Genomic DNA, 44,140 nt, shown 5'->3' with positions numbered 1-44,140 from the left:
TACATAAAACCTAAGTTATGTCGAACGTATAAGGTTGCTTGTTCTTCGTTTTGTTTTTGGAATATATCCAATGCAGAGATAAGACATTCTTCTGCTAATTCATATTCTTTCAAATGTATACATGCTAATCCATAAAGATTATTACAGTAACCAATGTTTAATTCATAACCATTGTATTTAGAAAAAATTTCTTTTGCCTTAGAAACCTGTTTAAGTGCTAAAACATATTGTTGGTTATGGCAACTGAAGGTAGAAAGTTTAAAATAAAATTCTGCTTGTTCAAGTTGATCTGGGATTTGTTTTAATTTAATTTCGGCTTTTTCATAATGTTCTTTTGCCAAATTATAATCACCAGTTATGTTTGAGTGCATTGCCTTGAAAAAATGGTAATAATATAATAAAGGTTCATCTGTTGGTATATCAAAAGATTCTATTTCTTTAAAACTATCTTTGCCAATACTTAAACTGTCCATCAAGTATTGATAACGGAAGTTCAATAAAGAGTGGTATAAAAGTACATTTTTATCGTCTTTTACACTGGTAATGTTTTTATCGAGTTCCTTTTTTAGTTGCTTTGCATTATTTAAATTTCTTTTTCGAATTTCTATATACCAGTTATCTAATAACTTTGTAATCTGTTCATTCCCCTTTGTTTGAACGTTCATGATATCCTCCTTTGGATTTTATAGATTCTTATAAATAATGATAGCAAGAATAGAATATAATAGATATTATACTTAATTGTTTTTCAACAAAAAACTGAATTTTCTGTTTTTTTGTTAAGGGTAATATAAAATCGTTTTAAATAGTACATAATAGGAAGTTTATGTGTATGGAAAAATATGGTATTTTTATTAGTAAAGTGCAAATTTTATTAAAGGAAAGAGGGCGTAGGGATGGGGAATTTAGAACCATTTACAGGGGTGACGGTAACAGGGCAGATACTAAAAGAAGGATATACATTAAATTGGCGTAATCAAGAATTAATCATTGGGCAAAAAGTAAAAAGTGAATTGATAAATATTGATACAAAAAAATGGAAACAGAATATTTCAATGCTTGAAATTGTTAGTGAAGATAGTGTGAAAAATGTGCAAAGTGCTGTAGTTCGTGGCGTTATTGGGAATATTGCATTAGGTGGTGCAGGAGCGTTAGCAGGGGCTTTGTCTGCAAAGAATGATTCTACATTTCATGTAATAATTAGATATCATAATGGATATGTAGATTTGATAGAATGTGATATTAAATTGTACACCAAACTTTTGCAACAAGTAGCAGAAAATAAACGTTCTGGAAACAGTGAATTCATTAACATGGAATATGATGCAGAAGAGTATAAAAGAAGGAAAGAGCAATTTAATAAAGGGCAAACCATGGATATAGTTGGATGTGGTGTGGTTTTAATTATAATTATTGTTATAGTTTTTGTTTTTATTGGTATTTTGGCAGGTTAATAAAATAGTGAGATTAGTGTGCTAGTGTAAAAAAGAATTCTTTTTTGAAAAGGAGAAGTTATAATTGATGAATTTTATATCTAAATTAGCAGATGTCGAATAACCGGAAGTTATTGTTGAATTTAGTAAGAAATATAGGGGTATAAATACTGTGATTTTTGTAAAATACAAGTTTAAGAATTGAGGTAAATAGATGGCACTTGAAACACAAGCAATTCGTAGTATAAAGGAATTTAAAGAAATTTCATTACAGAAAATACAAGTAATTCTTTTTTTATTGTTGACCTTTTTGTTCTTTATTAAAAGTTTTGATTATAATTTTTTTGTAGATTTAAATAATCAATTTATGGGATTGATGGCTCATCAATATTTAAAGAAGGTCCTGTTAGTATTTGTAATGATAATGAACTTTTTAGCCTACTTAGTGATATTAGGAGGGATAATATCAGTTTTTTTACTTCTTATATATCATTTTTATTGGGAGAAACTTACTTGTTATAAGTTAAATGGAGAAAGATGGTATGTGATAAGGTATATAACAGAATTGAGCGTGAATTTATCTACTTTCTATTTACTTATTTTGGGTTATTTGAATGTATTAGATGTTAATGTGAAATATACAAATTTGCTAGTGACAGCAGGGTATTTTGCTGGTTTTTTTGTCTTCTTATTTTTCTTTAGTATCATGCGATTTCTTTTTGCTAATACAGATGATTAATGAGAAGTGATGAGATTGTCCAGTTTTGAATCAAATAGTCATCTCATAATTAGGATATAATAAATTATTGAAGATGTTATCTAATTATGTTAAGATAAAACGATGTGTCTAATACATAAATCCATTGTATTTTTTTTCTAGACATATTATTATGGAAGTAGTAACAAATGATTCGGAAAAAAGAAATTAGAGGAAACCTTTAAATTACTAGGTTTATGAGTTTGTTTTGGTGGCAGATTACTACCAATATTTCGGAAAACGTCCACCGCGTAATTCATAGTATAAAACTCCTCCAGCGCGCATATACTGGCTATTATGTAATGCGTAAAGGAGGAAGTCATATGGATAATTTTCAATTATCAATGATTCAAAAAGCTATTCACCGTACGTATGATGAGCTCGGAAAAGAAGTGGATAGTCAAGGTGCGATTGTAGATGAAATACAAAAAGCACAAGAAGAATATTTGTCAGCTCTTTCACATGAAACAGCGATTGATAAACGGTATTTAAAGTCATTAATATAGAAGAAAATTTTCCTTTTTCGAAAGGAAAATTTTTTTTCGTGAATTTCTATGTATTGCAACAGGGGAAAGCAAATGCATACATATGCGTAGCAGTTGCTATTATCTTTTTATAGAAAAACTTTTTGGTTGGAGGCTAAGGATGTTTACTGAGAAGAGATTACCATTTGAAGTAGGAAAACAAGATAATTTTTATGATAAGTTGAATGAGTGGATTGGAGATGTGTTTTACGACATCCTTCCGGAAAAAGGCTTTGAAGAGCGTGATGAACAAATTTTTATGGCGTTTCAGTTAGAACGCGCTTTCCAAGAAAAGAAAGTTATGTTCGCAGAAGCTGGTGTAGGAACAGGGAAAACAATTGTATATCTTCTATATGCAATTTGTTACGCGCGTTATACTGGGAAACCAGCTATTATTGCTTGTGCAGATGAAACGTTAATTGAGCAGCTTGTGAAAGAAGAAGGGGACATCGCTAAGTTATCTGAAGCATTAGGGCTATCTGTTGATGTAAGGCTTGCAAAATCAATGGATAATTATTTATGCTTACGTAAACTTGAAGATGTTATGAGTGGACGAGCTCCAGAAGTAATTGAAGACGTATATTATGAGTTACCACAGTTTGTATTCGATCATGGTACGATGCAAAACTTTACTCACTATGGTGACAGAAAAGAATTTCCACTTTTAAATGACGAAGAATGGTCAAAAGTAAATTGGGATTACTTCCAAGATTGTTTTACTTGTGATTCTCGTCATCGTTGTGGACAAACTCTTTCTCGTGAACATTATCGTAAAGCAGCAGATTTAATTATTTGTTCTCAAGATTTCTATATGGATCATATTTGGACGTACGATGCTCGTAAGCGTGAAGGGCAAATTCCGTTATTACCAGAAAGTAGCTGCGTTGTATTCGATGAAGGACATCTTGTAGAATATGCAGCTCAAAAAGCTTTAACATACCGTTTAAAGCAAACAATGATGGAGCAACTTTTAACGAGATTGCTACAAAACGATATTCGTGAGGAGTTTGCACATTTAGTAGAAGAAACAATTTGGCAAACAGAGCGATTCTTTGATGTGTTACAAGAAAACAAAAAAGAAATTGCCGGTTCTGATCGTTTAGAAATTACTGTGACAGAAAAAGTAACAGCTGAAGCGAAACGACTTTATGCAAAAATCGGTGAAGTTGGAGATGCATTAGTATTCGAAAGTGAAATGCATACAGTAAACACGTATGATTTAAATATTGTTGATGAGCATTTAGATGTATTAGAACATTCACTTCGTCTGTTCATGCACGAGAAAAATGTAATCACTTGGGGTGAAGAAGGTGATGGTGCCTTCACATTAGTGATTATGCCGCGTGCAGTTGAAGAAGTATTACAAGAGAAAGTGTTCTCGAAGAAAATACCGTATATTTTCTCTTCTGCGACATTATCGAACAATGATTCATTCGCGTTTACAGCTAATAGCCTAGGGGTAAAAGATTACTTATCATTCTCAGTTGCTTCACCGTTTGATTACGAAGAGCAAATGGCAGTAAACTTACTATCGCATACGAAAGAAAATGAATGGGAAAGAAAGTGTCAATATACACTTGAAAATATACAAAAAACAAATGGACGTACGCTTGTATTATTCCGTACAACGCAAGAGCTTGCAGCGTTCAAAGAGTATGTAAGTAAGGAGCAAATGTCGGTTCCGTTCTTATATGAAGGAGATCAGGAAATTAGCCAGCTCGTTTCTCGTTTCCAAAATGAAGAAGAGACTGTACTTTGTGCGGTTCATTTATGGGAAGGTTTAGATATTCCTGGTTCATCATTATCACACGTTATTATTTGGTCATTACCATTCCCTCCAAACGATCCTGTGTTTGAAGCGAAACGTAAGCACGTAAATGATCCATTCTGGGATGTAGATGTACCATATATGATTTTACGACTTCGTCAAGGAATTGGGCGTTTAATTCGTACAAGTGAAGATAAAGGTGCTATATCAATCTTCTTATCTGATTCAGAAGATGAGAAAGTAGTTGCAGCTGTGAAAAATGTACTGCCGGTAGAAGGTAAAGAATTATAAGGAGAAAGCTTGGCGCTTGCCAAGCTTTTTTTCTATTATAAAAGGAATTTATGTTTCCGTGTCGAATTAAGTTTGAGGTAGAAAAAGGAGGCTTTTATACGATGACAGTTGCTACATATGAGGTAGAAAAACAATTTTTAACATACGTGAAGAAGATACAGAATTACGGAGAAGCATTAAGTTTAATGTTTTGGGATTTAAGAACAGGTGCACCAAAAAAAGGTGTAGATCAGCGTTCAGAAGTAATTGGTATGCTTTCGTCAGAAGTGTTTGCTATGTCGACTTCAGATGAGATGGGAAACTATTTAACAGAGCTTGAAGCTTTAATACGTGAAGATAAACTTTCTGAAACAACGAAGAAAATGGTTGAAGAGTGTCGGAAAGAATATGATAGAAATAAAAAAATTCCACAAGCTGAATATGAGGCTTATGTGAAATTAGAAGCGAAAGCAGAGAGTGTGTGGGAAGAAGCTCGCGAAAAATCTGATTTCGAAATGTTCCGCCCATACTTAGAAAAAATTGTTGAATTTAAAAAGAAATTTATTACATATTGGGGTTATGAAACATATAAATATAATACATTATTAGACATGTATGAGCCAGGTATTACAGTAGAAGTTTTAGATCACGTATTTGGTCAACTTCGTGAGCGCATCGTGCCGCTTGTAAAAGAAATCTCTGAGTCTAAAAAAGGATTAAAAACAAGTGCTTTATCGGAACAATTTTCAAAAGAAAAACAAAAGAACTTTACATTAGAACTATTAAAGCAATTGAATTATGACTTTGAAGCAGGTCGTCTTGATGAAACAGTGCATCCTTTCGAAATTACATTAAATAGAGGGGATGTTCGTATTACGACACGCTATGATGAAAAAGATTTTCGTATGGCTGTTTTTGGAACGATCCATGAATGTGGTCATGCAGTATATGAACAAAATATTGCAGAACAATTTGAAGGTACACCACTTTGCAGTGGTACATCTATGGGTATTCACGAATCACAATCATTATTCTTTGAGAACTTTATCGGCCGTAATAAATCATTCTGGAAGAAAAATTATGATTTATTAAAAGAGTATAGCGATGGTCAATTTGATGATATGTCAGTCGATGAATTTTATGATGCAATTAACGAATCGAAGCCGTCATTCATTCGTATAGAAGCAGATGAGCTTACATACCCGCTTCATGTTATGGTGCGTTATGAATTAGAGAAAGAATTATTTGATGGTACATTACAAGTGAAGGACTTACCAGCAGCTTGGAATGATAAGATGGAAGCATATTTAGGAATTCGTCCGGAAAATGATGCGCAAGGTGTATTGCAAGATGTTCACTGGGCTGGTGGCTCATTTGGATACTTCCCATCTTATGCACTTGGTTATATGTATGCAGCGCAATTTAAGCAAAGAATGTTAAAAGACATTCCGAACTTTGATGCATTATTAGAAGAAGGAAACGTAACACCAATTCGTGAATGGTTAACAGAAAACATTCACCAATACGGTAAAACGAAAAAGCCACTTGAAATTTTAGAAGATGTAACAGGTGAAGGCTTAAATGCAAACTACTTAGCCGATTATTTAGAAGCGAAATATAAAGAGATTTATGAGTTGTAAAAAAAGAGCTGCTTAATTGCAGCTCTTTTTTAAAGGGGGATGGGAGAATGGACTATACATATAAAGTAATGACGCAAGAAGAAGCAGAAGAAATTGCATACAACTGGCATTATGAAGGGAAATATTCCTTTTACGATATAGAGGCAGATGAAGAAGATTTAGCTGAATTTTTACATGATGAAAGTAGAGGGAATCATACATTTTCTGTGAAGGAAAATGGCACTCTCATTGGTTATTTTACTGTTTGTAAAATAAATGACGGAACGGTTGATATTGGTCTTGGAATGAGACCTAATATAACTGGGAACGGATTTGGTTTACAGTTCTTAAACGCTATACTAGCTTTTAGTAAAGAAAAATATGGATGCAAGTATATAACACTATCAGTAGCTATATTTAATGAGAGAGCGATTAAAGTGTATAAAAGGGCAGGGTTTGAAGTAGTTGGAACGTTTATACAGAAAACAAATGGTAGTTGTTTTGAGTTTTTGAAAATGAATTATATATGTAAAAATGATTAAAAAACAGAAGAATCTCCTTCTGTTTTTTTATGCAGAAATAAATCATACTTTTTGTAATTGGAAGTTTTGAAATTTTGGAAGAGGATGTGTATGATTGAAGTTTAATAGTAAATAGCAAGTTTAGTAAGGAGAGACAGCATGAGTATAATTAAAACGAAAAATGAAATAGAGTTAATGCATGAATCTGGAAAATTACTTGCTTCATGTCATAGAGAAATTGCGAAGATGATGAAACCAGGTATTACTACAAAAGAAATTAATACGTTTGTTGAAGCATATTTAGAACAGCATGGTGCAACGTCTGAGCAGAAAGGGTACAACGGATATCCATATGCGATATGTGCATCTGTAAACGATGAAATGTGTCATGCGTTTCCGGCCGATGTTCCTTTAACTGAGGGTGATATTGTAACAATTGACACGGTAGTAAACTTAAATGGGGGTCTTTCAGATTCTGCTTGGACGTATAGAGTTGGAAAAGTTTCTGATGAAGCAGAAAAGTTGTTGTTAGTAGCTGAGAATGCTTTGTATAAAGGAATTGACCAGGCGATAATCGATAACCATGTAGGAGATATTGGCTATGCAATTGAAAGTTATGTAACAAATGAAGGTTTTTCTGTTGCAAGAGACTTTACGGGACATGGAATCGGTAAAGAGATTCATGAAGAACCAGCAATTTTTCATTTTGGGAAACAAGGACAAGGACCTCAGTTACAAGAAGGAATGGTAATTACAATTGAACCGATTGTAAATATAGGTATGCGATATTCTAAAGTAGATTTAAATGGGTGGACTGCACGAACGATGGACAGGAAATTATCAGCTCAATATGAGCATACAATTGCGATTACAAAAGATGGGCCAATCATTTTAACGAAGTTGTAATTGGAAATGAAAGAGTTTGCAAAACTCGAACAAAAATAGTAGTTTTTAAAAATTTGTACGTGTTTTTTCGATAAATGCTTTTCAAAGCATAAAAAGTACGTTATAATCCTTCTATAAAATAAATAGTTAGCTACACTCATATAATCGCGGGGATATGGCCTGCAAGTTTCTACCGAAGTACCGTAAATACTTTGACTATGAGTGAGGACGAATATAATTGCTTGTTTAGCATTCTTTTTTTGCGAAACTCCAAAAGCGCGTCTCTCACTTGTAACGAGTGGTGGCGGCTTTTGGAGTTTTTTTATTGCATAAGAGGGGGAACAAACATGAAAGTATTACAAGAAAAGATTTTGAACGAAGGAAAGGTTTTATCTGGTGACGTATTAAAGGTAGATGCTTTTTTAAATCATCAAATTGATCCAGTACTTATGCAAGAAATCGGAAAAGAATTTGCTAAACGTTTTAAAGAAGAGAACATTACAAAAATCGTGACGATTGAATCTTCAGGCATTGCACCAGCAGTTATGGCTGCATTAGAGCTTGGTGTAAAAGTAATTTTTGCACGAAAACGTAAATCGTTAACGTTACAAGATAATATGTACGTTGCAAACGTATATTCATTTACAAAACAAGAAACAAATGAAATTTCATTATCTCGAAATCATATCGATGAAAATGATCGTGTATTAATCATCGATGACTTTTTAGCAAACGGTCAGGCTGCTTTAGGTTTAATGAGTTTAGTAGAGCAAGCTGGAGCGAGTATTGCAGGAATTGGAATTGTTATTGAAAAAGCATTTCAAGATGGAGGAAAGAAGCTTCGTGAACAAGGCGTTCGTGTTGAATCACTAGCAGAAATTGCATCACTTGATAATAACGCAGTTACATTTGTACAGCAAGAAACTGCGGAGGTGAAATAAACGATGAAGCAGCATCCATTTAAAATTGCATCGCTTGGTATGCAGCATATGCTTGCAATGTATGCTGGAGCAATTATCGTTCCGCTTATTGTGGGCGGTGGACTTGGTTTAAATCAAAAAGAGTTAACATATTTAGTCTCAATTGATTTATTAATGTGCGGCGTTGCGACAATTTTACAAGCATTATCAAATCGCTTTTTCGGTATAGGACTTCCCGTTGTACTTGGTTGTACATTTACAGCCGTTGGACCGATGATTGCGATTGGAAAACAATACGGTGTGTCTTCAATTTATGGAGCAATTATTGCTGCTGGGTTATTCGTTGTTATTTTTGCGAAATTATTTGGAAAACTTGTAAAACTGTTTCCACCTGTTGTAACAGGATCTGTTGTTACTGTAATTGGAGTTACACTTGTTCCAGCAGCAATTAATGATATGGCTGGAGGAGTAGGAAGTAAGGATTTCGGTAGTCTTGAAAATTTAGCATTAGCATTTGGTGTGTTATTATTTATCATCATTATGTATCGTTTCTTTGATGGATTTATTCGTTCAATCTCTATTTTACTAGGTCTATTGTTCGGTACTATCGTTGCAGCGTTTATGGGGAAAGTAAGTTTGCAAGCGGTTGGAGAGGCGGATTGGTTCCACGGTATTCAACCATTTTACTTTGGTACACCAACATTTGAATTAACACCAATTATTACGATGATTCTCGTTGCTTGTGTAGGGATTGTAGAAGCAACGGGTGTATACTTTGCATTATCTGATATTTGCAATAAAAAAATCGGTGAAAAAGAATTAACAAAAGGCTATCGCGCAGAAGGATTAGCGATGGTGTTAGGTGGCATTTTCAACGCGTTCCCATATACAACATACTCTCAAAACGTAGGACTTGTTCAATTAACTGGAGTAAGAAATCGCGTTATTATTTATACTTGCGGTGGTATGTTAATCGCACTTGGTTTCATTCCAAAAATCGCAGCTATTACAACAATTATTCCAAAATCAGTACTGGGCGGTGCGATGTTAGCGATGTTCGGTATGGTTATGGCATATGGTATTAAAATGTTAAGTAGCGTTGACTTCGGAAGACAAGAAAACTTATTAATCGTTGCATGTTCTGTCGGAATTGGGCTTGGCGTAACAGTCGTTCCTACATTATTTTCACAACTCCCAGAAAGCATTCGTATTTTAACAGATAACGGAATTGTACTTGGAAGTGCGTCAGCAGTACTTTTAAATATCGTATTTAATATGGTGCCGCAGCGCAAAGTGAAAGTAGAAGAAGAGCCAGTATCTATGCAAAGTGCAGTAAGAGAAGCGTAAAAAAGCAAGGTCTCGTTATGAGACCTTGCTTTTCTTTTTAAGTGGCATCATTTTCCCATAAGTACCAAGACGCCAAATGTACTCAAGTGGTCCGTATTGGTAATGTGAAAGCCACCAGCGGCTAATAAAGATTTGTAACGTGTAGAAACTAATGCAGAATAGTGGTCCAACCCATAGTGGAGCCAGATAATCATTTTTAAACAATAGCCCGAATAAAAGTAATGTAACAATTGTATGCGAGATGTAATTTGTTAATGCCATTCGTCCAACGTATTGGAATGGACGTAATAACGTTTGCCATTTTTCTTTTTGTAATAAACGCATTAGTGTGAAAATGTAGAATATGAATAACGTTTTTCCGCTAAACATTGTAAAGACCTGCATATAAATTGGTTCATAAAATGGTTTTGATAAGAAGTAACGAACCATGAAGAACCACATTGGTAATGTAAAAAGGAACATAATAATTTGCCATTTTTTAAGCTTTGGATCTAACTCTTTCGCGCGGCGGAAAATATCCTTTTTGCCGGCGTATAAACCAAGTAAAAACAGCCCAACTGTTTCTGGTAGCATAAGTAAATTTAATCCAATTCCATCAGCGTAAAATGCATGGAAACGATTTTGTATTTGTGACAGCCAGTCTTCTAATGGCATGATAGGTAAGGAAAAACCTAGCTCTTCCTTTGGTACCAATGCAACCGTAATACCAGCCATTAGCATAATGAATTGAAAAATACTCAATAAAACGATAGCCCATATTAAAATAGTACGAGGTTCTCTCTTATAAAATAAAAATAAGAAAAATCCAGCAATCGCATAAGTATGTAAAATGTCTCCGTCCCATAAAAGAACGTAATGTAAGAAACCGAATAATAATAAAATAAGTAAGCGGCGAACAAATAAAATTTTTGGATGATCTGTTTTCGCTTCAGCACGACTCATAAAAATATAAAAACCTAATCCGAATAAAAACGAAAAAATTGTATAAAATTTCGTTTGAATAAACATGTCGTAAAATAGGCGAATGTAGCTGTCTATCCCTTCGTAAATTCCTGAAAGATCACGTGAGTCAACCCCGGCGATAACAGGCCAATTCACAAGAAAAATACCTAGTACAGCTATTCCTCTAATAATATCAATGGAGTGTATCCTCTCGTCTTGTGTGAGATTTTGTGTCATTTTTTTCCTCCTTGTTAAGTAATTCCCTTTTATTATACGAAATGTAAGGTGGAGGAGATAGGGGATATTTCCATTTTTTTAAACTGTTAAGTTATGTAGGATGAGATATAATAAGAGTGCACAACAAGTTTTAACCTTTTTCAAAACAGGCAGTAAAGCTCCTTCTTATAAGGAGCTTTCTTTATGAAAAGTGTTGATAATGATTCTCTTTAATGATAAACTGTATTCAAAAGTGATAATCATTATCAAAAAAAGGTTGGTGCGTAAGTATGGTATATGCATTAGTAGCAGGTACAGTCGCTGTATATGCAGTTATTGCGAAGTATGTTTTAAATGGAGTAGGAACAGCAAAATGAGTGATATGACATAAAATCCCTTTCATTTGTAAAAAGAATGAAAGGGATTTTTTATTTTTAATGAGAATATGCTGAAAATTTAGTATGATAGTAAAGTGAAACTGTAATCAATGGGTAGGTGTAACTCTCACTGGTTATGAGCTCGCAAATAGCGGGGAAAAGTATATACATCTTGGATAAAGGGGAACAAGGGGATGACAAACATAGTACAGACAAACGGTATGAAAAAACTTGTTTGTTTTTATGAAGAGTGGCAAAAACACGGCGATGCAGAGAATAGTTTAAAGTTGTTTGAGGTAATTCAAAAATATAAACAAGAACAGCTTATGATAGCGTTCTGCGGTCACTTCTCTGCAGGGAAATCAACGATGATGAATCATCTATATAAAGCGCAGTTGTTACCGACAAGTCCAATTCCGACAAGCGCTAACGTTGTCAAAATTGAAAAAGGAATGGATCGTGTTGTTGTAACGGTTAAATCTGGAGAGCAGTACGAATATGACGGTGCATATTCAGCAGAAGAATTAAAACAAATTTGTAAAGACGGCGATGAAGTAATTGGTGTTCATATTTATCGAAACGACGCGCCGATTCCTGAAGGGGTTATGTTAGTTGATACACCAGGGATTGATTCAACAGATGATGCCCATCAATTAGCGACAGAGTCGACACTTCATCTGGCAGATGTCATTTTTTATATGATGGATTATAATCACGTCCAATCGGAAGTGAATTTACAATTTGTTAAAGAATTGAAACAACGTAATAAAACGGTTTATCTCGTTGTAAATCAAATAGATAAACATAAAGAAAATGAATTATCGTTTGAGAATTATAAAGATAGTGTAAAACAATCATTCTCTAACTGGGATATTGAAGTAGATGGTGTTTATTATACGTCATTACGAATGATGGACCATCCACATAATGAAATTAGAAGCTTAGAAGCGTTAATTACTTCTATTATGAAAGAAAAAGAGCAGTATGTAAGGACTGGAATGGAGCGAGAAACAGAATATTTAATGGGAGAACATTTCTCGTTTATTGTTTCTGAAAATGAAAAAGCTCTCTTGAAATATGAGGAAGAGTTAGCATCACCACTTTCTATTTCAGAGGTAGTTGAAAAGAAGGAAGAGTTAACGGAAGCGAAAAATCGTGAGGCAAGTAAAGAATCTTATGTGAGAAATGAATTTATAAAAGGTTTACAAGCTATATTAGATAACGCATATTTAATGCCGTTTGAAATGAGAGAATTGGCAAATGCATATTTAGAAACGAAATTAACAAAATTTAAGGTCGGTTTGCTATTTGCGAAAGGAAAGACGGGGCAAGAAAAACAAAGACGTGTAGAGGCGTTTTATTCTGCCCTTCAAAAGACAGTTGAAACGCAGCTTGATTTTCATGTGAAGGAATTTATTGTAGCCTTCTTAAAAGAAGAAGGATTGTTCACGGAGGAAATTGGGAAAGACATATATGGGTTAGAAATTGCTTTCGGACCAGAAATGTTGGCTGAAGTAATTAAACAAGGCGCAGGTTTCACAGGTGATTACTTACTTCTTTATACAGCGGATGTAGCGAATGAACTGAAGAAACGTTATTTTATAAAAGCGCAGCAAATTTTTGATAAAAGTGCGGTCGTTTTAAAGCAAAAGGTGAGAGAAGCAGTTGCTCGTATTGAAGAAGAGATTGAAACATATACGATGCTGCAAACGGCGAAAGAAACACAATTACAATACAGTAACAATTTGGAGGCATATGAAGACTATTTACGAAATGTTTGGCACGATCATGTTGCTACGCCTGAAGGGCTGCAAATAGATGAGATATTGCAAAGGGAAAAGCAAATTGTTAGTGAGAAATTTACACTACAAGAGCAGGAAATCGTAAGCGATAACGTAGCGGTTCATGAAGAAGAGCTGAAAGGAACGGCGGCTTTAAATATTCAGCGGATATTAGAGAAAGTGAAAAAAGCTGAAACGATATTAGAGCCATTGCCAGCGCTGAAACATGTACAGCAAGAGGTAATAGAGAAAAGAAGACGTGTGGAAACAAAACAATTTACAGTAGCGTTATTCGGGGCATTTAGTGCTGGAAAATCATCATTTGCCAATGCCTTACTCGGTGAGAAAGTACTTCCTGTATCACCAAACCCGACGACGGCAACGATTAATCAAATTTTGCCGGTTACAGAGGAAAAACCACACGGAACAGTAATTGTTCAGTTTAAATCAAAGCAAGCGTTATTAGAAGATATGAAAGCTGTTTATAAGCTGTTTCATTATGAGATTGCTACGTTAGATGAAGCGTTAGCACAAATTGATAAAGTTATGAAATATCCTTCACCAACTGGGAAGCAAAAAACAACATTTAGCTTTTTACGAGCGGTACAAAAAGGATATGATGCAGTTTCTACTTATTTAGGAGAACAAGTACAAGTTACATTAGAAGAGTTCTCTGATTATGTAGCGAATGAAGAGAAATCATGCTTCGTTGAGTATATGGAACTTTATTATGATTGTGTTTTAACAAGGCAGGGAGTAGCGCTTGTAGACACACCTGGAGCGGATTCTATTAATGCTCGCCATACGGATGTTGCATTCCAGTATATTAAAAACGCAGATGCTATTTTATTTGTAACATATTATAATCATGTATTCTCTCGTGCTGACCGTGAATTTTTAATTCAGCTTGGTCGTGTAAAGGATACTTTTGCCCTTGATAAAATGTTCTTCTTAATTAATGCGGCGGATTTAGCAGAGTCTGAAGAAGAACTTGAAATGGTAAAAGGTTATATCGCAGATCAGCTGCTGCAATACGGTATTAGAAATCCGCGTTTATTTGCAATTTCAAGTTTATGTGCGCTTGAAGAGAAACAAGGAAAGAATGTTGAAAAAGAGAAGTATGGTATTTTACAAAACTCTGGGATTACGAAGTTTGAGGAATCATTTACGTCCTTTATGATGAGAGATTTAATGCTTGTTTCTGTGCATGCTCTATATGGTGCTTTGCAAGGGGCAGATCAGCTTTTAGTAAACATGATAAAGGGTGCAAAACAGGGGAATGAAGAGAAAGAGAAGCAAACGAAAAAATATGAAGCAGAGCGTGATCAACTACTTCATATCATTTCATCATATAGTGTACTTGCTGAAGAACAGGCGATGCAAAATGAAGTGAAAGAGTTGCTTTATTACGTGCAACAGCGTCTATTCCTACGCTATAACGATGTGTTTACTGAATTTATTAATCCGGCGTCACTTCGAACGGATGGAAATGTGAAAACACAATTGCAACAGTGTGTTATGGAATTAGTAGCATTTATTCAGCATGATTTATTGCAAGAAATGCGTGCGACATCATTACGCCTTGAAAAATGGATAGACGAAGCGATGAAGCGTGCAAAGGACGAAATTGTAGTGAACTGTAAAGTAGAAAATGAATCAATTTCTATGAATGGAACAGTGGAGTATGAATATAAAGATATTACACATAAAGAACCGTTCCCTTCAGTTGAAATAAAAGATTTCAAAAAAGCACTGGCACATTTTAAAAATGAGAAAAGCTTTTTTGAAAAGAATGACAAAGCTTTTATGCAAGAAGACGCTAAATCTGTATTAGAACCGTTCGTATCAAACTATGTAGCTGATGAAAAAGATTTATTTGTTCATCATTATAAGCAAGAGTGGGATATGAAGTGGAACTTATTCCAAAAAGTGATGCAGCAAGATGTGATGAACTATTATGAAAGTATATTGTTTGCATTGGCTGAAACGATCGATGTATCTCTATATGAACAAAGTAAAGAACAATTGCAAAAGCAGTTAGTAGAGATTGAAAAAGAAATTTATGTTATATAGTCGTTATGAGAAAAAGATTCGTTCAATTTTCTTTTGCAGTACAGTATCTAAAGATTTTACAAATCCAGCAAATTCATCGGTAGAAATCATATGAGTAAGAACGAGTCGTCTGCCATCTGGTGTTTCACCGCATAAGACGAATGAAGAAAATTCATATGTTTTGTTTTCAACTACTAATTTGGGATAGGAATACGTGTCGCTTTTCTTCTTCTTTCCATCAATAGAGATGACGTTGCATTTTTTCTCATTGTTGTCCATGGTGAATCCCTCCTTTCTATTACTTATGGTAGACAAGGAGGGTTTAGAACAATAGAGAAGGGGGAATTTTTTATGTCTGTTGTAATAGAACGTATTCCAAAAGAGGCTATACCGAAGTCTTTATTGCTACTTGCTGATCCAAGTGAACGGCAAATAGCTACATATGTACAAAGAGGATTAACATACGTAGCTAAGCAGGGGGGGAGCGTTATCGGTGTATATGTTCTTTTGGAAACAAGGCCAAAGACGATGGAAATCATGAATATTGCGGTTGCAGAGCATTTACAAGGAAAAGGGATTGGGAAGAAGCTATTAAGGCATGCTGTAGAAACTGCTAAAGGATATGGTATGTCAAAACTTGAAGTTGGTACAGGCAATTCTAGTGTTTCACAACTTGCTTTATATCAAAAATGTGGATTTCGTATTTTTTCTATTGATTTTGATTACTTTTCGAAGCATTATGAAGAAGAGATTATTGAAAATGGGATTGTATGTCGTGATATGATCCGGCTTGCAATGGAATTGAATAAAAACGTATAACTATTTAGGGGGAAGAGAAGATGGAAGTACATAAAGCAATTACAGCACATTCTCGTAAACAAAATGAAAGTGTAAAAGCATGTTTACAATTAGATGCACAGCGTGAAGCGGCTATTGAAGCTGCCGTATCTCTTGCGTCAAATGGGAAAGAATTTTCGGTTGATGTCATTAATGTTGTAACGAAGCAAATTAATGATCTTGCAAAAAATGGTGTTACCTTGCAGCGTAAATATGTTACAGAAGAAATGGTTATGGAGTATGTAAGTCGTTTGAAAGAGAAAGAAGGTCGTTAAAGATGATAGTTACAGTCGAATGGTTACGTGAGCATATAGAAGATGAGAATGTCCGTATAATCGATTGTCGTTTTGATTTAGCGAATCCTAATTGGGGTAGAGAAAAGTATGAAGAAGGACATATTCCTCATGCGTTATATTTTGATTTGAATTTAGATTTATCAAGTCCTATAGCAGAACATGGTGGCCGCCATCCTTTACCAAATATTGAGGAGTTTGCAGACAAGCTTTCGGAGGCTGGTATTGATGAGCATACGACAGTAATTGCGTATGACAGTCAAGCCGGTGCAAATGCTGCTCGTTTATGGTGGTTATGTAACTATGTAGGACATGAGAAAGTATATATATTAGATGGTGGTTTCCCGGCTTGGAAAGAGAATGGACTACCGACAACAGCGGAAATTCCTGTTGCTATACGAAAAACATTCAAAGCTAATATACAAGATTATATGCTTGTAACGATGGAAACGGTCAGAGAGAATATCCGTGCAGGTGCGGATGTTACATTAATTGATTCAAGAGAGCCGAAACGTTATGCTGGTGTAGAGGAACTTGTCGATCATAAAGCAGGACATATTCCAACAGCGGTAAACCATTTCTGGAAGGATGGAATGTTGCAATCAGGACAATTTAAGAATGAAGCTGGGCAACAAGAACGATTCCAAAATCTGTCGAAAGATAAGGAAACAATTGTATATTGTGGTTCTGGTGTTACGGCATGTCCAAATATCGTTGCATTAAAATTGGCTGGATTCCAAAATGTAAAATTGTATGCAGGTAGCTGGAGTGATTGGATTTCTTATCCAGAAAATCAAATTGCAAAAGAAGAAGATTAATCACTTGCATGCAAAAATAATTTGTATTAAAATAAGGTCACAAGCAAGAGATTGCTCGAAAAACTTTGTATTTTACACATTAGAAACAATGTGATAATATAACGACAAGTAAATAATACATCCTGCGGTGTGCGTAACTTATTTATGTCTAAAACCGATGTTAGTTATACGGAAGCTCAATATTTAGCGACCATCATCAAGCCTTCCTTGTGGAGGAAGATGTACGGTAACTGTGAGGGCATCCACCTGCGAGTAGCGGGTTTTTGGACATTTACGAGGAGCGGCACGTGCGGGGGTCTTATTTCAACTAACCTTATATAAAATTCCTACGGTGTACGTAGCTTATGCATGTCTTAAACCAATAAGTTTAATATGGAAGTTCAATATTTAAATGTAGCTAACATGCCATCTTTTTAAGAAGGAAGTTACAAACATTTGTGAGAGCATCCACCTGTGAGAGCAGGTTTATGGACATCTAGAGAGAACGGCATATGTGGGGCTATATAAAAACCTTACGTTTTATACGTAAGGTTTTTTTGTTGCATAGATATATCAATATTATCTTGATTCACCTGTGAAGTTTCCGTAATAAATGTAGCACTTTCTGTCTTCATCAATCTCTCTTGAATCTAAGGAGAACTCCATAGACATGCCGTCTCGCTGAATATATATAATATCTGAATGAAGAGATGGTAAAATTTCTTCATAGTTCCATACATCTTGACTATCTACTATGTTTGAACTCGTTTCACTTAGTTCTCTAATTTCAAAACCGATGTAGGAGTATGTAGGGTCTGAAGGGTCATTTGCGAAAACTTCTTTTTGAATATAAATAACTGCTGTTCCGTCTGGATCAACCGAAGTTGCAGTAACAACATAAGTATTTTTCTCTTTAATAAAATATTCACAAGTCATGCGTGCGATAATTTCAGAATTAGAAATATTGGCGTAGTTCCATAAAGCAGGATACCCTTTCGTTTCATCATTAAGTCGATATTCTAAGCGCATTTAATCCCTCTTCTTCCTTTTTCTTCTACTTTATCATGCCATCCTATATAATAGGAATAGAATTTAAAAAGGGGAGTGCGAAGGTGACAAAAACGAAATGGCTAGTAGGTGGTGTCGTAACGTCTTTAATGACTGGCACTTTATTTGGTTGCGCACAAGATCTTCCCCCAAAACCAAATGATAATAGTTGTTCTGATTGGGATTGGGATGATGAACTTGGGGTATGGCAGTGTGATGATAGTAGTTCAGGTTATCGTGGGCATTATTTCTATGGTGGGCGATACTATCAAAATAAATCCACTTTTAAAAATTCATCGGCGTTTAAATCGTATCAATCGTCTGCTGAATTTAAAGGTGGAATTGGAAGTGGTTCAAAGGGAGGATTTGGGGGCTAAAATATGTCGCAATACATAAGGGATCGAAAAGAATTTTATTTAAAATATCCGGATTTTTGGTCGGATTTATATGAATGTGAGTATAGTTTGTTTCATGTTTTTTCTATAACAAATCAGACTTTGGACCAATTACACTTAGCGACTGAACGAATGGGGAAAATATTTTTTAAGACTGCTAGACTGCTGCGTAATTTAAGTGACGAACAGCTTCTAGATCTTGGCTTTCCATCCGCGAGTTTATCTTTCATTAGAATGAAAGGGCTCTATCCTGAATCTGTAATTTCGCGATTTGATTTTGCTGTAACAGAGGATAACAAAATCAAAATGCTTGAGTTTAATAGTGATACACCAACTTTTATTGTGGAATGTTTTCAAATGAATGGGAAAGTATGTGGAAATCTAGGCTATGATGATCCAAACTCGGATCAAGAACGATTGCTATCTTCTGGTGTAACGAAAGCAGTAATGGAAGCGACAAAGGGATTAGATAATCCAAATGTTGTTTTTACAGCACATCATGAACATATCGAGGATTGGAATACCACTATGTATTTAAGTCAGCTATGCCATGTTGAAAATAAAGTAGTGCCAATGTCAGAACTTAGAATTACAAAGGATGCTCTAGTCGATAAAGATGGGGCGAAGATTGATGTTTTATATCGCCAAACATATCCGATAGAAGATTTAATTGAGGATCAAGATCCTGAAACAGGAGATTTGGTAGGTGTGGAACTGTTACAACTTGTAAAAGCCGGAAAGCTTTTTATAATAAATCCTTTGTCAGCATTTTTACTTCAGCCAAAATCAATTCAGTGTCTTATTTGGGGGTTAGCAGAAGAAGAGGCCTTTTATACAAATGAGGAACAACAGTGGATTAAAGAATATATGTTACCTACATATTTAGAACCAGATTTATTTTTAGGAAAAGGTTCTTTCGTTCAAAAACCTTCATTTGGGAGAGAAGGAGATACAATTACGATTCGCGATAAAGACGAAAATATTATGCTTCAAAATGCACACCAAACATATAAAGCGTCACTGCCGATATTTCAAAAGTATATCGAACTGCCAGTCGTATCCTTGGAAACAGAAAAAGGGATCGAGAAACTGTCATATGTGTTTGGTTCGTTTTTAATTGCTGGAAAAGCGAGTAGTATCGGTATTCGTGCGGGAGAAAAGATTACAGGAAATGAATCGTACTATTTACCGGTAGGTATAAAAAGGAGGGGAAAAAATGATTAATTTTTTATTATATTTAGTAGTAACACTCGGCCTTTTATGTATAGGTCTGTTCTTGATGGAAGTGACAACGAAAGTAAAGGAATTTAAGTTAATGGCTCAAGGAAATAAGGCGGTAAGCTATGTGCTTGGAGGACGATTACTTGGGTTAGCTGTTGTTTTATATTCGACAGCAGCTAATTCAATTTCACTTCTTGATATGATTTCGTGGGGAGCAGTTGGGATTTTGGCTCAAATTATCGTCTTTTATTTAGCTGAGTGGCTTACACCACGCTTTAATATAAACAAAAGTCTCGAAGAAGATAATCAAGCAGTCGGTCTTTTTCTTATGTTTTTATCAATTTCAATTGGGATTGTAATTGCTGGTTGTATAACTTATTAAAAACTTTACGTTTAAACGTAAAGTTTTTTATTTTATCCCGTAAAAGCCCGATTGGTGAGGGCTAATAATCAGTGGGGGATGAACAAAACCTCCACTGATTAAAGTTACACTTTATATATGTTAGTTTGCCATACCTTTTGAAAAAATTGTAGGCTACGGTTGACATCTATTTTAAATAAGAGTAACATTTTCAATGTAATGAAAATAAGTCTCTGTTAGGTGAGGCTCCTGTATAGAGAAATGCTACTGCCCAAAAATGTCGAGAGACGCCAATGGGTCAACAGGAATGATCGAATTAAGGTTTTTCTTAACGTAGCTGGTAATGTACCTATGCTATACAGTGCTAAAACTCGGTGAGGGAGAGGTCCGTAGATTTCTAATTATATTAGAAATCGTTTATTTGTGTATGTAATGGCCGCTACTCTCTTAAGGGTAGGGGCCTTTTTTGTTACCAAGCTATGAGTAATTTCATAGTATAAACTATAAAATTAAACGAGGAGGTGAGGAGCATGTCAAATTCTGACTCGGTTCCGTTACCCATATACTTCAAATCAAAAATATATGATGTAGGCAGGAAACGATTTGTTCCTCCCTCTATATTTATCATAATGTAGCGTTTATAAAACGCGAGACACTTTCACAGTAAAGTGGATAAATTGAGAAACAAAGCGTTTCTTCCTATGTTGTAAAGGAGGAGACGATAATATGTTATATGCAAACAAAACTGTGGGTAACACGTCATATAAACTAAGTAAAAAATCAATAAAAGAACAAACAATGCTCCAAAAAAATAAAGATTTATTAATTGAAATTGCAACAAGAGATGTAAAATCTGTATTTGCATATTTTAAAACAACAAGAGACGGACTATCAATGAAAGAGGCGCAAAAACGTATTCAAGTATATGGCCGAAATGAACTAACTTCAAAAAGAGCACTTCTCGCAGAAGTAATGATGAAGCTTGGTGGCATGATTCCAGGTTTTTCAAAACAACGTGTGTGTGATGAATTACAACGTGAAACGATTACTGTATCTAGAGTAGAATGTTCTAGTAGTACAGGGTTAAATAGTGAACTGAAAATGATGGAGATACCAGTGCAAGAACTTGTACCTGGAGATATGATTTTTCTTTCGGCTGGAGATGCTGTGCCAGCTGATGTACGTATTATTTATGCAGATGATTTATTAGTGAATGAGTCTGTGTTAACGGGAAACGAAGCGAATATAGAGAAGTTTGAGAGCTGCTATCACCTTGAACGTAAACGATTTATTCCATTAAAACGGATGAAAGATTATAATCCACTTGAGCTTGAAAATGTATGTTTTAAAGGTTCGCATATCGTTAGTGGAAATGCAAAAGCTATCGTTGTTTCTACTGGAAAAAATACGTATTCAGGCATATTGCATACTTGTTGTAGTAGAACGTCTTAATGTGTTAATGGTGCTAAATATACAAAAACAATGTATAATAGACAAAGTTGAGCAAAAACGTAGAATGGTAATCTATTTATATAACCTTACGTGATAACGTGAGGTTATTATTTTTTTAATAGGAGAGGAATTATGAAAAAAGTATTATTAGTTGATGGTATGGCACTATTATTTCGTGCTTTTTACGCAACAAGTGTCTACGGACAATTTATGAAACGACAAGATGGAACCCCTACGAACGGGATTCATGGTTATATGAAACACTTGTTAACAGCTACGCAAGCGATCGAACCAACACATATCGTTACATGCTGGGATATGGGAAGTACGACATTTAGAACAGAATCGTTCTCGAATTATAAAGCAAATCGTGCAGCGCCACCAGAAGAATTAATTCCTCAATTTGATTTAGTGCAAGAAATGACTGCGAAATTATCCATTCCAGTTATCGGTATGAAAGGCTACGAAGCGGACGATTGTATCGGTACGCTTGCAAAACAATATTGCAATGAAGCTGAAGTTTATATTTTAACTGGTGATACAGATTTACTTCAACTTGTTGATAAGAACGTTACAGTTATGCTTCTGCGTAAAGGAATTGGAAATTACGAATATTACACACCGGAGAAAATCATGGAAGAAAAAGGTGTAGAGCCGTGGCAAATCGTCCATGCAAAAGCTTTCATGGGAGATACAAGTGATAATTATCCAGGGGTAAAAGGTATCGGTGAAAAAACAGCGTATAAGCTTATTCAAGAGCACGGAACAGTATCCGCTGTACTAGAAAATGTAGAGTCATTAACAAAAGCGCAGCGTACGAAGATTGAAAGTGATTTAGAGAACTTAAATATTTCGTTACAATTAGCCCAAATTCACTGTGAAGTTCCAATTTCATGTTCACTAGAAGAAGGATTACACACAATGGATGAAGAAAAACTTAGATTTGTTTGTGAAGAAATGAATTGGGGAAGACCTGAAATATTAATAAATATGCTATAAATAGTTTGGGAAGAGGGATGTTGCATAAGTCGAACTTTGACTTGGTGACACCTTCTTTTTGTTTTTGTAAACAGTATTATAATAAATAAAATTATGTCGAACTCAATTTTAAATATATAAATATTTCGACAAGATATAATGATAAAAGTTGATGAAAATAATAACTTTTATCATGAAGTGAATTAATTTCAACATAGTTTTAGATAATCATTTTTTCGTGTTCACAAAGTTGTCAGAAAATAAACGGAATTTTCATATGAAGTTCAAATAGAATTCACAACAATCAATTATTATAAGAACACACAGATAATTCTTTATCTTTTATATAAACCATCCCCCAAGGAGGACAATGAAAATGAGAAAAAAAGTGAGAAAATCTTTTAAACAATTATTAATTGAAAATAAACAATCACTATTAAATAATAAAGAAAATATGAAAGAAATTGAAGAGAGAATTGAGAAACGACATGTAGCATATAGTGGTGCCAGTAATTAAATAAAATAAAAAAGATAGCCTATGTAGGCTATCTTTTTTATTTTATATTGAAAAAACGCTATTCAGTTCTTTAATTTTGTAAATATGCAAGATATTTTTATAGCGTTTTTCTATCAATATTACTCATTTTTCGAGGTTGAAATTGGTATATACCAATTTTTGAGATTTTCTATTCAAAATATTACAAAAAATGTTACAATACACTCAAATTTATACTATAAAATCATTTTAATATGAAAAATTGGAATGAAAAGAAAGGAGAGGAATATGAATAAAGATGTCGCTTTGAAATGATTATTATCATTTCATTAGGAGTTGATGTAAAAAGATGAAAAGATACGAAGAATTGGACTCTATAAGAGGGATTTCTTCATTAGTAGTAATGATTGGTCATCATTTAATGATTTTTTCAGCATTTCAAAATTACAGTTATGAAGATAATAAACCATTTGTTGTGTATCTATTAAAAGAAACGCCTGCTCGTCTAATTTTTAGTAGTGGTAACGAATCAGTTATTATCTTTTTTGTTTTGAGCGGATTTGTTTTGTATGAATCTATTCAAAAAAACTATAGTAGCTATGGGTCATACCTTTTAAAACGTATATGCAGAATATATATTCCTTATATTGTGGCAATAATTATAGCTATTGTATGCCAGATTACAATTAGTGAATATGGTATTTCTTATTTAAGTGAATGGTTTAATCGCTCATGGACGATTGAAAGTTCTTCAAGCTTAATCGCACAACATATTTTATTGGTTGGGAAATATAATACAGATGCATATAACGGTGTGATTTGGTCACTTGTCCATGAAATGCGAATATCAATAATTTTTCCGTTAATTTTGATGATTTGCTTACGAAAAACGTTAAGGTGTTCATTACTATTATTGTTTAGTTTTAGTATATGTTCTGTCGTAATATTATTTTTGTTTCGCTCGGGCTTAACATTAACAAGCTATGCATTAACATTGCATTACACAGTACTGTTTTTACTAGGAGCACTAGTTGCGAAGTATAAAAATAATTTAATAGTTTTTTATAGTAATTGTACTAAAAACACAAAAATTGCATGGTTTTTATTTGCGATTTTACTTTTTATGTATGAAGGGCTTATAGGAGAAATTAAAGTGCTCAATAATTTTATATTTCGAGACTACGTAGTGGCGATAAGTGCAAGTCTATTTGTCATATTAAGTTTGTCAATATCAACTTTGTCGTCCTTGCTACATAATAAATATTTGTTATATTTGGGGAAGATTTCTTACAGTCTTTATTTATACCATATTATATCGTTGTTTTCCCTTATATACATGCTCCATGAAATATTACCGTTGCCTATTATTTTAATTTTTTCACTTGTTTTTTCGTTTATACTTGCAATGCTTTCGTATGTATATGTAGAAAAATTTGCATTCGGAGTCGGAAAGTATGTAACAAAACAAGTGGATAGAAGAGAGAAAGGGTTATCTGTAAAGAGTGAATTGCAGGATGTTATTCAGAAAAGGGCGGTGAAATAATTGAAGCAAGAAATGAGTATAAAAGATTTTCAACAATTACTGAAAAGAAGATTCGTAACGATTATTTTAACGATGTGTTGTTTAACCGCTTCTTTAGTTCTTATCTCTATGTATGTTTTAAAGCCGTCATATCAATATTCAACGCAAATTCTTGTTGGGAATTTAGATGAGTTTAATAAGGAAAATTCAACAAATAAAACACAAGAAAATAAGCAACTAGTAACATCGTATGTTGATATTTTAAAAAGCCCATTAATTATTTCAACAGTCAAAAAAACTTTGAAATTAGAGCAATCAAGTTATGAATTAGCACAAAAAATCTCGGTTGTGAATACGGACAACTCACAAATTGTAACTGTTACAGTAAAAGATTCCAATCCGAAAATCGTGAAAGACATTGTAAAGACATTGGCAGAGCAATCACAACAAAGTTTTCAACAGTACACAAATGTACAAGGTGTGAAAGTGTTGACGGATCCTGAGTTACAGGAACAGGCTGAAAAATTGTTTCCGAAATTTCAACTGATCATTCCTATTTCTTTAATTGTTAGTTTTTTTGTTGGGATAGGTTTAGCTGTATTTCGAGATTATTTTGATGAACGTATATACACGGAACAAGATTTAGAGAAAATAACAACAGTCTCTGTTATTGGTCACATAAATGTGAAACCGAATAGAAAAAAGAAACCTACAGAGGTTGATAAACAATCATCTATATATCGAGGTGAACATGTCGATGTTTAGGACAAAGAAACAGCTGCCATCCGATTTGCATGATGATCTGATGAAAGAGCAGTTTTATACGGTGTATCACGAGCTGAAAAAATCTGGGAAACAACTGTTCACAGTTAGTTCAACGAAGGACAGAGGGGTTGTTGCCTCGCTTATAGTAAATATGGGTCTAGTGTTTGCGGAAATGAAGAAAAAGGTGTTACTTATTGATGTGAATTTTTCTGACCCTCAATTACATGTATTATTGCAAAGTGATCACATGATAACCGTAAACGATATAATAAGCTCTTCCCCCTGCAATTATGAATCTTTTTCTAGTAATTTGTCTAAATACTTATATTGTATTCCTGCAAAAAAAACAGTACACACAGGGACGCCCTTAGTTGCTATGGATGAATTTGATAATGCGATTGCTAAGTGGAAAGAAGATTTTGATTACATTTTCGTTTATTCTTCTGAAGTATTTGAACTTCCTGCTACGCACATTATTGCAGGGAAATGCGATGGAGTGGTTTTAGCAGTTAAAAAGCAAAAAGATTCATTACGTACAGTGCAAAAAGTAATAGCGGATATAAATAGGAAAGAATGTGAATTAATAGGTATAATTTTATATTCTTGAATGTGGGGGTAACGATCCATGATTCGTGAAACAAATCAAGCCAAGTTGTATACGATTCCGGCTCAAGAAAAGCCTAGCATATTGAATCGAAGTGTAAAACGCTTGTTTGATATTATATTTTCAATCATATTGTTACTATTAACAATACCAATTATGTTGTTCTTTTGTATTATGATTACCTTAGAAACATCAGGGGCTCCAATATACTTTCAAGAACGTTTAGGTATAAACGGGAAGAAGTTTAATGTATTTAAATTAAGGTCGATGGTAAAGGATGCTGAAATGAACGGACCACAATGGGCAAAAGAACATGATCAAAGAATTACAAAAGTTGGGTTGTTTATAAGAAAAACGAGAATTGATGAATTACCACAGCTCTTAAACATTTTAAGAGGAGATATGTCTTTTGTAGGCCCTAGACCAGAGAGAGAGTTTTTTTATAATGAGTTTGATGCGTATATTCCAGAATTTAAGGAACGTTTAATAGTAAAACCAGGACTAACAGGATGGGCACAAATAAATGGAGGGTATAATCTTGATCCAAAGGAAAAGTTGAGGCTGGACATGGAGTATATTGAAATGAAAACATTTCGGATGGACATCCGTATTTTATGTAAAACCGTTTTAATTGTATTGAACGGTAATGGTGCAAGATAAATATATATGTAAACAAACAACATATGTAAGTAGGTTACTTGCAAAGGAGAACTTGTATGGGTAGATCTATTCTAAGCAATATTATCCATCTATTTTATAGTACGATTTTAGCTAACCTTCTTCAGGCCGTCAGTTTAATTGTTTTAGCAAACTTTTTTAACGCACAACATTATGGGATGTTTAGTGTTGCCATAGCAGTGACGTTTGTTATGTTATTTTTTACAGACTTAGGACTTAGTAATACGTTTCTTCGAGAAGGGGCAAAGGATGGAGCAGATTTAGAGAAGATTTTATCATCGTATATAAAAATAAGGATGATTCTACTTATTTTTATTTCTATCATCGGTTATATTGCTATTCATTATATGTATGCGGATAAAAATTTAATTTATATGATGATAAACGTAATGTTTTTCATGTTAATAGGATTAACTTGGCAAAACATAGGGATTGCCTATTTTCAACTGACGGAACGTATGAAGTATATAGCGCTCATAAAAGTTGTATCAGCATCAGTTGTCATTATAATTACATGTTTTTGTATTTTCGGAGAGTTACCGGTGTATGTAACAGCTCGCTTATATGCTTTTGGGTATATGATCGGTGGTTTATTCAGTATATATATCATGAGAAAAAAGACGAAAATGAATATGAAAGTCGTAATTCATAAAGCGTTATTTTGGCAATTAACTCCCTTTATTATTAGCGGTTTTTTAATAATGAGTACGCCACAATTAGCACCTATCTTGCTTAACTATACATTGCCATTAAGTATGGTAGGTGTTTTTGCAGTGGCGTACCGGATGCCGGCAGCTTTATATCAAGTACCAGGGGTAATTGCAGGTGCATTTTTTCCAGTGCTCTTTAAGCATTATAACCAGAATAATATAGAAGAGCATACGAAATTAAATTTACTTCAAATTAAATCAATGGCGATTGTAGGAATATGTATGACGATCGGTTTATATCATTTAGCACCATACTTTATTTCTATATTTTTTCATGAAGAATGGAGCAATGCAGTAGAGCCACTCCAAATATTATCATTTCTTATTGTGCTACAAAGTTTAAATATTGCCATTGCTGACGGTTTAACGACGAGTGGATGTCAAAATAAGAGAACTGTTGTGCAGTGTGTAGCATTGGTGATAGGTGGGGTTATGCTGTATAGCTTTAGTAGTCTTGGTGGAGTGATAGGAGCGGCATACGCTATGGTTTTATTTGAAATAGTCGCTTTAGTGGGATATATAGCAGTGAGTGTAGTGAAGAAAAAAATTGTATTCCAAATTGTAATACCGTATACAATTTATTTTGGTGTAACCTTTATTGGAGTGCAATATATATTGCATACATATCATTTAATTGCGCTTGTTCTTAATATACTAATTGTACTAGCTGCCATATTCCTATATGATTATGAGCTAAAAAAACTTCTTCTTTCTTTTATAAGAAAAATACGCAAAAAGGATTATATTACGAAACAGGGGATATAGCCTATGGAAAATAATATGAAAGTATCGATGGGATGGATTATTCTTCTAATATTATTTGTTATGTTAAGTAAATACAATTTATATATTGGATTTTCATTGAAGATATATATGATTTTTTTAGTCATATATTTTTGTTTAACAATTAAAGACTTTCATATTCAAAAATTATATTTTCATGAAGTTATATTTTTACTGTTTTATTTCATTTATTGTTTAAGTGGAATTCTTTCTATGTATTTAAATGCTAGTATTCGTATGATTTTTGGCGTGCTACTCGTTTTAGGATGCTATTTTATAATGAGGAATTTATTGGGGAATACTGAAATAGTGGTACTTGAATCATCTATTGCTTATGTAGGAGTAGTATTTAATGTTGTAAGTCTAATACTCTATATAATCGGTTTACAATACTTTAGTTTATACGGTGGAGAAGAGAGAGAAATTTTTGCTGGTTTATTAGTGGATAGAGGATATCCACGGTTAATTGGATTGCTAGATGATCCTAACATCTTTATTTTCTATAATACAATATTTTTTATGTACTATATGACGAATTTACAAAATATCACTAACATTCTAGGGTTAATTTTATGTGTTACGACGAGTTTATTAACTTTTTCAAGGGGGGGTATACTAGCGCTTGTGCTTGTCGTTTTTGTATATATATGTATGTCTAGTTTCGCTAAAAAAATAAAAATAATTATAAGTTTAGTATTGTTTAGTGTAGTTATTTTTAGTTTATCGAATAGTGTAATGGGGGGGCAATTAGATGACATATTAAATAAACGAATTTCTGATTTTTCCCATGATAATGGAAGTGGTAGATTTACATTATGGGAAGCTGCTTTTAAATATTATTTATCCAATCCATATATCGGAATCGGTGCTTTTAACTTTTCGAATTATTATGAGTATCAATTTAATGAAAAATTATATGTACACAATACATTTTTAGAAATCTTGTCTGAATCGGGTACAATTGGTTTTCTTCTATATAGCGCGTTTTTATTCATATTAATGTTCAAGCTAGCGCAGCATACTTTGTTTCGTGAAAAACCATATCTTCTATTGACTATGATTGCATTTATATTTCAGATGATGTCATTGTCACTCATTATTAACGAAGCCTTCTTTTTATTTTTAGCAGTTGTTGTGAAGTATATTTCAATATATGAAGGAAGGGGAAAGATAGATGGTAAAATGTCTATCAGCACATAACGAGCCGCCTTATGTTTCTGTAATAACACCTTCTTATAATAGTATACGATTTATAGGTGAGACAATTTTATCTGTACAGAATCAATCGTATGAAAACTGGGAAATGCTTATCGTTGATGACGGTTCAACCGACCAATCTGCCACAAAAATTAAAGATATAATAGAAGGAGACTCACGTATTAGGTTATTATCATTAAAACAAAATGTTGGTGCTGCTAAAGCTCGGAATTTAGCGATCCAAGAGGCGAGAGGAAGGTACATTGCCTTTTTAGATAGCGATGATATATGGTTGCCGCATAAATTGAAGACACAATTGTTATTTATGGAAGAAATGAATATTGCTTTTTCATATGCGTCGTATAGTTTAATTGATGAAAACGGTAATGAATTAAATCGTGAAGTGAGTGCACCAAAATCTGTTGACTATCATTATTTAGTAGGAAATACAATTATCGGTTGTTTAACAGTGATGATTGATCGTGAAAAAATTCCATATGTCGAAATGCCTAGTATACAGCCGGAAGATACAGCGTTATGGCTGAACTTATTACATGAAGGGTATGAAGCAAAAGGGATACAGCAAGTGTTAGCAAAATATAGAATTGTTACAAATTCTGTTTCTAGAAATAAAATTAGAGCAGCTTTCCGGTATTGGAAATTGTTAAGGGAACAAGAACGACTGAATTCGGTGCAAATTTTTTACTATTTTAGTAAGTATGCTTATCATGCTTATAAAAAAAATAAAATCAATGTAGTTGGGAAGACGCAATTATGAATATACTGTTGATGACAGATAAATTGATAACTGGCGGAGCCGAGAGCTATTTTTGTAAATTGGAAAGTAATTTGCGTTATGATGATTTTAAGATTTATACAGCTGCAGGTGATGGAGAACTATATGAATCTCTTACTAGAAAAGAAAATTTTATATTACTTAGTCGATGGAATCATTTGAGAAATATTTATTATTTACGAAACGAAATTTGTAAACGAAAGATAGAGCTTATTCATGCAAATAGTTTGCGAATGGTATTATATGCTTTTCTAATTCAAAAGTTTATTAAAAAAAAGATGAAAATTGTTTATACGAAACATAATGTAACGATATTAGAAAAGAAAATGCCAACGCTTTTTCGTTATTTCATGAATAAATATGTGAACAATATTATTACAGTAAGTGAGTTTGAGAAGAATAATTTAATTTCAATTCATGTAGCAGAAGAAAAAATAAATACAATTTATAACGGTGTCGATATTGAAAAGTTTTTATTCCAGCAGAAAAAGAAAGAATCTACATATAAAATAGGGATATTAGCTAGATTATCCAAAGAGAAAAACCATCAACTATTTGTCAAAATTGCAAATGTGTTGAAAAAGAGAAATGATTTTATGTTTTATATTGCTGGTGATGGACCAGAGAAAGAATCGATTATGAAAGAAATAGAAAAATATGGATTACAGCAAAGGGTGAAGATGCTAGGGAATATTTCAGAGCCGCATGAGTTTATAGGGAATATGGATGCTTTACTTTTATTATCTTTTCGTGAAGTGTTTCCAATGGTAGTAATTGAAGCGATGGCTACAGGGACACCAATTGTTTCAATAGATGTTGGTGGAATACATGAAGCGGTAATAGATGGAGAATCAGGTGTTTTAATATCTGAATATTGCGAATCTGAATTCGCAAGTGCACTTGAAGAACTACAAGGGGATGAACAAAGGGTAAATGATATTAGATTGAAAGCACGAGAGAAAGCAGTGAGGTATTTCTCGTTAGCTAAAATGATAGAAGAAACGAAAAATATATATGAGTTAAACAAATGACCGGGTAGGTCGTTTGTTTTTTTAATTATAGAAACTTTTAAGAGAGAACTCACATATTATATGAAAAAAGGTAATATGAGGAGTGAATTTATTTTGTCAGAATATATTTCTTCCCAAGAAGATTGTGCGCCAGAAAGTAGCGTTCACATTGATTGTTTTGGCGCAGTTCCAAACTCGGGAAATGATAGCTCATTAGCAATTCAGCAAGCTATTGATTATTGTGTAGCGAATCGAATTTCGACGGTTAGAATTACAGGGGTAAATACGTACAAAATTGTAAAGCCGATTGTTATTAAATCAAACGTAAGATTAGAGTTAGATCCTACCGTAACGCTGCAAATTGATGGGGATTTTAATGCATTTGAGCTACAAAGTAACGCTTCGATAGTTGGTGGTACTATTCAAGTTATAAATTCGTTGTTTCAATCGGCTGTCATTTATGTTTCTGGTTCACAACAAATCGAAGTACCTAATCAATCTGTTATATCAAATATAAATATAATAAATACAACTCCATCGTATAAAGGAAAAGCTATACATTTTTATTGTCAAAAGGCATGGGATTATATTAGTTTCTTTCAAGTTAAATTTATTCAAATTAAAAACTTTCAAACTGCAATATATTTGAAAACAGAGTATATAGATGATATTAATACACCTTGCTGGATTAATGCCAATGTATTTCAATCAATATTTATTGATGGATGTGTGTATGGGATTGAAGTAGATGGAAATAGTGATTTGCCAAATGAAAGTTCAGGAAATACGTTTCATGATATTCAAGTGCAATGTAGACAACAAACGAAAAAAGCAATTCGTTGCTCAGGTGCGTATAATACATTTGATTGTATGATTTGGGATACGTACCGGATGAGTAGTGAACAAATTGTCATTGAATTTTCTTCTAATTCGCATCGTAACTACCTTTTTTCAAATTTACTTTCTACAACTATTGTAGATAAAGGACAATACAATGTTTGTAAGTCTACCTATGAAGAATCTCTTCGAATTCAGTTACCGATTACGTTAAATAAACCACATTTAATAGGGAATCAAGATGATATTTTAGTAAATGCTCAGCAGAAGTATACGATTAAGCAAGTAAGTGGGAAAGTGCCTTACGGGGGGAATCTCGCAAATTGCTTTAATTTAATAGATGAACAAAGTGTAAACTATATTGACGTTCCAGATAGTAATCCAGTTGTAATTGAACTGGATTTTACGAAAAAACCAATACAAATGTTAAATTGCTTTGGAATGTATTTTGGGTGGGGAGAGAGCCCAAAGAAAATTAAAATTGAATATGCATTAAGCGCAACTGGAAGTTGGGTTATCGCGTTGGATGTTCCATTAAATGTTGGCGATACAATTATATCGAATATGAAGGCGAGTCAGTTATATAAAGTTAGAATTACATTAAGTGGTTATTCTCAAGATCATAAGCGTTTTCGAATTAATCGTATTTTTGCAAGGTCTTCTATGGAAAATGGGAACGCTTGGTTAGCGACAACTGGCGGAAGAATGTTTGGAGATATTGAAATAGAGGCAAGTAAAGGTATAATCATGAAGACTGCTAGTGGAGTGAAATGGAAAGTTACTATTAATGAAGCTGGCCAACTTATTACGACTAAGATAACTTGAGATGTTGTTTGATTGTATATCCTTGGACGAGTTACAACGTAGTGGGATATAGGTAATGAAAAAGAGATTGTAATTTGGTTTCAACCAAACTACAATCTCTTTTTTGTTTCAATTACTTCCACCAAATCCAAGTCCAAAGGTAATTTCGTACATTTCGAGGAGTAATGCGAATGAAGCGTTCACCGTCAAAGAAGCAATTTAAATTTGGAAGTGTTTCATCTGGATTTTCTGGAACAAAAGTGACGATGTTTTCGTTACTTGTAACGGTTACTGTAATTGGTGGGTCGGTAGGCGAGACTTGAAGTTGTAACGAAATATTGGCCGTATTTTTAAATTCATTATTAACAGGTGGACTTATTACTTGTACTGTGAATAATACGATAATTGTTTCGTTTGGTTCCAAATTAGTGGCAACTAGGAAACCGATATTCGGATTCGCTAGTGGAGAGCGTTCACCGTTAATAAAGACAGTGCCGTTTATAAATTGTAAACCTGCTGGAATGGTATCTTGTAAAGAAATATTTGAGAGTGAAATTTTGGAAGTATTTGTAATACGTACCGTGTAATCAAAATATTGATTTAAATAAGCTGAGCTGACGGAAGCATTTTTCGTGACTGTTACAGTTATAAATTGAATTGGTATACGAACGATATTTGAATTAACAATGAAAGTGATAATTGGATCCTGTGGTGTCAATTGAAAGGCAGCGGTAACTGTTGCAGAATTTATAATTGTACTGTTTGAAGGAATAGAAGTTACGAGAACTTGAAATGTTATAGTTGCTACTGAATCTGCAGGTAAAGAGCCGATATTAATACCAGTGTCTGGACGAACATTTGTAACGGGAGTACCGTTAATTGTTACGCTGTTTTCTATAAATGTTGTACCAGCTGGAATGCTGTCTATAACAGAAGTACTGATTGTCGGAATTGGGGAGTGATTAAATACCGCTAATGTGAATGTAATGATATCTCCTATAACGACAATAGATTTGTCAGCTGTTTTTTCAATGTCAACCATCGGATCAACGACTGTCGTTGTAACGGTATTTGTTTGTTTTGTAACTGTATTTATTTGCTTTGTAATCGTAATAGGTGGTTGGATTAGACCGACAATAGGCGTATAGGAAATAGTAGCATCGTTATTGATTGTAGATTGAAGAGTAGAAGAAGAAATTGTCACTTGGAATGTAATAATAACAGATTCATTTGGAGCAAGATTTCCTAACGTAATACCATTTTCCGGATTCGCATTAGGTTGATTGATTCCGTTAATCGTAACACTACCAATAACAAATGTCGTATCTGCTGGTGCTGTGTCTACTAAAAGAAGGTCTTCGATAATGATATTACCATTATTAGTAATCGTGATGGTATACGTTAAAGTTTGACCGGGTAAGGCACTTGTGAAATCAACAGCTTTTATCGCAATGACATTATCATTTTGGACAGTAGTTGTGACCGTGTTTGTTGTAGTCGTATTTGTAACAGGTACGTTATTTGGGTTGACTATATAATTAAAAGTAGTAATTGCGTTGTTGTTTAGTTCATTTGGTGTTGGAATAGAAGTCACAGTTACTTGGAATGAAACGATAGCGCCTCCACCTACAATTATAGTACCAATTGGTATGCCGCTTACTGGATTCACTCCTGGAAGAGTTTCTCCGTTTACAATGACGCTATTTTCTATAAACGTAGTACCTTGAGGAATAATATCTTGAATGATTACATCATTTACTGCAACATTACCGGTTTGATTTAGTGTAATCGTATACGTTAACGTATCACCAACCGTTGCAAATGCAAGGTCAACAGCTTTATTACTATTCAAATTTGCGTGATTAATTTCTGTTGCGGCAGCTGATGAAATAATAGTTTCGGTAATAGGTGGTCGATCTGGTACCGTGTATTCATATTCAATTGTACTCGTGTTAGAGATTGGATTTGTTTGTGGAATCGAAGTAACCCGTACTTGGAATAGAATGGTTGCTGTCGTATTAGGTGGAATGGTATCAATTTGTATACCGTTAAGAGGGTTGTCATTTGGCCGAGCGTTGCCGTTCACAATAACACTATTCTCTATAAAGCTCGTATTTGCCGGGATAATATCTGTAACAATAATGTTTTCGACTTGTATATTTCCGTTATTTATGATGGAAATTGTATAAGGGATGATAGTTTGTAAGTCAGCATATTGGATAGGTGTTGTTTTTGTCGCAATTACATTAGCGGAAATAACTTCAGTGAAGGTAATATTGCTAGTCGATATTTGTTCTTCCACGTTAATTGTATAACGAGAAGTTGATTGATTTTGAACATGACCGCTAGCAGGAAGAGCTACGACGGTAACAGAAAATGTGACTGGGATAGAAATGTTAGGAGCAATCGTTCCTACAAGTATACCTACACTTGGATTGGCGTTAAGCTGCGGAATGTTATTTACTAAAACGCTACCGTCAATAAAGGTTGTTCCATCAGGTATATTGTCTGTAAATACAACAGCAGTGGCATCCGTATTCCCTGTATTCGTTAAAGTTGTTGTATAAGTTAAAATGTCACCAATCGTTACAGAGGTTAAATCAACAGTTTTAAGTGAAACGATGTCAGCATCATTAATTTGAACAAAAGTAGTATTGGAAGTAGTAGATTTTTGAATTGGTGCAAAGTCAGGATTGAAAATAAAGTCGTAGACGATGTTTGCAGTATTAGGTGTTGGATTTACAGTAGGTAAATTCGTAACGGAAACTTGGAATGTTATTGTAGTCATTTGACCTGCTGCGACATTAGGAATGGAAAAGCCGATATTCGGATCTGCTGCAGGAAGTACAGTATTATTAACTATTACACTTCCTGGAATAAATACTGTTCCATCTGCTATAGTATCTGTAAAAAAGATGGAATTAGTTGTAGCCGATCCATTATTTTGAATGAATACTGTATATTCAATGGTTTCATCAATAGTAGCTAATACAGTATTAGCAGATTTTGTAGCAATAAGAATAGCATCAATAAATTGTATGTTTGTAGCATTGGAAGAGGTCGTTTCTGAAATTGGTGGTGTGCTTGGTTCTGGTCGATACTCATAGTGAATGACGGCAATATTATTAATGTTATTTTGTGGCGGTATAGAAACTACGCTTACTTGGAACGTAACAATAATCGTATTATTTGGAAGAATTATATCAAGATTGATACCGGTAATTGGATTTTCGTTAGGTCTTGGTACGCCATCTACAAGAATGCTATTTGGAACGAATGTGGTGCCAGAAGCAATTGCGTCAAGTAGGAGAGTATTTGTAATAGGTATGGTACCGGCGTTTGTAACTGCGACTGTATATGTGATGATTTGACCGATACGTGTAATGGATCTGTTAGCGGATTTAATTGCACTAACATTTGCCGTTCGCACTTCAGTATTTACTGCATTTGATAACGATCTACGCTGAATAATTGGAGAACTAGGTTCAATTTGGTATTCGTACGAAGTGTCTGAAATATTAATGACTGTATTGCCCTCTGGTATATTTGTAAGTTGTACTTGGAATGAAATAGTGACTGTTTCATTTGGTTGTATCGTGCCGAGAGTTACTCCGTTTTCAGGATTCACGCCAGGCTGAATTACATTATTTATTGCTAAGCTATCTTCAATGAATATAGTACCCTCTGGAGTGTTATCAATGAACACGATATTGTTAGCCGGAACGGTTCCTATATTTTGTAGTGTATTTGTGTAGGTAATCATTTGCCCGATTGATACGAAATTTACATCCGCACTTTTAACAGAAATAATATTTGCATTTTGAAGTGATGTTGTAACAATGTTAGAATTTGCAGAGCGATTTACTGGTGGGGCTGTAGGAATACTTACATATTGGTAAGTTGCTGAAGATTGATTTACAATTTCAGTTTCATTCGGTGGATTATTTGTTTGCACTTGAAATAGTATCGTTTTGGAACTGTTTGCTGGAATTGTTCCAATCGGTATTCCGTTTTCAGGATTTACACCTGGCTGAAGGACACCATTAATTGTGACACTATCGGGAACGAATGTAGTCCCAGCAGGGATAGAATCTGTGAAATTAATATTTATTGCGTCAACATTACCGATATTTTTCACTTCAGAAATATAAAGTATAGTTCCACCGATATCTACAGTTGTTGGATTGGATGTTTTTGTAATTGCCAATTGTGCTTGCACGAAATTTGTAATAACGATATTACTAGTAGATATTTCAGTAATAGGCGGTTGCCCTGGGTCTGGTTGGATTGTATATGTTGTATTGGATTGATTTGTAATCGATTCTTGGGAGAATGAATCGTTAATAAGAATTTGGAACGAAATAAGGTGAGTAGCGTTTGCTGCTAAGGTAGGTAAAGTAACACCTACATTTGGATTGGCATCAAGTATAGTTGTTCCGTTAAGTGTAAAACTATTTTCTACGAATGTAGTATCTTGGGGGATCGTATCTGAAAATATGAGATTCGTAGCTGGAATATTTCCGGTATTTTCTAGTGTTATTGTGTAAGTCAAAATATCACCTGTTGTTGCTTGCGGTGCATTGACTGCTTTTAAAGAAAGGATAGTCGCATCCGAAATTTGTGTGAAAGCAGGATTAGACGTAATTGTTCGAGAGACGATAGGAGCAGTTGGATCGGTGATAAAAGTATAGTCAATACGGGCTGTATTAGAAATTGGGTTTACGCTTGGAATAGATTGAACGATAACCTGGAATGTTACAGTGACGATTTCTGACGGTGTGATGGAGTTTAATGGTATTCCTACGTTAGGATCAGCATCTGGAACGGAAACGCTATTAATAGTTACGCTATTCGGAATAAAGGCAGTTCCTTCGGGGACCAAATCTGTTAAAGTAACTGTATTTGCAGTAGTATTTCCGTTATTTTGAACGACTACTGTGTAAGTGATTGTACCGTCAGTAGATTGTACGAGAGAATCTGTACTTTTAATTACGGATAATGATGCATCAACAACAGCTGTATTAACCGTATTAGACGAGGATGTTGCTGTAACAGGAGGTTGACTTGGATCGACAATATACGTGTAACTTGTAAGTGCTTGATTTATAATTGCTCCTTGTGGTGGAATAGAACTTGCAAGAAATTGGAACGTAATAGTAGCGGAATCACCTGGTGCGATAATACCAACGGGAATACCGAGAGTTGGACTTGCATCTGGAAGTGAAATCCCGTTGAGCGTGACACTATTTGGAACAAATAATGCTCCTTCAGGAACTCCGTTAATGAGTAATACAGAGTTTGCAGGGAAGTTTCCAGTATTCGTTAATGTTGCTGTATACGTAATTACATCCCCGATAGACACAATTGAACGATTTGCTTGTAAAACAGTTGTAACAGTCGCGTTATTAATTTGTGTTGAAGCGCTATTAGAATTTATCGTGCCTGTAACAGGAGGAGAGGCCGGATCAACGATGAATGTGTATTGAATAGATGCTACGTTTGTAATCGGATTTGAAGGTGGAGTTGATGTAACTATGACTTGGAAAGTAACGGTTAAGGAACTATCCGCGCTAATTGTTCCGATATTCACTCCGTTATTTGGATTTGCACCTGGAATGGTACTTCCATTTACAGTAAAACTATTTTCAACAAAGGTTGTTCCTGCTGGAATTGGGTCTGAGAAATTTACATTCGTAGCGTTTGTATTGCCGCTATTTTGAATTAAAACTGTATAAGTGATTGTGTCTCCGATGTTTGCAAAGGCTGTATTAGCGGTTTTTACAGCTGAAAGTATTGCTGTATTAATAGAAGTAACGAAGACATTCGTTTCCACATTGCCAGGTTGAGCCTGTAATGCATTGCCTACGTTATATTGGAAGTTAACAAATCCTAAGTTTTGGAGTTCAGGTGTGAACGTTGTTGGATTGCTTACGATTTGTACTTGGAATATGATTGTTACAGTTTGATTTGGATTGATTGTATTTATGCCAACACCGTTAATGATCGAAGCGGATGGTAATGGAGTGCCATCAACAATAACTGATCCTGCAACAAATTGTGTCCACGATGGTAAAGGGTCTGAGAATATAGCGTTGTTAGCAGGAATATTGCCTGTGTTCGTAATAGTCGTTGTATACGTAATCGTATCACCAATCGTTGCAAATGTTTTATCTCCTATTTTAATCGTGTTTAAAATAGCACTTTCAATTTTTGTTGTAACGTTGTTAGAAGTAATATTTTTTGAAATTGGTGGATTAGCTGGATTAACGATATGTTGAAAGCTAACGCTAGCTTGATTCGTAATTGGGTTTATAGGCGGAATTTCATTGGCGATAATGTTAAATGCTACGATGACAGATTCGTTTGGCGCGATATCACCGATTGGAACGCCTGTAATGATATCTGCATTTTGGATGCTAGTTCCGTTCAGTGTAAAGCTATTCGGTTCAAAGGAAGTTCCGTCTGGAATAAGGTCGGTAAAAATAACATTTGTTGCACTTACATTTCCGCTATTTGTAATTGTAACGGTGTAGGTAATATCTTGCCCGATATCTACCGTAGATACATTTGAATTTTTTTGTGCAGTAAGGATAGCGCTATTAATTTGTGTGGTCGTTGTATTAGATTGATTGGAAGTTGTAATAAGTGGCTGGCTAGGATCAACGACATAATGATATGTGGTAGAAGCAGAGTTAGAAATAGGATTAAGTGTTGGAAGTGTAATAAGAGTTGCTTGGAATGTAACGATTGCCGTATTACCACCATTAATGGAACCGATATTTACACCAGTTGATAAATCGGCGTTTGGAATGGTTTGCCCATTAGCTGTGAAACTGTTTGGAACGAAACTTAAGTTGCTATCAAGAATATCGATAATGGTTACATCAGTTGCGGTTACATTTCCGGTATTAGGAAGGTTAAGTGTAAATGTTATTGTATTACCAACATCGGCAAAAGTAAGATTTGCTGTTTTTGTGCTAATAATAGTTGCGTTGTTTATTTGAAGGAGTGTCGTGTTGGAATTAGCTGTACTTGAAACGGGAGGATTAACAGGATCAACAGTAAATTCATACGTCGTTGCTGCTGTATTTGGTGCTGGGTTACTAGGTGGGATATTGTTTACTGTAACTTGAAATACGATACTATATATTTCATTTGGTGGAAGTGTTGCAAGTAATACGCCTGTATTTGGATTCGCGTTAGGTTGTAAAACGCCATCGATAGTTAATGTGTTAGGAACAAATGTGAGTCCACTTGGTAATGCATCTGTGAATACTATATTAGTTGCATCGGTATTTCCTATATTGGTAATAGAAGTAGTATAAAAAGCAGTTTGCCCGATATCTGCAAAGGATACACTTTCATTTTTCGTCATGGATAATATTGCTTCTTTAATTTGGGTTGAAACGGGATTACTAATTGAAGTTTCTGCATCAGGCGGTGAGACTAATTGATACGATGTTGATGAGAAATTTACAATTGGGTTTTGGGTTGGTAATGATGTTACAGTAACTTGGAACGAAACTGTTACTGTAGTCCCGGCTGTTATTGTCCCAATATTCACACCGTTCGATGGATCCGCCCCACTTTGAGGAACTCCATTAATAGAAAATGTGTTTGCAATAAATGTTGTTCCGCTTGGCACTGTATCTGTGAATATAACATTTTGTGCAGATGAATTTCCGTTGTTTGTTAAGGTAACAGTATAAGTGAGTGTGTCCCCGATATGACTAAATGATTTATCAACTTGTTTAGATGAAAGAATGGTAGCTGTATTAATTGTAGTGAATACTGAGTTTGAAGTAACATTTCTTGAAACAATCGGTGCATTTGGATCAGCGATAAATGTGTAAGAAGCAGTAGCGGAATTGGCTATAGGATTTTGGTTTGGTGTCGAAGTAGCGGTCACTTGAAATGCTATAGATATTGAGTTGTTTGGAGCAATTGCTCCGATTGTTATACCTGTATTAGGATTGAGTTCGATTTGTGTGCTGCCATTTATTGTGACGCTATTCGTAATGAACGTTGTGCCGTCTGGTATAAGGTCAGTGAACGTAATATTCGTTGCGTTTGTATTGCCATTATTCGTTAAAATTGTTGTATAGGTAATGGTATCACCTAGTGTTACAATTGTTTGATCTACCGATTTTATCATTGTTATCATAGCATCTAGTACCGGGTTTGTAACGATATTCGTTGAAGTAGAAGTTGTAATAGGAGTTCCGTTTGGATCGACAGTATAAGAATATAAAATTGTGTCATTACCCATAATCGAACTTGAAGGGGGAACAGAAAGAACATTTGCTTGGAAAGTAACGGTTACTGTTTCACCAGGAGCGATATTTGGTATAGTTACTCCAAGTGCTGGTTGCGCACCAGATTGCTGAACGCCGTTTATTTTGACTGAGTTTGGTATAAAGGTAGTGTTAGCTGGAATTGCGCTTGTGAACGTTATATTCGTTGCGGTTGTATTTCCTGTATTTGTAATAGTTGTTGTATACGTAATCGTATCTCCAACAGAAATGATAGATTTATCAACGCTTTTTTGGGTCGTTAATATTGCACTATTAATTGTTGTCGAAACAGCATTAGATACGTTCGTTTGTGTTACGGCAGGTTGGCTAGGATCAACTACATGTGCAAATTGTACAGAACTAAAATTAGAAATTGGATTTATACTTGGAATGTTTGTAACAAGTACGTTGAGAGTAATCACAGCCGTTCCATTTGGGTTTATATTTTCAATCTGAATCCCGTTCGCTGGATTTCCGATTTGCTGTGTACCAGAATCGTTTGTAAGAGTGCCAGATATGAATGTCGTTCCGTCAGGTAAAGTATCTGTGAAAATTATATTTTGTGAAGTGACATTTCCAGGGTTACTTAATGTAATTGTATAAGAAATTGTATCGCCAATTGTTGCGAAAGTTTTATCTACAGATTTAACAAGTGTAATTTCTCCGGAATTTATTTGTGTCGAAACCGGATTGGATGTCGTATTTCTTGAAACGAGTGGTAAATTAGGTCCTGTCATAAATTTATAATCAATGGAAGCGCCGTTTATAACTGGTGAGTTTGGTCCGCCTGGTCCAATTGTGAAAATTGGATTTGGAATGCTAACTACTTGCACACGGAAGGTAACGTTTGTAAAATCTCCTGCAATAATATCTCCAATTGGTATCCCGTTCGTTGGATTTACTCCAGGTAATAAAACTCCGCCTACTCGAACGCTATCTTCTATAAATACTGTGTTATTTGGAATTGGATCTGTAAAAATGATATTCGTAGCAGTTGTGTTTCCTATATTTTCTAATAAAACTGTATACGTTAAAAATGAATTTCCAGGTGCTATGTCAGAAAATAGTCGATCCACACTTTTCGTTGCTTGAATAATCGCTTCGTTAATTTGAACTAACGTTGGATTACTTGTAGCTGTTTCTGTCACCGGCGGCTGGGTAGGGTCAACAATGATCGAGTATGTTGTGCTAGATTGGTTCAATGTTGGATTTGTAGCTGGTATTGAGCCAACGATAGCTTGAAAGCTAATTGTTGTTGTTCCTCCAACTGGAATTGAGTCTAAAGAAATCCCGCTATCTGGTCTAAATCCAAGTTGTGGGATGGTATTAATTTGTACGCTATCAGGAACGAATGAAAGTTCAGGTGGTAATATATCGATAAAAACAGGTGTGTTTGCGGTAGTATTTCCGCTATTGGTGAGGGTAGTTGTATACGTAATTGTATCTCCAACAGCAGCAAAAGCACTGCTTGCAGTTTTTGTTGCGATAACAGAAGCAGTATTTACTTGTGTGAAGGTTTTATTAGATTGAACTGTTCGTGAAACTGGCGGTTCATTTATATCTACAATAAAGCTATATTGAAGCGATGATTTGTTTGGGATTGGATTCGGGTTTGGAAGTGTTGTAATGTTTACTTGAAAACTGAGTGTAGCCGATGCATTTGAATTTAAGTTACCAATATTGATCCCGTTTTGTGGATTTGTATTCGGGATGGTTGTTCCATTTATCTTAAAGCTATTTGGGATAAAGGTTGTACCGTTTGGAATTGTATCTGTAAAAATAATGTTGTTTGCGGTAGTGTTTCCGTTGTTTGTAATGGTTGAAGTGAATGTAATTGTATCGCCAATTGTAGCGAATGTTGTATTGGCGGTTTTATTTATTGCTAGAGTAGCGTCAATAATTGGTGTAACTGTTGTATTTGTTATTGTGCTACCAACAGCAGGGGATTGGTTTGGATTTACGGTATATTCATAATTTACAAGAGCATTATTTGTTAATGTGCCACTAGGTGGTATCGCTAAAATTTGTGCTTGAAAAGTAATGAATACAGTATCTCCTGGCGAAATATCTGCCAAGTGAACACCAAGTGATGGATCTAATCCTGGTTGTGGAACATTATTGATCGTTACGGAGTTTTGGATAAATGAAGCTCCTGCGCCAAGTCCATCTGTTAAAACAGTTGCACTAGCAGGGATATTTCCTGTGTTTGTTACTGCAATCGTATAGGTAACGATATCACCAATTGCAGCTGTCGGTGTATTCACAGACTTAGTAGCGACAATAGTAGCGTTATTAATTTGAGTTGTTATTACGTTACTTAACGTATTGGCGGATGCTGGAGGTAAGTTAGGATCTACGACATACTGGTACGTTGTATTATTTTGGTTCGGGATTGGATTTGGATTCGGGATAGAATTTACTTGTACTTGGAATGAGATGATTGTATTTGCATTCGGATTTATTGGGTCGATTGCAATTCCGCTTGCTGGATTGACATTAGGCAGTGTATTCCCATTTACAGTAACACTATTAGGAATAAACGATGTTCCGTTTGGAATTACATCTGTAAATATTACATTTGATGCAAGTGTGTTCCCGTTATTCGTTAAAGTAGTCGTGTACGTAATAATATCATTTACGTTAGCAAACTGTTTATCTGCAGATTTAGTAGCGGCAATTGAGGCGTTATTAATAGTTGTCTGTACAGTGTTAGAAGCAACCATCTGCATCACAGCAGGTTTGGATGGATCATACGTATATTGGAATGTTGTGCTTGATTGATTTGTAATTGGGTTTACAGCAGGGATAGTTGGTACAAAAACTTGAAATGCAACGGTGCGTGATGAATTCG

32 protein-coding genes, 2 other RNA genes, 1 pseudogene and 2 riboswitches are annotated in these 44,140 nt (G+C 34.5%); of the genes and pseudogenes, 30 read left to right on the top strand and 5 right to left on the bottom strand.

Features of this window, described 5'->3' with window-relative positions; genetic code table 11:
- Window positions 1-665 (bottom strand): annotated as a pseudogene (locus tag BLT20_RS28210) (tetratricopeptide repeat protein); the annotation flags it as partial.
- Between the two features lie 231 nt (window positions 666-896).
- On the opposite strand from BLT20_RS28210, the gene BLT20_RS28205 reads away from it, so the two are divergent.
- From BLT20_RS28205 to pbuX, 9 genes are all read left to right on the top strand, one after another.
- Window positions 897-1,454, top strand: a complete 558-nt coding sequence (locus BLT20_RS28205; RefSeq protein ID WP_000527307.1) for a hypothetical protein — start codon at window positions 897-899, stop codon at window positions 1,452-1,454.
- A 193-nt stretch (window positions 1,455-1,647) separates the two neighbouring features.
- Entirely contained in the window at window positions 1,648-2,172 is a 525-nt protein-coding gene (locus BLT20_RS28200; protein ID WP_001162866.1) for a hypothetical protein, read from the top strand.
- Between the two features lie 341 nt (window positions 2,173-2,513).
- Complete coding sequence (locus BLT20_RS28195; protein ID WP_000368570.1) at window positions 2,514-2,696, top strand: DUF3921 domain-containing protein; 183 nt, start codon at window positions 2,514-2,516, stop codon at window positions 2,694-2,696.
- A 139-nt stretch (window positions 2,697-2,835) separates the two neighbouring features.
- Entirely contained in the window at window positions 2,836-4,773 is a 1,938-nt protein-coding gene (locus tag BLT20_RS28190; protein ID WP_000493700.1) for an ATP-dependent DNA helicase, read from the top strand.
- A gap of 101 nt (window positions 4,774-4,874) precedes the next feature.
- Window positions 4,875-6,392 carry a carboxypeptidase gene (gene ypwA, locus BLT20_RS28185; RefSeq protein ID WP_000215074.1) on the top strand — a complete coding sequence of 506 codons (1,518 nt, stop codon included), beginning with the start codon at window positions 4,875-4,877 and terminating at the stop codon, window positions 6,390-6,392.
- 47 nt (window positions 6,393-6,439) lie between these two features.
- Window positions 6,440-6,913: a GNAT family N-acetyltransferase gene (locus BLT20_RS28180; RefSeq protein WP_000386765.1), complete on the top strand. Its 474-nt coding sequence runs from the start codon at window positions 6,440-6,442 to the stop codon at window positions 6,911-6,913.
- Between the two features lie 138 nt (window positions 6,914-7,051).
- A complete protein-coding gene (locus BLT20_RS28175) occupies window positions 7,052-7,798 on the top strand; it encodes a type I methionyl aminopeptidase (protein ID WP_000022486.1) in 747 nt (248 codons plus the stop codon).
- A gap of 116 nt (window positions 7,799-7,914) precedes the next feature.
- Window positions 7,915-8,016: riboswitch (purine riboswitch) on the top strand.
- Between the two features lie 108 nt (window positions 8,017-8,124).
- Window positions 8,125-8,718: a xanthine phosphoribosyltransferase gene (locus tag BLT20_RS28170; RefSeq protein ID WP_000866484.1), complete on the top strand. Its 594-nt coding sequence runs from the start codon at window positions 8,125-8,127 to the stop codon at window positions 8,716-8,718.
- 3 nt (window positions 8,719-8,721) lie between these two features.
- On the top strand, window positions 8,722-10,044 hold the full coding sequence (gene pbuX / locus BLT20_RS28165) for a xanthine permease PbuX (protein WP_000809213.1): 1,323 nt from the start codon (window positions 8,722-8,724) through the stop codon (window positions 10,042-10,044).
- Between the two features lie 15 nt (window positions 10,045-10,059).
- Here pbuX and BLT20_RS28160 read toward each other — a convergent pair whose 3' ends face one another.
- Window positions 10,060-11,223, bottom strand: a complete 1,164-nt coding sequence (locus BLT20_RS28160; protein WP_000193173.1) for a DUF418 domain-containing protein — start codon at window positions 11,221-11,223, stop codon at window positions 10,060-10,062.
- Window positions 11,224-11,773: 550 nt separating this feature from the next.
- On the opposite strand from BLT20_RS28160, the gene BLT20_RS28150 reads away from it, so the two are divergent.
- Window positions 11,774-15,433 (top strand): dynamin family protein, encoded by a 3,660-nt coding sequence (locus tag BLT20_RS28150; protein WP_000182126.1) that lies wholly within the window; start codon window positions 11,774-11,776, stop codon window positions 15,431-15,433.
- 3 nt (window positions 15,434-15,436) lie between these two features.
- Here BLT20_RS28150 and BLT20_RS28145 read toward each other — a convergent pair whose 3' ends face one another.
- Entirely contained in the window at window positions 15,437-15,691 is a 255-nt protein-coding gene (locus tag BLT20_RS28145; protein ID WP_000369740.1) for a DUF3931 domain-containing protein, read from the bottom strand.
- A 72-nt stretch (window positions 15,692-15,763) separates the two neighbouring features.
- Between BLT20_RS28145 and BLT20_RS28140 the strand changes: the two genes are divergently transcribed.
- From BLT20_RS28140 to ssrS (BLT20_RS28120), 5 genes are all read left to right on the top strand, one after another.
- A complete protein-coding gene (locus BLT20_RS28140) occupies window positions 15,764-16,231 on the top strand; it encodes a GNAT family N-acetyltransferase (protein ID WP_000117689.1) in 468 nt (155 codons plus the stop codon).
- Window positions 16,232-16,251: 20 nt separating this feature from the next.
- Window positions 16,252-16,524, top strand: coding sequence for a YpbS family protein (locus BLT20_RS28135; protein ID WP_000451818.1), 273 nt, complete (start codon window positions 16,252-16,254; stop codon window positions 16,522-16,524).
- Between the two features lie 2 nt (window positions 16,525-16,526).
- On the top strand, window positions 16,527-17,360 hold the full coding sequence (locus tag BLT20_RS28130; RefSeq protein ID WP_000637557.1) for a sulfurtransferase: 834 nt from the start codon (window positions 16,527-16,529) through the stop codon (window positions 17,358-17,360).
- Between the two features lie 116 nt (window positions 17,361-17,476).
- Window positions 17,477-17,659: non-coding RNA, 6S RNA (gene ssrS, locus BLT20_RS28125), on the top strand.
- 21 nt (window positions 17,660-17,680) lie between these two features.
- Window positions 17,681-17,864: non-coding RNA, 6S RNA (ssrS, locus tag BLT20_RS28120), on the top strand.
- A 54-nt stretch (window positions 17,865-17,918) separates the two neighbouring features.
- Here the strand turns inward: ssrS (BLT20_RS28120) and BLT20_RS28115 are convergent.
- The gene (locus tag BLT20_RS28115; protein WP_001235523.1) at window positions 17,919-18,368 is read right to left on the bottom strand and encodes a hypothetical protein; all 450 of its coding nucleotides are present in this window, start codon (window positions 18,366-18,368) and stop codon (window positions 17,919-17,921) included.
- An 83-nt stretch (window positions 18,369-18,451) separates the two neighbouring features.
- On the opposite strand from BLT20_RS28115, the gene BLT20_RS28110 reads away from it, so the two are divergent.
- The 15 genes from BLT20_RS28110 (at window position 18,452) to BLT20_RS28040 (ending at window position 33,016) form a co-directional block, all read left to right on the top strand.
- Window positions 18,452-18,763: a hypothetical protein gene (locus tag BLT20_RS28110; RefSeq protein ID WP_000169030.1), complete on the top strand. Its 312-nt coding sequence runs from the start codon at window positions 18,452-18,454 to the stop codon at window positions 18,761-18,763.
- A gap of 3 nt (window positions 18,764-18,766) precedes the next feature.
- Window positions 18,767-20,005, top strand: coding sequence for a glutathionylspermidine synthase family protein (locus tag BLT20_RS28105; RefSeq protein ID WP_000084933.1), 1,239 nt, complete (start codon window positions 18,767-18,769; stop codon window positions 20,003-20,005).
- Complete coding sequence (locus BLT20_RS28100) at window positions 19,998-20,384, top strand: DUF350 domain-containing protein (RefSeq protein WP_000606868.1); 387 nt, start codon at window positions 19,998-20,000, stop codon at window positions 20,382-20,384. Before BLT20_RS28105 ends, BLT20_RS28100 begins: the two co-directional genes overlap by 8 nt.
- Window positions 20,385-20,588: 204 nt before the next feature.
- Window positions 20,589-20,752: riboswitch (M-box (ykoK) riboswitch) on the top strand.
- Window positions 20,753-21,089: 337 nt separating this feature from the next.
- Complete coding sequence (locus BLT20_RS28095; protein ID WP_000964949.1) at window positions 21,090-21,815, top strand: P-type ATPase actuator domain-containing protein; 726 nt, start codon at window positions 21,090-21,092, stop codon at window positions 21,813-21,815.
- 132 nt (window positions 21,816-21,947) lie between these two features.
- Complete coding sequence (locus BLT20_RS28090; RefSeq protein WP_000757072.1) at window positions 21,948-22,814, top strand: 5'-3' exonuclease; 867 nt, start codon at window positions 21,948-21,950, stop codon at window positions 22,812-22,814.
- Window positions 22,815-23,169: 355 nt separating this feature from the next.
- The gene (locus BLT20_RS28085) at window positions 23,170-23,310 is read left to right on the top strand and encodes an FbpB family small basic protein (protein ID WP_001228048.1); all 141 of its coding nucleotides are present in this window, start codon (window positions 23,170-23,172) and stop codon (window positions 23,308-23,310) included.
- 328 nt (window positions 23,311-23,638) lie between these two features.
- The gene (locus BLT20_RS28080; protein ID WP_000833055.1) at window positions 23,639-24,832 is read left to right on the top strand and encodes an acyltransferase family protein; all 1,194 of its coding nucleotides are present in this window, start codon (window positions 23,639-23,641) and stop codon (window positions 24,830-24,832) included.
- Entirely contained in the window at window positions 24,833-25,576 is a 744-nt protein-coding gene (locus tag BLT20_RS28075) for a YveK family protein (protein ID WP_000807056.1), read from the top strand.
- Complete coding sequence (locus tag BLT20_RS28070) at window positions 25,563-26,183, top strand: CpsD/CapB family tyrosine-protein kinase (RefSeq protein WP_016124334.1); 621 nt, start codon at window positions 25,563-25,565, stop codon at window positions 26,181-26,183. The genes BLT20_RS28075 and BLT20_RS28070 overlap by 14 nt, the downstream gene beginning before the upstream one ends.
- 18 nt (window positions 26,184-26,201) lie before the next feature.
- Entirely contained in the window at window positions 26,202-26,840 is a 639-nt protein-coding gene (locus BLT20_RS28065; protein WP_000617648.1) for a sugar transferase, read from the top strand.
- Window positions 26,841-26,896: 56 nt separating this feature from the next.
- Window positions 26,897-28,333: an oligosaccharide flippase family protein gene (locus BLT20_RS28060; protein ID WP_000533740.1), complete on the top strand. Its 1,437-nt coding sequence runs from the start codon at window positions 26,897-26,899 to the stop codon at window positions 28,331-28,333.
- 3 nt (window positions 28,334-28,336) lie between these two features.
- A complete protein-coding gene (locus BLT20_RS28055; RefSeq protein ID WP_000429874.1) occupies window positions 28,337-29,551 on the top strand; it encodes an O-antigen ligase family protein in 1,215 nt (404 codons plus the stop codon).
- Window positions 29,526-30,326: a glycosyltransferase family 2 protein gene (locus tag BLT20_RS28050; RefSeq protein WP_000237682.1), complete on the top strand. Its 801-nt coding sequence runs from the start codon at window positions 29,526-29,528 to the stop codon at window positions 30,324-30,326. The genes BLT20_RS28055 and BLT20_RS28050 overlap by 26 nt, the downstream gene beginning before the upstream one ends.
- The gene (locus BLT20_RS28045) at window positions 30,323-31,375 is read left to right on the top strand and encodes a glycosyltransferase family 4 protein (protein WP_001023704.1); all 1,053 of its coding nucleotides are present in this window, start codon (window positions 30,323-30,325) and stop codon (window positions 31,373-31,375) included. The genes BLT20_RS28050 and BLT20_RS28045 overlap by 4 nt, the downstream gene beginning before the upstream one ends.
- Before the next feature lie 93 nt (window positions 31,376-31,468).
- Window positions 31,469-33,016, top strand: a complete 1,548-nt coding sequence (locus tag BLT20_RS28040; RefSeq protein ID WP_000006060.1) for a glycoside hydrolase family protein — start codon at window positions 31,469-31,471, stop codon at window positions 33,014-33,016.
- A 112-nt stretch (window positions 33,017-33,128) separates the two neighbouring features.
- Here BLT20_RS28040 and BLT20_RS28035 read toward each other — a convergent pair.
- On the bottom strand, window positions 33,129-44,140 hold an 11,012-nt coding region (locus BLT20_RS28035), incomplete at its 5' end, for a beta strand repeat-containing protein (protein ID WP_090869608.1).

Source organism: Bacillus sp. cl96 (assembly GCF_900100505.1).
GTDB classification, from domain to species: Bacteria; Bacillota; Bacilli; order Bacillales; family Bacillaceae_G; genus Bacillus_A; species Bacillus_A cereus.
The sequence above is the reverse complement of the archived record's forward strand: the minus strand, read 5'-3'. Positions and strand labels throughout refer to the sequence as shown.

Coding starts and splice junctions, on each gene's coding strand:
- BLT20_RS28070 (WP_016124334.1), top strand. CDS start 25,563: ATGTCGATGTTTAGGACAAAGAAACAGCTGCCATCCGATTTGCATGAT.
- BLT20_RS28145 (WP_000369740.1), bottom strand. CDS start 15,691: ATGGACAACAATGAGAAAAAATGCAACGTCATCTCTATTGATGGAAAG.
- BLT20_RS28115 (WP_001235523.1), bottom strand. CDS start 18,368: ATGCGCTTAGAATATCGACTTAATGATGAAACGAAAGGGTATCCTGCT.
- BLT20_RS28190 (WP_000493700.1), top strand. CDS start 2,836: ATGTTTACTGAGAAGAGATTACCATTTGAAGTAGGAAAACAAGATAAT.
- BLT20_RS28095 (WP_000964949.1), top strand. CDS start 21,090: ATGTTATATGCAAACAAAACTGTGGGTAACACGTCATATAAACTAAGT.
- BLT20_RS28175 (WP_000022486.1), top strand. CDS start 7,052: ATGAGTATAATTAAAACGAAAAATGAAATAGAGTTAATGCATGAATCT.
- BLT20_RS28045 (WP_001023704.1), top strand. CDS start 30,323: ATGAATATACTGTTGATGACAGATAAATTGATAACTGGCGGAGCCGAG.
- BLT20_RS28200 (WP_001162866.1), top strand. CDS start 1,648: ATGGCACTTGAAACACAAGCAATTCGTAGTATAAAGGAATTTAAAGAA.
- BLT20_RS28090 (WP_000757072.1), top strand. CDS start 21,948: ATGAAAAAAGTATTATTAGTTGATGGTATGGCACTATTATTTCGTGCT.
- BLT20_RS28160 (WP_000193173.1), bottom strand. CDS start 11,223: ATGACACAAAATCTCACACAAGACGAGAGGATACACTCCATTGATATT.
- BLT20_RS28060 (WP_000533740.1), top strand. CDS start 26,897: ATGGGTAGATCTATTCTAAGCAATATTATCCATCTATTTTATAGTACG.
- BLT20_RS28205 (WP_000527307.1), top strand. CDS start 897: ATGGGGAATTTAGAACCATTTACAGGGGTGACGGTAACAGGGCAGATA.
- BLT20_RS28105 (WP_000084933.1), top strand. CDS start 18,767: ATGTCGCAATACATAAGGGATCGAAAAGAATTTTATTTAAAATATCCG.
- BLT20_RS28080 (WP_000833055.1), top strand. CDS start 23,639: ATGAAAAGATACGAAGAATTGGACTCTATAAGAGGGATTTCTTCATTA.
- BLT20_RS28135 (WP_000451818.1), top strand. CDS start 16,252: ATGGAAGTACATAAAGCAATTACAGCACATTCTCGTAAACAAAATGAA.
- BLT20_RS28130 (WP_000637557.1), top strand. CDS start 16,527: ATGATAGTTACAGTCGAATGGTTACGTGAGCATATAGAAGATGAGAAT.
- BLT20_RS28055 (WP_000429874.1), top strand. CDS start 28,337: ATGGAAAATAATATGAAAGTATCGATGGGATGGATTATTCTTCTAATA.
- BLT20_RS28170 (WP_000866484.1), top strand. CDS start 8,125: ATGAAAGTATTACAAGAAAAGATTTTGAACGAAGGAAAGGTTTTATCT.
- BLT20_RS28085 (WP_001228048.1), top strand. CDS start 23,170: ATGAGAAAAAAAGTGAGAAAATCTTTTAAACAATTATTAATTGAAAAT.
- BLT20_RS28050 (WP_000237682.1), top strand. CDS start 29,526: ATGGTAAAATGTCTATCAGCACATAACGAGCCGCCTTATGTTTCTGTA.
- BLT20_RS28150 (WP_000182126.1), top strand. CDS start 11,774: ATGACAAACATAGTACAGACAAACGGTATGAAAAAACTTGTTTGTTTT.
- ypwA (WP_000215074.1), top strand. CDS start 4,875: ATGACAGTTGCTACATATGAGGTAGAAAAACAATTTTTAACATACGTG.
- BLT20_RS28195 (WP_000368570.1), top strand. CDS start 2,514: ATGGATAATTTTCAATTATCAATGATTCAAAAAGCTATTCACCGTACG.
- BLT20_RS28180 (WP_000386765.1), top strand. CDS start 6,440: ATGGACTATACATATAAAGTAATGACGCAAGAAGAAGCAGAAGAAATT.
- pbuX (WP_000809213.1), top strand. CDS start 8,722: ATGAAGCAGCATCCATTTAAAATTGCATCGCTTGGTATGCAGCATATG.
- BLT20_RS28100 (WP_000606868.1), top strand. CDS start 19,998: ATGATTAATTTTTTATTATATTTAGTAGTAACACTCGGCCTTTTATGT.
- BLT20_RS28140 (WP_000117689.1), top strand. CDS start 15,764: ATGTCTGTTGTAATAGAACGTATTCCAAAAGAGGCTATACCGAAGTCT.
- BLT20_RS28065 (WP_000617648.1), top strand. CDS start 26,202: ATGATTCGTGAAACAAATCAAGCCAAGTTGTATACGATTCCGGCTCAA.